Origin of the sequence: Pseudoalteromonas sp. NZS127_1 (genome assembly GCF_015864295.1) — a bacterium.
Lineage (GTDB): Bacteria > Pseudomonadota > Gammaproteobacteria > Enterobacterales > Alteromonadaceae > Pseudoalteromonas > Pseudoalteromonas arctica.
Map to the genome: position 1 here is coordinate 230,687 of NZ_JADYXO010000001.1, position 57,671 is coordinate 288,357.

The window sequence follows — 57,671 nt, forward strand, 5'->3', positions numbered from 1 at the left end:
AATAACGAGTTAAATCGTTTAATAAAAGCGTTATTTGATACAACAGAGCAAGAACTTGTATTGTATACGCCATACTTTAATTTTCCGGCACCGCTTATGCGATCACTGCGCCGATTATTAAAGCAAGGCAAGCAAGTGACTATTGTTGTAGGCGATAAAACAGCAAATGACTTTTATTTACCGCCAAGCGAGCCGTTTAGTAAAATAGGGGCATTACCTTATTTATACGAAACTATTTTGCATAAGTTTGTAAAAACACAAAAGCGCCATATCGATAACGGTAATTTAAATGTGTATCTGTGGAAAGATGAAAGCAATTCGTTTCATTTAAAAGGTATTTGTTCAGATAGAACAAAACATTTACTGAGCGGGCATAACTTAAATCCGCGTGCATGGGGTCTTGATATTGAAAACGGTATTTTAATAGAAGATCCAGAGCAAACAATTATGGATGCTATTGATAACGAAAAGCAGGAAATTTTACAACACTGCCGACGTTTAACAGGCCCAGATGATTTAGAAACGATGGATGATTACCCGCAGCCAGTTAAAAAACTACTTGGCCAAGCTAAGCGCGTAAAAGTAGATTTTATAATTAAGCGTTTTATCTAAATAAGTTTATATAAATCTGAAATTTAAATACAAAAAAAGCAGCTAATTAGCTGCTTTTTTTATGGGTTGTAGTTAGGTAGCTACATTACTTAATACCAACCTAACTACAAAACGCTAAATTATGCGTTTTCTACCGCTGTGCGTGGGTCAACATATTCCATGTTGAACGCTTCTGCTACTTCTTTGTAAGTTACTTGGCCTTTAATTACGTTTAAGCCTTTTAAGAAGTGAGCGTCATCTAGTAGCGCCTTTTTATAACCTTTGTTTGCAAGGTTAATGATGAAAGGCAATGTTGCATTGTTAAGTGCAAACGTAGATGTGCGTGGAACAGCACCTGGCATGTTAGCAACACAGTAGTGAACAACTTCATCAACGATGAAAGTAGGATCAGCATGCGTAGTTGCTTTAGAAGTAGCAATACAGCCACCTTGGTCGATTGCAACGTCAACAATTGCAGAACCAGGTTTCATTGCTTTAATGTGCTCAGCAGTTACTAGTTTAGGTGCAGCTGCACCTGGGATTAGTACGCCACCAATTACTAAATCAGCTTCTAGTACGTGTTTTTCTAGAGCATCAGCAGTTGAGTAAATAGCTTTAACTTTATTACCAAATTGCGCGTCTAGTGCACGTAATACGTCGATGTTACGGTCAAGAACGACAACTTCAGCACCAAGACCAACAGCCATTTGCGCTGCACTACGACCAACCATGCCGCCGCCAATGATAACAACTTTAGCTGCTTCAACGCCTGGTACGCCACCTAGTAGCATGCCACGACCGTGGTTAGATTTTTCTAGCGCTTGTGCACCAGCTTGAATAGACATACGACCAGCAACTTCGCTCATAGGAGCAAGAAGTGGTAAACCACCGCGAGAGTCAGTTACAGTTTCGTATGCAATACAAATAGCTTTGCTTTTTACAAGGTCTTCAGTTTGTGGAAGATCAGGTGCAAGGTGTAAGTAAGTGAAAAGAATTTGGTCTTCACGTAACATTGCACGTTCAACAGCTTGTGGCTCTTTTACTTTTACAATCATGTCAGCTTTAGCGAAAACGTCAGCAGCAGTTGCTAAAATCTCAGCACCCGCTAGCGTGTAATCTTCGTTAGTAAAACCAATACCCATGCCTGCATCAGTTTCTACAATCACTTGATGACCGTGGTTTACTAATTCACGAACACTCGCAGGAACCATACCTACACGGTATTCATGGTTTTTAATTTCTTTAGGAACACCAATAATCATATCATTTGCCTTATTAAGAACGGATTAACATTTTTCACTATTATATTCATCATAAGCCCGTGTGTCTCACCTTTTTTAAAGTCAAATCTAGTGTTATCATCTATATAACAAAAATAAACAGCACAAAAAACTAGTTGGTACTATGCATCAGTTATTAGATAGAATTGACCGTAAAATTTTAATGGAATTACAGCACGATGGACGCTTGTCAAATGTTGAACTGGCCAGACGAGTTGGCCTAAGCGCCACGCCCTGTCTGGAGCGAGTGAAAAAGCTAGAACGAGAAGGCTACATACTTGGCTATAAAGCAGTGGTCGATCCAGCTAAGCTTGGGCAAGGTTTATCGGTGTATGTAGAAGTAACAATTACTAAAACATCTCCCGACGTATTTGATGAGTTTAGTGCGGCCGTTAAAAAGCACGAAGAAATTATCGAATGTCATTTAGTATCGGGTAATTTTGATTTTTTACTTAAAACGCGCGTAAATGATATGTCAGAATACCGTGGTGTATTAGGTGACATATTATTAAAATTGCCTAACGTTAGTGAAAGCCGAACTTATGTAGTAATGGAAGAAGTAAAAGGTGAAGAAGGCGTAATTATTCGTCCTTATATTACTTAAGGTTATTTATATTAGCTGCGTCATTTGCTTATGTAAGCTCAAATTATAAAAACTTGTTCATAATCAGGCCATCAAGGTTAAGATAAAGTGCAACAAATTGCATTTCCTGCTAAGGTATTTCACTGCTAAGTAAGTGTGAATAAAAATAGAATAATAAAGAGGAATAGGGAACTATGCGCCTAAACGGTGTGCAAAGACTATTAGAAACTGGGCTGATTATCAGCACCTTTACGGCAATATTTATTTTATGTGCCTTGATCAGCTTTGATCCAGCAGATGCTGCATGGTCGCAAACTAGTTTTAGCGAAGTAAGCAATATCACAGGAGCAGCCGGTGCATGGATAGCCGACATTTTATTACTCACCTTTGGTTGGTTGGCTTACTTAGTGCCAGCGGCCATTCAGCTATTTGGCTACTTGCTATTTAAACAACCTCACCGCATTTTACAGCTTGATTACACCACCTTAGCGCTGCGTGTTATTGGTTTTGCTTTGTTTATCACCTCAGCTACCGCTATTAGTAGTATCAATTTTGACGATATTTATAACTTTTCCTCTGGTGGGGTAGTGGGCGATGTTATTGCATCAGCCATGATGCCTGCGTTTAACTTTACCGGCACCTCTATATTATTGCTGTGTTTCTTTTTTGCCGGGCTTACCTTATTAACGGGTGTATCGTGGGTTGATTTTGTAGATTACCTTGGCGATTTAATGGTTAGGTTTTATCGCTTTATAGTATCGTACGCAAAAGGTTGGATGCACCGAGAACACGCTGCGGGCAAAGCAAATAATAACGATGAAGCTGACGCTCACTTTGAAGACGATATTCATGAGCAAATAGAGCTACCTACATCAGCTAAAAAAGCAGATAAACAAAAAGCAATTAATAAACCGCAAACGCCATTTAGCGAGCCACAAATTAGTGACGACTTTATGCCGTTTGATGAGCTTGACGACATACTCGATCAAGAGATTGGCTTTAGCGCCATAGACGACGAGCCAATGGATACAGAAGCTGCATTAAATGCACTCGATCAGAGCCCCGTTATAGAGCCAGAAAAACCAGTTACAACGGTTGTATCGCCAGCTAGGCCAATGCCTAAACCAAAACCTGCGTATCAACCGCCGCCAACGGCTAAAGAAAAGTTTGAGCAATTACTCACGCAAGAGCCACCACCGGGGCCATTACCGTCGCTTGATTTACTCGACAGACCGGATAAAGCTAAAAACCCAATTTCGCAAGAAGAGCTCGATACAGTATCGCGCTTAGTAGAGACAAAACTACTCGACTTTAACGTTCAAGCTAAAGTTGTTGCTGTATACCCAGGGCCAGTTGTTACACGTTTTGAGCTAGATTTAGCACCCGGTATTAAAGTATCTAAAATTACAGGCTTAGCTAAAGATTTAGCGCGTTCGCTTTCGGCAATTAGTGTACGTGTTGTAGAAGTTATACCAGGTAAAACGTATGTAGGTATTGAGCTTCCTAACAAACACCGTGAAATAGTACGTTTGTCAGAAGTAATAAACGCCCCAAAATTTGAACAAAACCCTTCGCCACTTACTATGGTGTTAGGTAAAGACATTGCCGGTCAGCCTGTATGTGCCGACCTTGGTAAAATGCCACACTTATTAGTAGCAGGTACAACCGGTTCAGGTAAATCAGTGGGCGTTAATGTCATGATAGTAAGCTTACTGTACAAATCGGGTCCTGACGATGTACGTATGATCATGATTGACCCTAAAATGCTTGAGCTTTCAGTATACGAAGGTATTCCGCACTTGTTGTGTGAAGTAGTGACCGACATGAAAGAAGCCGCTAACGCACTGCGTTGGTGTGTAGGCGAAATGGAACGCCGTTATAAATTAATGTCAGCATTAGGTGTACGTAACTTAAAAGGTTACAACCAAAAAGTGCTTGAAGCCAAAGAAGCGGGTTACCCAATTCTTGATCCATTATTTAAAGACACAGATGGCATGAAAGAAGGCCCGGACGAACTAGGTAAATTACCAAGTATTGTTGTAGTAATTGACGAATTTGCCGACATGATGATGATTGTTGGTAAAAAAGTAGAAGAGCTGATTGCCCGCATAGCCCAAAAAGCACGTGCGGCTGGTATTCACTTAATACTGGCAACTCAGCGCCCATCGGTTGATGTAATTACAGGTTTAATTAAAGCAAATATACCAACACGTATGGCATTTCAGGTATCGAGCAAAATAGACTCACGTACCATACTTGATCAACAAGGCGCCGAAAACCTGCTGGGTATGGGTGACATGCTTTATTTACCACCAGGTACTAGCGTACCAGAGCGTGTGCATGGCGCGTTTGTAGACGACCATGAAGTACATGCCGTAGTAAACGATTGGAAAGCGCGTGCAAAACCAAATTACGTTGATGAAATACTCAATGGCGATGCAAGCGAGGATATTTTATTACCAGGTGAAGCAAGCGAAAATGCAGACGAAGAAAACGATCCATTATACGACGAAGCCGTGTCGTTTGTAATCGAAACCGGCAAAGTATCGGTGTCGTCAGTACAACGTAAACTACGTGTTGGTTATAACCGAGCAGCACGCTTAGTAGAACAAATGGAAACATCGGGTATCGTGAGTTCACCAGGTCATAACGGCGCTCGCGATGTATTAGTACCTAATGGAGCAAATTTATGAAAAAAGTTAACGCCTTATTATTAGTGTTAGGCAGCGTACTTGCCGCACCAAGCTTTGCTGACGACAGCCAAGCATTACAAGACAGACTTGCCACTTTAAAAAGCTTTAAAGCGCAATTTGCACAAAAAGTAACAGACAAAGAAGGCCAAGCAGTAATGCAAGGCGAGGGCACAATAGCGCTCCAACAGCCTATGATGATTCGCTGGCAGCAAACTAATCCAGACGATACATTATTTGTATCAAACGGTGATAAAACCTATTACTTCGACAGTTTTGCTGAGCAAGTAACGATTATGAAAACCAGCAGCCTAATTGATTCAACACCATTTGTGTTACTTACATCAAAAGACCCAGCACAATGGGAGAAATACAGCGTACTTGCAACAAATACAGGCTTTAGCGTAACACCAAATAAAGGCGTAGAAAGCCAAGTAGAACAACTTGATATAGCGTTTGCAGATAACGAACAAGGCCTTGCTAAACTAGTAGTTACTGACAACTCAGGGCAGCTATCGTCATTTACGTTCAGCGATGCCCAAGTTAATACACAGCTTGATAAGAGCACTTTTGAATTTACGCCTCCTGAAGGTGTTGAAATAGACGATCAGAGTAACGGTGAGTAATTTAGGATTTAATTTTGGGCCCGATGTACGCCCACTCGCCGCGCGTATGCGCCCTACAACGCTTGACGAGTACATTGGCCAACAGCATTTATTAAGTGCTGACAAACCACTGCATCAAGCCATTGTAGCGGGGCGCTGCCATAGTTTAATTTTGTGGGGCCCGCCGGGTGTAGGTAAAACAACACTAGCGCAAATAATTGCCAACCATGCAGATGCCTCACTTATTCAAATGTCGGCGGTAACCGCAGGCGTAAAAGATATACGTGACAGTGTAACGCAAGCGCGCGATAACTTAGAAAGCCGCGGCCAACGCACCCTTATGTTTGTTGACGAGGTACACCGATTTAATAAATCTCAGCAAGATGCGTTTTTACCGCACATAGAAGACGGCACCTTTATATTTGTAGGTGCAACCACCGAAAACCCCTCGTTTGCCCTTAACAACGCTATATTGTCGCGTGCGCGAGTGTATGTTTTAAAGTCGCTTGCCGATGCCGATTTATACACTGTAATAGAGCGCGCACTTAAACAAGACGAGCAGCTAAGCCAAAAACACATCACTATTGCCGACAACGCTAAAAAGGCACTGTGCCAAGCAAGTGGCGGCGATGCGCGTAAAGTACTTAATTTACTTGAACAAGCAGTTGATTTAACTACCGAGCAAAACGGTCAATACAACGTAGATGAGCACGTACTTAGCCAAGTGTTACCTACTCATTTAGCTAAATACGATAAAGGCGGCGATGAGTTTTACGATTTAATCTCAGCCTTTCATAAATCAGTACGTGGCAGCTCTCCTGATGGTGCATTGTATTGGTATTGTCGAATTTTAGCTGGTGGCGGTGACCCTCTATACGTAGCAAGGCGATTACTTGCTATTGCCACAGAAGACATTGGTAACGCCGATCCGCGCGCAATGGAAGTGGCGTTAAACGCATGGGATATATTTCAGCGAGTAGGCCCTGGCGAAGGTGAGCGTGCTATTGCACAAGCCACATTGTATTTAGCCAGCGCCCCCAAAAGTAATGCGGTGTATATGGCGTTTAATCAAGCCAAGCAGGATGCTCAAAACGAGCCAAGTTACCCTGTGCCAGAGCATTTACGCAATGCGCCAACCAACTTAATGAAAGACCTAGGTTACGGCGCCGAGTACCGCTATGCGCATAACGAAGAAGGCGCATTTGCCGCAGGTGAAAAGTACTTACCGCCAGAAATGGAAGGTAAAGAATATTACTTACCGAGCGATCGCGGGCTTGAGCAAAAAATTAAACAAAAACTCGACTACCTAAAAGAGCGCGATGCGCAAAGCCCACTTAAACGGTACGAAAATGATTAAACTTTACATGATGATTGCACTTGGCGGAGCCTCAGGTGCGTGTTTACGGTTTTTTATTAGCGAAAGCATGCTAAAACTCCTCGGTAGGGGATTCCCTTTTGGCACGTTGACGGTTAATATTCTGGGTTCATTGTTAATGGGCATTTTGTACGGTTTGATAGATAAAGAAATTATCACCGCTAGCCCCGCCAAAACCCTTATCGGGATTGGCTTTTTAGGTGCATTAACCACCTTTTCAACATTCTCAATGGACTCGTTGTTGTTATTACAACAAGGTCACTTTATTAAAATGGCCCTCAATATCATCTTAAACGTGATGGTGTGTATTTTTATGGCTTGGCTGGGCCTTCAGCTAGTAATGCAAAAAGGTTAAAAAACTAACATGTTAGATTCTAAATTTTTACGTCAAGACATCGAACAAACTGCAGCACGTTTAGCGGCGCGCGGTTACGAACTCGATGTAGCGACGGTAACGGCACTTGAAGAAAAACGCAAAACATTACAAGTAAAAACGCAAGAACTTCAAAGTCAACGTAATGCAAGCGCAAAAGCAATTGGTCAAGCCAAAGCTAAAGGCGAAGACGCACAGCCACTACTTGATGCAGTGGCTAACTTAGGCAGTGAGCTTGACGCCGCTAAAACTGAGCAAGATGAAGTATTAGCCGCAATTAACGACATTGCTTTAGCAATCCCAAACTTGCCAGACGAGTCGGTACCTGCGGGCAAAGACGAAGACGACAACGTTGAAATTTTAACGTGGGGCACGCCTAAAAAATTCGATTTTGAAGTTAAAGACCACGTAGATGTAGGGCAAGACCTAAACGGTTTAGACTTTGAAATGGGCGTTAAAATTAGTGGCGCACGCTTTACCGTAATGCGCGGCCAAGTTGCGCGTATGCACCGTGCACTAACGCAATTTATGCTAGATACACACGCAGACAAAAACGGCTATACAGAAATGTACGTACCGTACTTAGTAAATAGCGCAAGCCTTTATGGCACAAGCCAATTACCTAAGTTTGCGGGTGATTTGTTCCACACATTAGGCCTTGTAAACGATGATGGTGAACAACAAGCCGGCTTTAGCTTAATTCCTACTGCTGAAGTACCGCTTACAAACAGTGCACGCGACGAAATTTACGACGAAAGCGATTTACCAATTCGTTTAGTTGCCCACACTCCATGTTTTAGAAGTGAAGCAGGCAGCTATGGCCGCGATACACGTGGCTTAATTCGTCAGCATCAGTTTGATAAAGTTGAACTAGTACAACTTGTAAAACCAGAAGACTCAATGGCAACGCTTGAAGAGTTAACAGGTCACGCAGAGCAAATACTACAAGCGCTAGAGCTTCCGTACCGTAAAGTAATTTTATGTATGGGCGACATGGGCTTTGGCTCAGCTAAAACATACGATTTAGAAGTATGGTTACCTGCGCAAGACACATACCGCGAAATTTCATCATGTTCAAACATGGCTGACTTTCAGGCACGTCGTATGCAAGCACGTTTTCGCCGTGAAGGTGTTAAAAAGCCAGAGTTACTACATACACTAAATGGCTCAGGCTTAGCCGTTGGCCGTACACTAGTAGCCATACTAGAAAACTACCAACAAGCCGATGGCACAGTAGTAGTACCAGAAGTATTACGCCCGTACATGGGTGGACTTGAAGTAATTGCTAAGCAATAAAATCAAGTTTAAGTTAAGCACGCTTTAAGCTTGTAAATCTTAATACGAAAGCCGCTGTTTGTAATGAACAGCGGCTTTTTTGTTTTAGGTTAAAGGTAAAAACTCAAAGAAAAAATTCAAGTTTTCTTATTAATAATATCGCTTACACCTATTTTTATAGCTCATTACTTTTTTGTCCGATATTACTGATCTCTACCATTTTGGGTTATTTCTACATCAAGGAAACTTAAATATCGGCTAACTAGTTGTTTACAAGTCCTTATTAGCTGGTTAAATTAGAACCTTTTGTAATATTTGGACATTTGTCGGTTTATAAAGCGACAAATGTCGGATACAAAGTTGTTAACTTTACAAGGATTACCGATGCTTTATCACTACACTAGCCTAGATGGGTTACTTGGAATTGTTAATGGTAATAGTGTTTGGGCTAGTCACTGTAAATATTTGAACGATTCATTAGAATATATTCATGCACTCGAATTTCCTGTTTCATTATCAAACAATATTTATATGGATGATGATTATTTATCTCCATTCGGCTTCTCTATCCGTAAAGCTTTAGATGAAATGGTTCATAACAATGTTTATGTTTCATCTTTCAGTGAAAAACCTGACTTATTAAGTCAGTGGCGAGGATATTGTCCACCTGGACGAGGTGTTTGCATTGGTTTTAAACGCGATGTTTTAGAAAAATACTGTCATGAAAATGAATTGAATTTGTATAAATGTGTATATAGCGAAGTTGAGCAAAGGCAAAAAATGAAAAAGTTAATCGACCAATGTGAAGTCGAATTCCCAATGCCTACTGTTACTAGAGCTGAATATGATAAATTTGAAAGTAAAGATAGAGTCAATCATGAAATAGATTATCATCAATACGTTATAAAAGGTGCTGGGAAAAATCAAGCAGATAAAGCATTAAGTAATCTATGTAATTCAATAGCTAAGCTAGCACCTCTGTTTAAAGATAGTGGCTTTCATGAAGAGTCTGAGTGGCGGATTATTGCTGAAAATCCTACTTCTGATATTCAATTTAGATCAGGTATTAGCCATTTGATTCCTTATATCACTTTACCTATTTTAAGTTTCTCAAAGGATGCTATTGGAGAAGTAATTATTGGACCTAATGCAAGCTCACATAGTTGTATTAGCTCTGTTTCAATGTTGTTAGAATCTAATGGGCTTAAAGACGTAAACGTTAGGCGCTCAAAAATACCATTTAAGAGCTGGTAAAGTTAACAAGGCGTTTAAACGGAACTAAAACAGTTGGTTAGGTTTCGTTCCTCAACATTATAACCAACAATTTTAGTCCGCTTAACGCGGCGTTGTGGCTGTAGAATTACTCATTTTTAAGAAAAACAGCCTGTTTTATGGGTTCCAAATGCATTACCTAATGCTTTAAAAATGCTTAGAGTTAATTATAGGAGCTCGTTTTTTAATTGAATTTGGCTGTTGGAGTTATTCTACAGTCTCGTTACACGTTTCATCAATATTGAGGTTTGAGTGCTAGATAGAAAGACTGCTGCTGATATATACCTTGGTATTCTTGTTGAGTGGGAAAGAACTTATAAAGACTTGCCACAAATAGGTAATTTTGATATCCGGAGTAAAGAATTTTTAGCGTTTAAACGAACAAATTCTTTAGAGGTGTTATCGTACGAGAATGCAACATTATCTGATGAAGCTATATCGTCAAGAACTGAGCTTCACTCTCAACCAAAGCAAATTGTTTTGTTTCAGAAAGGTTCAAATAGTAGAGCTAGAGGTTTGTTTAAACACATAAGAAATTCGATTGCTCATAGTCATGTTGAAAGAGTGAAAATAAAGAACAAATGGTTCATTTGTTTCAGTGCGAAAAATGATAAAGGAAAGCAAGTTCTTCATGCTCAGTTAATGCAAAGCAAGTTAACTCCTTTTATTTCAGCATTAAAATCTACAGTAAAAAGCGTGTAACAAGCACATCTAATGGACGCCGCAAGCGGCGCCCCTAATGTGGGCGTTAGTGTATTTCATATGAAACTTTCGATATTTATTTTTACTATTTTAACCTTGATTGGATGTGGATGTGGATGTGGATGTGGATGTGGATGTGGAAGTGTGAAAAATCTACCTAAAGGGAATGAGGTATTGATTGCTTTGGAAGCACTCAAAGAAACACCTAAATTTAGAGAAGATTTATCCCAGTTTTATCCTGGTGCCCCGAATGAAGAAATCCGAGTTGAAGTCGAACAAATTCTAAATGCGGCACTCTCTGATTTAATGGCAATTTCTGATAAGGATACTTCCGAGAAAGAGTTCTGGGGTATTCTAGAGTCTGCGGCACGTAAGTTAGCCCTGATGGACTCAGAAGAGATGGACCGAGGACTCGCTTATATGGAAAGTATAATGGATATTTACAATATCGAGAGTTCTGAAGGAAGACTGAACCAATGGAGATATGGCTTTGATCCCCAATAGCTACACTAACAAACACCTGCATCGGACAAATTTAAGTTTTCACCTTTTGTGCAAAAATACGCACAAAAGCCGCCAACTAAAAAAATTAACAGTGACACCCAACCTAAATTTTGCACTTTTTGAAGTTAGAGGCTAGCCTTTGTTTAGTGTAAAAAGTGAGCAAAAATTAACAGTGACACCCAACCTAAATTTTGCACTTTTTGAAGTTAGAGGCTAGCCTTTGTTTAGTGTAAAAAGTGAGCAAAAATTAACAGTGACACCCAACCTAAATTTTGCACTTTTTGAAGTTAGAGGCTAGCCTTTGTTTAGTGTAAAAAGTGAGCAAAAATTAACAGTGACACCCAACCTAAATTTTGCACTTTTTGAAGTTAGAGGCTAGCCTTTGTTTAGTGTAAAAAGTGAGCTGGGTGTCTTATGGCAATCGCAAGAAAGCGTCAAGTAAGTTTGGTTGATACAAAATACTACCACTGCATATCACGATGTGTTCGGCGTGCTTTCCTGTGCGGTGAAGACCGTTTTACAGGCCAATCTTTTGAGCATCGCAGAGGTTGGGTTGAAGATAGGCTGCTTGAGTTAGCCAAGGTATTTTGTATTGATGTATGTGCTTATGCCGTAATGAGTAACCATACCCACTTAGTGTTGTACGTTGATGATAAAAAAGCGAATAGGTTAAATGATAAAGCGATTGTTATTCGTTGGCATAAACTGTGTAAAGGCACATTGCTAACGCAAAAATATGTACAAGGTGAAAAGCTAAGTAAAGTTGAACTTATCTTTTTTAATCAAACAGTAAAGGAATATCGAGAGCGCCTATCAAGTATTAGCTGGTTTATGCGGTTGTTAAATGAAAACATTGCGCGCAGAGCAAATAAAGAAGATAACTGCACTGGCCGTTTTTGGGAAGGACGATTTACGTCTCAAGCATTATTAGATGAAGCAGCCCTTGCGGCCTGTATGGCGTATGTCGATTTAAACCCCATTAGAGCTAAAATGGCTAACACCCCAGAAGAGTCAGACCATACCAGCATCAAACAGCGTTTAACGTATGCAAAGGATGGCAAGCAACCAAAACAACTACTGCGCTTTGCAGGCATGCCTCGTCAAATTATGCCAAAAGGGCTGCCGTTTGAGCTTAAATCGTACCTTGAACTTGTTGAGCTAACAGGGCGCTGTATACGAGAAGACAAACGTGGTTATATTGAAAGTACACACTTACCCTTACTCGAAAGAGTTAATATCTCCCCAGAAAACTGGTTAAAGCTCACCACACAATTTACGCGTGTATTTCATGGTGCAGTCGGCAGGCCAGCCTCACAAGAAGGTTATTGTGAAAACTTAAACCGAAAGCGGCGAGCGAATATCAGTAACTGCGAAAAGCTACTGGCATAAAACTTAAACTACTCAGTAATAAATCACAACTGCATTATGCAGTCATTTTCATGCGTGTAATTTAGGTTTAACAGTGATAATTGCTTATTAAATGTGTAACGCGCGAGTAAAGATATAAAAAGAGGTGAACTCTTAGCTCAAAAAAGTAAATTTAGTGGCGCTAGATTAGTTTACAATTGGAGTGGCTGTCTAGTTTAATGCGTGATGATTGGTTAGGCCTATTACCTACCTACGGCGCTATTATTGCCGTAGCACTTGCCATCGCTTTTTTTGTTACCGTAAAGCTTAATAAAAAGGCTCAAAAATACAGTACTCAGTTATTTGTTATTGCTGGCATTGTGGCGTTTGGTATTGTGTTAATTGCCATTGAATCAATTATGAATATTCATATTATAGCGGGCGCAAGAGGCTGGGGTTTTTATGCTCAACTGCTTGCCGGCGCGGTAGGTGGTTATGCGTTTTCACAATTAATAAAGGTAACTAACAACCAAAAAGAGTGTTAGATGCATGAATGTGAATACGGCTTATACATTATTTTGATGATTAATAAATAAAAGCCGCTGTTTATTATAAACAGCGGCTTTTAAATATGATTTTTTAGAATTTAACTAAAAATCAAACTAATTAGTTTGTAACTACTTAGCCCAAAAATTAGGATTAAAACGGGTAGAGTTACTAGGTTTAAAACCACAGAGTTTGTGTAGTTTCCCATAACGCCTTTTTGATTAACCAGCCATACAAGGTAAGTACTAACAATAGGGAGCAATAACCCGTTAGCTGCTTGCGCAAATATAATTACTGCTACAGGGTCTAAACCGAGTGAGGCAACCGCAGCACCAAACAATAAAATAACAATAGCAACGCCTTTAAAGCGTGCGTTACTCATATCGTTAGACCAGCCTAACATGCCACACACAGCATAAGCACCAGCAAGTGGCGCTGTAATCGCGCTTGTTAAACCTGCTGCAAACAAGCCAATAGCAAAAAAGTAATGAGCGGCATCACCAAGTAATGGCTCTAGCTGTACGGCCATGTTAGCAGCACTAATTTGCCCCGCATCTGTGCCATAAAATGCAACCGATGCAGTAGATAAAATAGCGAGCGTGATCACACCGCCTAAGGTGATTGATAGGCCTGTATCAACATTTGTTTGTTTGATCACTTTTTCCATATCGCTGTTACTGTCGTGTCTAGCAGCGAGCACGCCGGAGTGTAAAAATAAGTTGTACGGCACAATGGTAGTGCCAACTAAAGCGAGTATGGTTGTAATAGAACCCTCAGGCATACTAGGAATAAAACCTGAAAATACATCACTGAGCGAGGGAGCAGCCATTACAAGTGTTGAGATAAACACTAAGCTCATTAAAATAACGAGTAAAATTAGCGCGTTTTCAACCACTTTATGTTTGCCGCTATACAGTAAAGCAGCACTTAAAAAAGCAATAAGTGGTGTCCATATTTGAGAGCTAACTTGAGGGAATATTTCAATTAAGCCCATGCTAGCGCCACTTAAGTTACCCGCTTCATAAGCTGCACTGCCCACGCCAATGGCGCTAATAACTAAAAATATAGCCAAAGATTTAAATAAGGGCGTTTGAATATGTGCTCTGAGCGCTTGAGCTAAATCTTGCCCGGTAGCAACGCCAAGGCGCGCCGCCATAGATTGTAATAATATAGTGGCAATTACTGAAAACAGTAATGTCCATATAAGTGCAAAACCAAAGTTTGCACCTGCCACGCTGGCAGTAGTAATGGTCCCTGGTCCAATGAAGGCAGCGGTGACGAGAAGTCCTGGTCCTAATCGCATAATTGACCTTAATAGTGCTATTGCACGTTTTTATTTAAAGTTACATCCAACGTTTAAAACCAATATTTATACGCGATGCCTGTAGTGTTATTGCTGCCACTTAAACTAAGTGCCCTGCAGCGATTATCGCCCCTTGGCTGGTTCTTTTTTAATAAGCATATGTTATACCAATCCGCAATAATACTTAATCAATTTGAGGGATTAGATTTGACGCTAACTGCGTTAAAAATTTCTGATATAGAACAACTAAATAACGAAATTTTTGCCTGGTTATCGACACGATTTTCTCACCTCTGATAGATCACTTAATTAAGCTAATTGCTATTAAAAAAGGTCGAGTAGGATACCAATATATATATAAATTTAAAGGGGATACAGTGCGTTTGAATAAAGTTTAAGCTAAAAGTGGGTATGAGTATGTGTTACAAGCTAAGGTTCAAAGTTAAAATAACGCTTACTGCACAAACAAGCAGAGTATTAAATGCAGTAAATTTTAAACGAATATATAAGCCAATCGAGTTAAATGGGTGATGCTGATATTAATATCAGCATCAGTGTATTTACTTTATTAGCGATTTAATCACTTCTAAGCCTTTTTTTAGAGTATTGGCATCAGTAGCATAGTTAATACGAATACACTCGTGCTTGTGCGGCCAACTGTCGTCAATGCCAATAAAAAAGTTGTGCCCAGGAATTACATATACATCTTGAGCTTTAAGCTTTTGATACAACACTTCGCTGGTTATTTTTGCATCTTTAAACCACAGCCACATAAAAAAGGCACCTTCAACTTTGTGCAGGTAAACAGGCAGTTCGGCAAATACTTCATTAAACAACTCAATCGCTATGTGTGCTTTATTACGATAAAAAGGCAACACAACATTACGGCACAGTGGCAGTAGTTCGTTGTCGTTAATTAAGCGTGTCACTAAGCTTGGACCAATACTATTTGGCGATAACACCATGCTGCCATTTACGCGACCAATTGCTTTAATAATCTCATTGTTTGCAACCACAATACCGCTGCGTAAACCCGGTAGGCCCAGCTTTGAAAGTGACATACATAAAATAATATTTGAGTTCCACGTTAGGTTTGCATCGGTGTAAATACAACCTGGAAACGGATCGCCATATGCGTTATCAATAATGAGTGGAATACCATATTGCTTAGCGAGCAAATCAAGGTGTTTTACTTCATCGTCAGTAATTACATTACCTGTCGGATTGGTAGGTCGTGAGACGCACAGCGCGCTTATGCTGTTGTCGTTTGCTAGTGTTTTTTCAACTGCTTTAAAATCAATGACGTATTTAAACTGTTTTGATGTGCTGCCTGTATTTAAAATTTCGATATCAGGCTTTATGGCAACAAACATATCATCAGATAAACCTTGATCGGCATAACCTATGTACTCTGGCGCAAGGGGAAATAAAATCTTTTTATGGCTGCCATCCGGCATTTCACCTGCCAACATATTAAACAATACAAAAAAGTTAGCTTGGCTGCCATTACCAAGTGCTACGTTATCGGCGCTAATATCCCATGCGAACTCTTTACTTAGCTGGCCAGCTAATGCAGCTCTAAACTCGTCGTTACCAGTCGGGCCGTCGTAAAGGCCAAATACCTGCGATACCTTGTTACTGGCAACGAGTTTTTGTAATTCACTTAAAAAAACCTCATTTACTTGTGGTACTAATGCGGGGTTACCGCCACCGAGCATAACAATATTAGGATTGTTGCTGTTTTTAGCACCACCTAAATCTTCCATTAACTGAGTAATGCCGTTGGGTTGTGTGAATTTAGTGCCGAAGTTTGAGTAGTTCATAATGCATAGCGTTTGTTAGTAATGGGGAGGGCAGTATAGCGTAAATAAATGGCTTAAATTCGATGATGAGAATAATTCAATGCTTAGCTTTGTAGCTAGCTATGACAATGTAATTTCTATAAAACAAAGGCTAAGTTAAGATTTTTTAACGCCGTATAAAAACTCTTCGCCGCAGTCCATATACAAATCAAATTTGGTCATAACTTTGGTAAACATGGGGGCGTGTAAAAACTCGTTTAACCATGCGCGTACATGCGTGTATTCACTTTGTAAGTACCAATGTTTATCTACACGGGCAAACTGTCTAATAAATGGTAGCAGGGCATAATCGGCTAGACTTTTTTCATCGCCCATTAAGTATTTATGCGTGGTTAGTTTTTCTTCAAATTGCTTAATAAATTCTTCGCAGGCTTTTTGGTAATAAATTTGTGCCATGTCTTTTGTGCGAGCATAAAATTTGTACTTTTCGAGCACGGGCTTAAATTTCGTGTCGTTTAGCTTAATTAATTCAAGCATGCGCTCAAGTGCTAATGGGTCTTGAGTATGAAGTAAATTATGCGGATCGTTTTGCTTTAAAGCCCACAGCATAATATCTAGGCTTTCATCTATAACTTGATTATTCGGCAGTAATAAAACAGGCACCGTGCCTTTTGGCGATATTTGCAAAAGATGCGGTGGTTTGTTTTTAGTTTTAATAGCGCGTAGTAGCACGTGTTGCTCTGCCATTAAAATACCCATTCGTGCACGCATTGCGTATGGGCAGTGTTGTAATGAATATAATAATGGCAATGTCATGTTATTACTTACCTTAACTGTTTAAGCCTTCAACATATTGCTGACGTGTTTTTACTTTTACCATGTGATTTAATTGATCAGCTGCTTGTGTTTGCCCGCTAATTAAATCTTGGAAGTGGGCGAGTAACACGGCTTTATCTAGCTTTTCTTTATCGCCTGAGCCAATGTCAGTTAAATCAATCATGAACTCGTCAAACTTATCGGCGTAATCGGTCACAATATCCATATTTAAAAATTGTTCATGATTATAAATGCTCGGGTAGCCGCCTTTTTGTTTATCAATGGCAAAGCTAATGCCTTTAACATTGGTAACGGTTGTTTCCTTTTTACAGCTCAGCATACAGCTGGCATCAATACGTGGTTTTTTACAGCCAACGGTTTGCTGGAAAAAACACTGGCGGCTGGTCATCATTAGTATTGGATGATAAATGCTGTACATCATTTTAAAGTTGTTAGGGCGTTTAATACTGCGCATTTGCTGCTTGTTTATTTCGTTTGAAATAAACGCGCCTTTAGCGTTTAAATCTTCTTGTAGGGTTAGTAACGCATAAGAGTTTGTAGTGTTTAATAATGGACCGGCAATCCAGTCAAGACCCATTTGCACGGCTTTAAATGCAACGCCTGTGTTGTTACTAATAATAAGCTTAGGTTTTACAACCTCGAGTAAACGTACCGCTTCTTCAAAATCTTTACCAATTAATACCGCCGGGAACCACGGAATTAACTGCGGGTGCTCTAAAAATACGTTGATGTATTTATCGTTATCGGTTCTAAAGCTCTCAGGTAATTTAAAGTAAACATCGCCATCTGTTAAATCACATAGGTGAACGTCTTTTATGTCCGATATTAAAATAGAGAGTGTTGTTTTGTTTTTATCTGCTTTTTCGTGGCTTACTAGTTTTGGTAATTCAACAGGGGCGAGTACGTCTTTGCCTTCGTTTAATAAAAACGCGACTTGCTTTTTAATACGGGCGAGCTCTTTAAACGGAATGCTTAAGTTGTTGCCTAAGTTTGAGTAATCCATATTTTTAATTTCAAAATTGGCATTACTAAAGCTTTTAAAGCGTTTATCAATAGCAGCAATATCAACAACCGATTTATCGGCGGTTTGCATAGGCATTTGCGATTGAACTTCAAAGCGTAGAGGCTCTTTTTCGTTTTTATTCGAAAGCGTAATATCGTTTTTATCTTCAATAATTATGTTTACAGTGAATGGCTGATTTAATTGCCCTGAAAATTCTAATGTAAGCTCGCGCTTTGAAATATCTAAAAATTCAATTTTCTTTTTAACTAACGAATCAATTTCACTTTTTTGAGTAGAAAGCTCTTGCTGTGCATCGTAAATTTGCACGACCGAAATTGCGTTGTTTTTTTCATTTGCGTGATCAAAGCTATGGTCGCGCGGGTTATCGGTAAACATGTTTTTGGTCATGTCGCCGGTTAAAAACTTATTAGTAAAGTTACGGTTAAATACTTTGTATAAGCTTGAATCGTCTTCAATTAGGTTACCGGTTTGCACAAACGTGTCTATTTGTTTGCGCCAGCTATCAATAACCGTATGTACGTAGTTAGCGCCTTTAATACGACCTTCTACCTTTAACGAATCAACACCTGCGGCTACTAGCTCTGGCAGGTCGAAATAAGCTGAGTTATCTTTTAAGTTTAACGGATGCTTGTTACCCATCGCAGTTGGCTCGTATTCATCACGACACGCTTGCGAGCAGCGACCACGATTACCCGAGTTACCCACACTTACTGAGCTTGAATAACATTGCCCTGAAAACGCAATACATAATGCGCCGTGCACAAATACTTCGGTTAATACGTCGCATTTATGCGCTACGTCGGTCAGTATTTTAATTTCAGTTAAGTTAAGCTCGCGCGATAAATTTACACGTGTAGCGCCAATGCGCGCTAAAAACTCAACCTGTGATTCGTTATGCGTGGTTAACTGAGTTGATGCGTGAATATGCAACGTAGGAAAGTGCTTTTTAACTATATTGAACAACCCTAAATCTTGCACAATAATGCCATCGAGCGTGGTATTTACTAGCTGATTTAATAGCTTAAATAGCGCACCCATTTCGTGCTCTAATATAACTACATTTAGCGTTAAAAATATCTCACAGCCGTATTCATGGGCTAGGCGAAGTGCGCCGTTAAGCTCATCAAACGAAAGATTAGACGCTCGGTTACGTGCATTAAAGGTATCTAACCCACAATAAACCGCATTAGCACCGGCTACAATGGCGGCTTTTACCGCGTTTACATCACCGCCTGGGGCTAATAGTTCAATCTTTCTACTCATGACAACTTCACTTCGCTCATATTTAATTGCCGCGAATTTTATCTGGTTAAGCACGTTAATGCTATTTATTGAGGGATATAATAAAGACTAAAATAAAAGAGTGTATAAAATTACAATTAAGCTGGCTGATTTATTACGTAAACATGTAATAAAATGATAGTTTATAAGCAAGCAACATTTTCAACTTTACTTAGGCGATACCCATCAGCAATCAAGATCTTAAACAGTTAGATACAGATTTAAACCGTGAAGAGTCTGTAATTATTAACACCCAACTAAAAATAGCCACATTTAACCTGTTTAACTATCTTGAGCCGCCCAATGCATACTATGAGTTTGAGAAGATTTATACCGCGCAACAGTGGGCTAAAAAGCAGCGTTGGATTGTTGATTACTTAACAGAGCACGAGCCTGATGTGATTGGTTTTCAGGAAGTGTTTAGTATTGACTCGTTAAAAGAGCTAGTTGCTGAGCAAGGCTATAACTACTTTGCAGTGGTAGATACACCAGAAGTGATTGATGATTTTATTTATAAGCGCCCCGTGGTAGCGATTGCCTCTAAATATCCCATAGTTGAGGTAGCAGCGGTTGAACACGATAGTGAGCTTGCAAGTACGCTTGGCCTTAATAGTGAGTTTACTTTTAGTCGTAAGGTATTGAGAGCGACCGTTACTTTACCGCACATAGGCAATACTGATTGTTATGTGGTGCATTTTAAATCTAAGCGCCCAATGATTAATGTTGATGAACACAACAAAGAGCTAGCGCCCGAGCAAAACATAATTGAGATTTTAAAAGCGAATGTAGCGGGTGGTTGGGGCTCAACTATTCAGCGTGGCAGTGAAGCTACATTGCTAATGATACAAATGATTACTCGCCGCGAAGCTACGCAACAACCCATGCTATTAATGGGGGACTTTAATAATGAACTAGCGGATGGCGTATTAAGCCATTTACTGACGAGTACGCTGCGCTTTGCACCTGCGTTTGACGCTAAAACCTACCTCGCTAAATATTGTCTAAATGATTCATGGGATTTGTTTGTTAAGTCGCAGCTAAGTAATGATGAGGTTTTTAGCGATGAAGCAATAACAAACGATGTACAAAGTGATTGTGATAGCAGTAACAGCGAGATTGTTGATTCAGCGGATAAAAGCCAAGTAAAAAATATAAACATAACAAAGCCAGCACCGTTAAGGCCGCCAACACATTATTATGGCGCGAGCAGCTCAGTGCTTGATTATATTTTATTGTCGTGTGAGTTTGACGCTAGTTACGATGACAGCTTTTTTGAAGTCAGTGGTTATAACACTTACGACAGGCACTTAATAAACCCTGAGTACGAGCGTGATGATTTAACTACCGACCACGGTGTTGTATTGGTTACCCTTAAACTAAGAAGCTAGGTTTTCTCATTTAATAACTTACAGCGTACGATTAAGCTAAAAAAGAATTAAGCTGCAATATGCATAATTATGCTAAAATCATAAATTAACAATTACCCATATTGCAGCGAAACTTGACCTGCAGTCTTTATGTGTATATTTTATCGCCAGAATTTTTGCATTAAATTAATAACAAATCACTAAAATGGTAAATATGGAATTTTACACTTACTCGTATCACACGCGAAAGATGGACTTAACTTCGCAAGTACACACTTTCTTCGTAAATCGAATTTATAATTCTAAATTGTTAGTGAAAGCTTTGCTTTTTGCTTTGTTTATTAGTTTAAGTAGCGCTTATATTAGTTTAAGTAGCGCTTACGCGCAAGAAACCACCTCATACAGTTTAATCAATGAATCTAATACAGGGCTGCTAAAAAGAGCCGAATTACTTATGGATACTGACGTTATAACAAGTATCGAACTAAGTAAGGCGTTGTTGTTACAAGCGCAAAGTGCTGATGACACGTTACTCAGCGCAAAATTACATAACTTATTAGGTAAAGCGAATAAAAAAAATAACAATATTAATGAATCGCTTCATCACTTTTCACAATCCTCGGCTTATTACAGTAAATTAAATGATTCACGCAACCAAATAAAGGCGTCTATTAATTATATAAAAATATTATTAGATGAAAAACGTTATGACGAACTTGCTAACCGCATTGAAACTTTATTACCAACAACGCTTGTGTATGGCGATGAGTTTTTTATAGCACAAGTACTCCTAACAAAGGGGGATTCGTTTTATGAACAAAAAAAATACAATGACGCGATAACGCAATATTCATCTGCTTTAAAATACCTTGTAAATAAAGACGAACAAATACAAAAACAGTTAGGTGAAACGTATAAAAAATTAGCTCAGTCGTATAAGCGCCTTGAAAATAGAGAGCAAACGGCTCATTTTTATACCAAAGCTTTAGAGATATATACTAATTTAGATGATTTAAAGTTGATGGCGCGTACATTAAATACACTAGCAGAAGCGCAGCGCTATTTAGACAACTTAGTTTTAGCCCTTGATTACTCCACTCGTGCATTAGAAATACATAAAGAAATTGACGATCCTGTGGGCTTGGCTAAAGCATTATTAGGTGCTGGTATTATTTATCGACATATCAACCTTTATGAAAAATCACTTAAGCATATAAATGAGGCATATTTATATTATAAAAAAGTAAATAACGTGCTTGGGATTGCTAAAACATCCAATCAAATGGGGCTGCTATACACACGATTAAAGCAGTTTGATCAGGCCGAGATTTTCTATCAAATAACCATTGATTTACCAAAAGGTGTGGTCGAGGAAAAAACGCTCGCGTCGGCCTTAAGAGAAATGGCTGTTATTAACTATGAGTCTGGCGACTTAGAATCAGCGATGAGATTTGCTCAGAAAGCTTACGTAACTTATAAAACCAAAAATCTTACATCCTACATTTCTATAACGGCGCGTATTATTGCTAATATTTATCGTGCCCAAGGAAATAAAAACAAGGCTATAGAGTATTACAAAGAGTCGTTGTCGTTCGCCAGAAAAACGGGCAGTAAGCTTTATGAGATAAAGTCGCTAACAGCGCTTGCGGCGATTTTAATTGGTATTGATACAAATGAGGCGATTTCTTTACTAAAAAGGTCACTCGCTTTATCAACCGAAATAGATGATAAGTTACATATGCTATACGCTTATCGTGAAATTCGAATAGCAGAAAAACAGCGTGGACGAATAAATGAATCACTACGTTACGCGGAAGAAGAAATAGCCCTGACCGGAATCATTCAATACGAAAGAGACGAAAGTAAGCTTGCTCTTGAAAAAGCACATTTGCATTCTCACAAAATGGAAATAGAGCTGGAGACGTTAAGAGAAAAAGAAAAACTCCATCAACTTGAGCTTGAAAAGAAAAACAATGAAATTGAAATATCAGGCCAAGCTAGGGTTATATCAGAGCTAGAGCTTGCAAAAAACAAATACGCGAGTATTGCGCTCGCATTTTTATTAGCCGCTTGCTTAGCTATTGTTTTATTGGTTTATCGAAGCTTTATTGCCTCTAAAAAACGTAATGAAGAGTTAGACTATTTGGCCGCGAGAGACCCTTTAACCAATTGTTATAACCGCCGCATTTTATTTGAGATTATGAATCGCGACTTTTTGGATTTACCTCAGATTGAAGAATATTGTATTTTAATGGTCGATATTGACCATTTTAAAAGTGTTAACGATACTTATGGGCACAGCATTGGCGACACCGTACTTTGTGGCGTTGCCAGTCTTTTACAAGCCAATATACGCAACAGTGATAGCGTTGCCCGTTTTGGTGGCGAGGAATTTTGTATTATTTTACCCAACACGACTCAAGAGCAAGCAATACGTATTGCTGAAGCTATTCGTATTAAAGTAGAAAAAGCGATATTTGATGATATTCCTGTTACGTGTAGTTTTGGGGTTACGTCTATTAAATTTAAAGCCAGAACACCTTCTGAGTTAATTGAACAGGCCGATTTAGCACTTTATGAGGCTAAGTCTTTGGGTCGTAATCAAGTTGTGTTGTGGGATTGTGCGTTTGAAGAGTTTAAGCTTTTTAGATCGGAGTAAATCCAGCAGTATACAGCTCAGTTTTGATGTTATTTTTAAAATCATAACAAGTAAATTTTATACAACGCCGTGAGTTACTTACATATGTAATTAGGCTTATTAAATTAACCCTTTAAATATCAGTGTATTAACTTAGGCCTTAAAATTGCACTCTAAACTAAGTTAAAAAACAAAATAAAGGATTTAGTAATGACTGAAGTTGCACTTTCGGCCTATTTGGCATTTTACCTCTATTTAATTATGTTGCTTGTACAGTGGGCTGTGGCTACGTTTAGCAAAGCTAAAGAGCCAAATGCTGTACCAGGTAAAATTGACGAGGATTTATCGCACGATAGCTTTATATTTAGAGCGCATCGTACGTTTCATAATACGCTTGAAAACAGCGCATTATTTATAGGTACGGTGTTATTTGCGTTTGTAATTAATTATCAAAGCCCGATTTTTGCAATGTGTATTTGGGTGTACTTAATTGCGCGTTTAATTCACATGGCGCTGTACTACGCTATAGCAACGGAGAAAAACCCAAGTCCACGTAGTTACTTCTTTTTAATTGGTGTGCTTGCTAATGTGGTTATGCTGATAATGATAGGATTAAGACTAATCTCTTAGTTTATAAAAAAGTTATAAACTCTATTTATAACTTTAAACAAAAAAGCGAAGAGCCTTTAAGGCATCTTCGCTTTTTTGTTTAGGTAGCAGCAGAATATAAACCACGTCTACAGTAAGGTAATATTAATGGCTAATCGACGCCTATAAACCCGCCTGTTTGATGTGTCCACAGGGCTGCGTAAATCCCACCCTTAGCGATTAGTTCTTCATGAGTGCCTTGCTCAACTACGCCGCCGTCATCAAGTACAATTAATCTGTCCATTTGTGCAATGGTTGAGAGCCTATGCGCTATGGCGATTACTGTTTTGCCTGTCATTAAGTCATCAAGACTTGCCTGAATTGCCGCTTCTACTTCTGAGTCGAGTGCGCTGGTGGCTTCGTCGAGTATAAGTATGGGTGCATTTTTAAGTAGCACACGTGCAATAGCAATACGTTGGCGTTGACCGCCTGAAAGAGTAACACCGCGTTCGCCCACTTGTGCATCAAAGCCTTTGTTACCTTTGCTATCTACCAAGTCGTTTATAAACTCAAGTGCCTTAGCTTGTTTGGTCGCGTTGATCATTTCGTCTTGTGTTGCATCAGGGCGACCATACAAAATGTTGTCTTTTACTGAGCGATGAAGCAGGGAAGTGTCTTGCGTAACCATCGCTATGTAGCGGCGTAGACTTTCTTGGCTTACGTCTGTGATGTTTTGCCCATCAATTTTTATTGTTCCTGAGTCAGTATCGTAAAAACGCAGTAACAAGTTAACAAGTGTTGATTTACCTGCACCAGAGCGACCGACTAAGCCAATTTTTTCGCCAGGTTTAATGTTTAAGTTTAAACCATTCATTACTGGGCTGCGATTAGTCTCGTTTGCAGCTTTGCCGTAGTTAAAATGTACGTTGTTAAACTCAATAGCACCTTGGCTTACGTTAAGTGTATCGGCATTTGGTTTATCGGCAACTTCAATAGGGTTAGACAGTGTTTTCATACCATCGGCTACGGTGCCAATGTTTTCGAACAAGCTGCTTATTTCCCACATGATCCATTGCGCCATACCGTTTAATCTAAGCGCTAAACTAACAGCAACTGCAATGGCACCTGCGCTAATTGCACTAAGCGACCATAAATAAAGTGATACTGCGGTAACCGAAAATACTAATAAATAATTTAAGCTTTGAATAACAAAGTTTAGGCTGGTTACCAAGCGCATTTGTTTGTACACAGGCTGCAAAAATACATCCATGCTTTGTTTTGCGTATTGCTCTTCACGCTGGGTATACGAAAACAATTTAATAGTAGAAATATTTGTGTAGCTATCAACAATTCGACCGGTCATTTCTGAGCGCGCATCAGCTTGTGAGCTGGCAATTTTTTTAAGGCGAGGTACAAAATAAAGCTGTACGCAAATGTATAAAACTAACCAAACCAGTAAAGGGATCATTAAGCGCCAATCAGCTTCGGCAACTAAAAATACCATTGAGCCAAAATAAACCACTATGTACATTAATACATCGAGTAGTTTGGTCACTGTTTCGCGAACGGCTAAAGAGGTTTGTAATACTTTGGTGGCTATTCTTCCTGCAAACTCATTTTGATAAAAGCTCACACTTTGGCGCAGTAAATAACGATGCGCTAACCAGCGAATCGACATAGGGTAATTGCCCAGTAATGCTTGGTGCAAAATAGCAGAATGAAAAAATACGACTACGGGCAATACCAGTAAGAGCATGACAGCCATTTTGATAAGTTCTGATTTTTGCTCTACAAACAAGGTTTCGGGTGTGTAGGCCGTTAACCAATCAACAAGCTGCCCCATATAGCTAAATAAAGAAACCTCTAAAATAGCGAGCATGGCGGCGCTGATTGACATTAGCACCAACGACAATTCCATTCCTTTGGTGTAGTGACGACAAAAAGCAAATAAAGTCGAAGGCGGCTGAGTAGGTTGATCCTCAGGAAATGCTTTTGTCATTTTTTCAAATAATCGATACATTTTAAAAACTTAAATGGCAAATAATGGTGGCTATTATACCATTTAAGTATTTTTAAATGCAGGTTTGTAAGGTATTAATTGTGAATATGCTAGAGCGTTATTAATATAAACTTATGTATAAAAGAACACCTAAAAACACTTCACTTACTTTATAGCATTGGGTTATTTAGGTTTGTACCTTTGCTCATGTATAAATCGTCATATCTGAGACCACCATTTCCGTAAGGCTTTTTAATTGGGCCTGTATTACAGTTTGCTAAAAAATATATAAGAGGTTGTTCGCGCTTCATTCTAAATTGTGCATTTTTATACACCAGTGTTTGCTTGCTAAATTCACCACCTTTTACGTAAACAGCATATTGCTGACCTTGCTCTGAGGCTGCTGCGTTATTAACAACGTACCATACGTCGTACCAGGTATTTGTTTGCAGTGGCTTGGCCGATTGTTTGGTAGTGTAGTTTTGAATGTTGCTATACCCGCTGTCGGTTTTAACCATTAAAGCGCCATCGTTTACAAACCCGTTTGATTCTGTTTTATCGGTTACGCGAAGTGTAGGCTCAAACGCATCGTACGCATGTTTATTAATTAGCTCTGGCGTAAGGTTGCTTAATCCAAAAGCATGGTTATTAGGAAAAGTAGCTACGTTTATACGCATATAAAATGTGTAGGTTTGACCAACTTCAACCGCTTGTGGAAGTTTTGTATAAGAAAGCGCTTTACGATTTCCTACAATGCCCTCAGCTGCAGGTTTTTTTAGTAAATAATGATTTGTTGATGAGTTTGCTTGTTCTGGTTGTATAACTGTTATTTGTGGGTTTTTAACCTGTGGTTTAGTTTCATTTTGGGTATCGACACTTTGCCACTTGCTAAGTGAATTTTCAAAGTTATCAATAAGTAGCCAATCGCTCGATGTACTTTTTTGAATGGTTGAACATGCTGATAGCGTGCTAAACAAACATAGAATTAAAATGTGTTTGGAAGACATAATTGGCTCTCGTAATATTATTGATATTTGGTTAACCAATTTAAATTTTGGCTATAGTTTTTATTGAGAGTTATGTAACCAATTTAATGTTTTTATGTCAACCATTAAAGCAATAGGTAATGGCGTGGGAACTGCGAAGATACAAAAATTATTATTCCATTCAAAAAATTAACCAGTAAACTTATCCATTAAATCAACTCAGCAAATTTCAGCTGAGTTTAAAATAATTTAATAGTTAGGATGTTATATGTATACGGGTTCGTGTTTGTGCGGTGAGGTAAGGGTTGAAGTGTCGGGTAGTATAACCAGCATTATTCGTTGTCATTGTTCACTGTGCAGAAAAAACAGCGGGACTGCATTTGCAACCAATGGCTTTGTAAATACAGATGACTTCACAATAACCAAAGGAAAAGCATTACTTAGTGAATTTAGTTTTAAACCAGGGCGCACTCGTTACTTTTGTAAGTGGTGTGGCTCGCCGGTTTACAGTAGCAATAATGATGACAAAAGCAGAATACGAATTCGTTTAGGAATATTTGATAGCGATATTACTGAGCAGGTTTTATCGCATAATTTTGTTACGTCTAAAGCTAACTGGGAGAAGTTAGAAACAAGCTTACCGTGCTATGAAAAACATGAACCTGGTCGGTAACGCGTTTTATTCAATGTGGTAAATGCTGTTAATACTTTTATAAAGGTTTGGTGCAAAATTTATAAACACCGGTGAGTGTTGTATTTCATCAACGTTTATGTGCATTAATGTTTGCTGGCTTAGTATGATTACTATATTTTTGTATTCGTTAAACTCTATTATCGCTAAGCACTTAAAATGTTGCCTTAAAAGTACTAAAAGCATTTGCAGCTCTTGGCCAGTTTGTGGGTTTAAATTAATGATTACTTGCGTATTTTGCTCACTGCAGCTATTTATATTTTGCCAAAAGCTATCGCTGGTTAAAAAAGGCTGGTGATATTCACCACTAAAAATATCGATAGTGATTACGTTAAAGTGATCAGTGCATTGGGTAATATATTGCTCGGCGCATTGTAAATAGGTGCTGTGCTTAATTGGTAACTTAAAGTGCTGGGCAGCAATTAAGGCAATGCTTGGGTTTATTTCTACCGTGTTAAATGTATTGATGGTGTTTATGTAAGGCGTATTACTTTGTAAGTGATACATAATTCGCTCAAACCCTGCAGTGCCCAAGCCTAAATTTAATATATTTAGTGTATCTACCGGTTTAAGTAAAAATAACATCATACACTGGTTTACAGGTACTATTACTTGCTCAGGGTGTATAAGGTTCATAACGCCCTGAATTGTAATGTCTTCATTGGTTTTTTGTGCAAGCGTTAACCACCGGTATTCTTTATTTTGATACACGCATACGGGGCCGTATGCACTTTGCTGCGACTCAATAAGGTTACTTTTAACTGTATCTTCTTTTAGCTGACGCATAACTTAAACTATTAATATATAAACAATGACAGTGTGCCACGAAAAACATATTTTTTAATAGATTATTGTGTAACAAGGTTTGTAATTTAACCTCAAAATATAATATTGTATTAGCAATTAATTAGTTAGACGTTATTCAAGGATTGAAAATGAGAACATTTATTTGCGCTGTTCATTTTGTGTGTGCTCAGTGGATGAAAAAATTAGACTCAAGAAATAAAAATACGGCCATAAATGCTGCAGCATTGTTAGCTATGATATCTACTGTATATAGTTTTCTTTTAGCTATGACGTTTGACATTCACTACTTAGATAAAATAATCAGTACTTTTAAGCAAAACCCTTTACTTATTGGTGCTCTATTTTACGCAATCGTAATTGGAATTGTGTTTTTAATTTTGGGTGATTTTAACGGTTATAGAAGTAGAGTTAGATCTTGTATAAATAAAGGGAGCTTTAAAAAATATATTTTAGGAATAAAGCTGTGGATGTTTGGGTTAATTCCTATGACCGGTATTATGTTGATTGTACGACTCAATTAACTCTCTAAGTATTACTATAACTGCGCTTTAGCGTGCTCCTTTCTACATCTACCTCAAATGTATTGCCATAAAATCTTAGTTAAGTAATGGTTACACCATAATAATTAGGAGCTAATAGATGCTTAAAACACCTTTAAAAATCACAACAACGTTACTCAAATTTACTGCAATTGCAGGCGCTTGCTCACTTGCATTATCAGCACATGGTGAAACGCAATTACAATATACCGACCAACAAAAGTTACACGATATAGCAAGTGAAGTGTCGGCTACCCGTATCGGTAGTGACATTCAAACGCTGGTGGATTTTGGTACTCGCCATACGCTTTCAGAGACTAAATCGGATACGCGAGGTATTGGTGCGGCTAGGCGTTGGATAAAAAAAGAATTTGAAAAAATATCTGTGCAGTGTGGTGGTTGTCTGGAAATTATTGAAGTAAAGGACACTATATCGGGCGAAAAACGCATTCCTAATCCTGTTGAAGTGGTTAACATAGTGGCTATTCAACGTGGATCGAGCGAGCCGAATCGGATGGTGATGATGTCGGGTGATATAGATTCACGTGTAAGTGATGTTATGGACTTTACGAGTGATTCACCGGGTGCTAACGATAATGCATCGGGCGTGGCAGGAGTAATAGAAGCAGCTCGTGTTTTAAGTAAATACAAATTTAATGGTTCGGTAGTTTACGCGGCGCTTTCGGGCGAAGAGCAAGGTTTGTTTGGCGGTAAAATATTAACGGCTTATGCACAAAAGCATAACTGGCAAGTTCATGGCGTTTTAAACAACGATATGATTGGCAATATTACCGGTATTAATGGGGTAACTAATAACACGACTGCACGTATATTTTCAGAAGGTACCCGTGTTGTAGAAACAAAAGAGCAAGCTAATACTCGGCGCTTTACAGGTGGTGAAGTTGATTCTGCGAGTCGTAATTTAGCTCGCTACATAGATACTATTGCTGACAGATACATTCCTAATTTAGATACAATGCTTGTATATCGATTAGATAGATTTGGTCGTGGTGGGCATCATCGCCCATTTAATGATGCAGGTTTTGCAGCAGTGCGTATTATGGAAACTAACGAGCACTACGATCGTCAGCATCAAGATTTACGCACTGAAAATGGTGTTGAGTATGGTGATACCATTGAAGGTGTTGATTTTGATTATACGGCTAAGTTAACTTCACTTAATGCGGTAACGATGGCGTCTATGGCGTGGGCACCCGCACCGCCAAAAGAAGTTAAAATAAAGGGCGCTGTTACAGCTGATACGTCGTTTTCATGGCAACAAAGCAGTGATGAAAATATTGCTGGCTATAAAATTTATTGGCGTTACACGAGCGAGCCGCAATGGCAGTTTAGTAAATACGTTGGTAAGGTTTCACAGTACACACTTAAAAACGTAGTGATTGATAATTATTACTTTGGTGTAGCCTCTGTTAGTAAAGACGGTATTGAGTCTCCAGTAGTTTTTCCGGGTGATGTAGGTTCGTTTGATCACAATATAAAATAATAGTTTGGCTAAAAACACAGCAAACAGAGCGCTTTAAGGTGCAAACGACCTTTTTATACTTGCACCTTATTTACTAAGCCCTTAGAGTGTTAAAAAAGAAGTAAAAGGTTATTAAAAATGCAACAACAAGAAAAAAAGCCGTTAACAGCAAAAGAGCAAGTTATAACTGATGAGCAAAGAATGCAGTGGCAACGCGAATGTTTTCAAGCAGCGCAAAAACATTTAGCCGAAAAGGGCATTATGCCAAAATCAGTAGTTGATAAAGACAGCCGATTTTTAGCACCACTTTGTGCAATGTGGAAATTTAAAGCCCAAAACGGTAAAACATATTGGGTAGTAACAGGGCGCTTACCTACAGATCATGCTGAAGTAAGTGCAGCTACAGATGCTCGCGATGCAATGCGTTATTTTTCTTTGCAGTGGCAATTAAAAGCGGATCAAATTATGAGTACAGGCGCGCGTGATAAAACGCAGGTAGATTTTGCTAACTTACTTATAAATAGAGCACATGGCTTGTACGAAATGTATGATAATGAACCGCTGTGGGCAAATGAACCAAAGTAACTACAGTTTGGGTTAAGTAACAATGTAGAGGGTGATAGCTTATTTATAGCCCTTTTCTTTATCTAATGGACAAGTGTGAAGGGGGTTGTATTAAACGCCGAAACAGAGCATTGCATACGTTGCCTAGGAATTCCCGCCTCCATAAAAACATTTCCTTGCTGAATAAAGCCATTTCGCTTAAAACGCTCTACCTCATTTAAAATACAATTAATGCTTACTTCTTCTATACCTTGGTTGGAAGCTAATTCAACAATAAAGTTAAGAGGCGATTTATATACTTTGCGATTACGGTGCTCGGGTAATACCGCTATTCTGCCGATTAAGCCATCTGTACACAGCCGACCTGTTGCAATAGGGCAGTTTGCATCGTCTGTAACAAGTACATGTAATGCAATTTTATCTAGGCTATCAAATTCGATGTGCTTGGGGATATGTAACTCGTAAACAAAAACTCGCTCTCGAATTTTTTGTAGCATATCTTTTTTTATATCCCATTCAACCTTATCAACCAGATAGCCCATTGCAAACTCCTATTGATAGCCAATTAAAATGAGTAAGCAATCACAGCAAAATTATTTAAGCCAATATCAGGTGAAAATTAAAATTTTTAACTAACCTGTATACATAATATTTTACGCTGCAAAATGCTCACCATTATTAATAAAATTGGTATTATTACTCTTGGTCTATATTAAACCAAAGCCCCTCATTAACAAGTGTAGTAAAAGTTTGAGTAAAAACTAAACTTGGGTTTGTTAAATTTAATGCTGAACTTTCAAATTCAGTATTATCGGTAAGTAGTTTTACCGCCGCTAAGTCAGTTAATGGCATAGCGTAATTTTCACCGTTTACACTTAATAACACTTCGGTATCGAGCTGCTGATAAATAGCACGCGTGCCACCTAAACGCTCAAACACAGCTTCTTCATCACTTAAATCATCGCTTATTTGCTCAGGTGTAAATGGAGGTTCTACTGGTGCTAAATCCATTTCATGCTTGGGCTGACTAAGCGTTGAGCCTAACCATTGTTTAAATAAATCGTCATTTTCTAAAAGTGCCGCCATCAGTGTTTTAACTTTATCAACTTCAAGGTTTGTAAGTTCACCTTTTGATTTTCTTAGTGTGATGTTGTGATCGGTATAACGTTTTTGTCCGCTTTCGGTATCAATAATATGATCGGCAAAGCTCGACAATAAATCTTGTTGATTTGGCGCCCTAAAACCAACTGAATAATTTAGTGCGTTTTCTACAGCGTAACCTTCGTGAGGGCACCCTGGTGGAATATACAAAATATCGCCTGGTTCTAATATGCAATCAATTACGGCTTCAAAAGGTTCAACTTGCAGTAACTTTTTGTTTTGAGCAAACTGTTTAAGTGTTGGATCGGGCAGGCCTACACGCCAATGACGTTTACCTTCGCCTTGAATAATAAATACGTCATATTGGTCTAAATGTGGGCCAACACCACCATTAGGCGTTGAATAGCTGATCATTAAATCATCTATGCGCCAGTTTGGAATAAACCTAAATGGCTCTAGTAGTTGTGCAGCTTCGCTATGCCAGTGATCAACTGCTTGCACGAGCAATGTAGAATGATCGTCTGTTAACTGCTCAAAGTCTTCAAATGGACCTTGGTGCGTTTGCCAGTCATTTTTATGATTGGTGATAATACGTGACTCTATGCTTTCTTCCATTGCTAGGCCGGCAAGTTCATTAGCATCAAGCGGGTCTTGAAAATTAGCAAAACCCTGTTTGATTAAAAGCGGCTTTTTTTGCCAAAAATGGCTTAAAAACTCTTGCTCAGACAAATTATTTATTTTTAATTGATACATACATTATGCCTACTAGTTAGTGCAATGGGGTTAAAACAAAAAAAGCGAAAGGATGATCCTTTCGCTTTTTAAAAGAGCAATTTAGTTTTTAAACTAAATCATCAATAAACTCAACAGCACGACCAATGTAATTAGCAGGTGTTAGTTTTTTCATTTCTACTTTAGCGTGCTCTGGAAGGTCTAAACCATCGATGAAGTCAGCCATTATTTCTTTGTTTACACGTTTACCGCGTGTTAAATCTTTAAGTTTTTCGTATGGCTTTTCAATACCATATTTACGCATAACTGTTTGAATCGGCTCGGCTAGCAATTCCCAGTTTTGATCAAGCTCGTCAGCTAAACGTTGCTCGTTTACTTCAAGCTTGCTTACACCTTTAAGTGTTGATTGGTATGCAATAATTGCATAACCCATACCTACACCTAGGTTACGTAATACCGTTGAATCAGTAAGGTCACGCTGCCAGCGAGAAACGGGTAATTTTTGTGCAAGATGAGCAAAAATAGCATTTGCTAAGCCTAAGTTGCCTTCTGAGTTTTCAAAATCAATTGGGTTAACTTTATGTGGCATTGTTGATGAGCCAATTTCGCCAGCAATTGTTTTTTGCTTAAAGTGATTAAGGGCAATGTAACCCCACATGTCACGGTCGAAATCTAACAATATAGTGTTAAAACGTGCAATTGCGTCAAATAATTCTGCAATATAGTCATGCGGTTCAATTTGTGTAGTAAATGGGTTTAGTGTTAAGCCTAAACTTGATACAAATTTATCTGCATGTGTATGCCAGTCGTAATCTGGGTATGCGCTAAGGTGAGCGTTGTAGTTACCAACAGCACCATTAACTTTACCTAGCATCTCTACTTGTGCAATTTGCCCGCGTTGACGCTTTAAGCGCATATATACGTTAGCAAACTCTTTACCCATAGTTGATGGTGTAGCAGGTTGTCCGTGCGTACGAGTCATCATTGGGATTGTTTTGTATTCAATTGCTTTAGCTTTAATTGCGCTTAAAAGTTCATCGCAATAAGGAAGTAAAACATTTTTACGCGCTTCGCTTAGCATTAAACCATGAGATAGATTGTTAATATCTTCTGAAGTACAAGCAAAGTGAATAAATTCGTTTATTGCATGAAGCTCACTGTTATCGGCGACTTTTTCTTTTAGTAGGTATTCAACCGCTTTAACATCGTGATTTGTAGTGCGTTCTATATCTTTAACGCGTTGTGCATCAGCTTCACTGAAGTTATCTACAATGGCGTTTAGAAGTGCATTAGCTTCTTCGCTAAATGCAGGTACTTCTTTAATATCGCTTGCTGCAGCTAACGCTTGCAACCAACGCACTTCAACAATTACGCGGTATTTGATTAAGCCAAATTCGCTGAAAATACTGCGTAGTTCAGTGGTTTTGCTGCCGTAGCGACCATCCACTGGAGAGATAGCCGTTAACGCTGAAAGCTCCATAATAACTCCTAAATTTTAGTTTGAACGATAGTTAAATTTTTGTTTTAGCAATGGCGAGTATTTTTCTTTTTGCAAAGAAAAAGTGACGGCGTTTGCCGCCCATTTGACGCCATAACACTGCACTTCTAATGCCGGCTAATAATAATGCACGGATTTTATTTTGAGTGAGCTGCTGTTTTAGTAACTCGGGTTTACCATAAACCTGTATTCGGTGCCCAAGGGGGCTCAGCACCGACGAGTATATATCTGCTAAACCGGCGACAACGCTCTCGTCGGTAATAGCAAAATGATCTAAACGACGATGAATATCATCTATTCGTTTACCTAATTCGTTTAAGCTTTTGTCGTTTGCGCTCAGTGCGCGCTCAAGTTGCATTAAACCACCTACGTATTTAACTATTTCAACATCTTTTTGAGCGCCAGCAGTAAGCTGTGCCATTAATGTTTTATAGCCATCACGTAAGTTGTCAGTGCCTTGATAAACATCTTCTGGCGATGCCGGAGATGTTTGGATAATACTCGAAAGTAAGATTTCTAAATCATGTTCGTTATTGTTACCGTATTGGGCAATTTTTTGAACTTGTTTAGCAGCTTGGCACATGGCGGCAAGCGCCATGACTTGGTGTTCATTCATTACTTAATCACCGAATCGATAATACCGCCACCTAAACAGATATCTTCTGCGTAAAATACGGCAGATTGACCAGGCGTCACTGCTTTTTGTGGCTCGTCGAACAATACGCGGGCCATGCCGTCTTCACCTACAAGTAAAGTACAGCTTAAGTCTTCTTGGCGGTAACGTGTTTTTACTGTGCAGCGAGTTGTGCCTTTAGGACCAATTCGGTCTACCCAATGCAGTTGATTAGCGTTAAGACCGTTGCTGTATAGACGAGGGTGATCTTTACCTTGGCCTACAATAAGTACGTTACGTTCTAAGTCTTTATCAACAACATACCATGGCTCACCAGAGCCTTCTTTCATACCGCCAATTAACAAGCCTTTGCGTTGTCCAAGCGTATGGTACATTAAGCCTTCGTGCTCACCTACGTTGTTACCGTCAGTGTCTTCGATAACACCTAGCTGTGCTGGTAAGAACTTTTGTAAAAAGTCTTTAAATTTACGCTCACCGATAAAGCAAATGCCAGTGCTATCTTTTTTATCGTGAGTGATTAGGTCTTGCTCTTCTGCTATGCGGCGTACTTCAGGTTTTTCGATATCACCTACAGGGAATAAAGTTTGGCTGAGGTGCTCGTGGCTTAGCGTATATAAAAAGTAGCTTTGGTCTTTATTGTTATCAAGCCCGCGACACATTACGTATTTGTCATCGCGAAGCTCACGGCGAACATAGTGGCCCGTTGCAATAAAGTCTGCGCCTAGCGCTTGAGCTGCAAATTCTAAAAAAGCTTTAAATTTAATTTCTTTGTTACACATTATATCTGGGTTAGGTGTACGGCCTGCTTTGTACTCTGCTAAAAAGTACTCAAATACGTTGTCCCAGTATTCTGCTGCAAAGTTAACAGTGTGAAGCTCAATGCCTAATTTGTCGCACACTGCTTGCGCATCTTTTAAGTCATCAGCTGCAGCACAGTATTCATCATTGTCATCTTCTTCCCAGTTCTTCATAAACAGGCCTTCTACTTGGTAGCCCTGTTGTTGTAATAAATACGCAGATACAGAAGAATCAACACCGCCGGACATGCCAACAATGACTTTAATGTGACTATTTTCGCTCATGAATAATTTCGCTTATACAGATTGCTGTTAACTTGGAAAGGCCGCGATTATAGCATGTATTTTGTTTGTGCTTAAAGAGACTAAGGGCGCAAAGAGGGGAATTAGTCAGTATTTTATTTATATAACAAATAGCAAACTAGACTTAAGCGCGTTATCAGGCTGTAACTTTAGTAATATTAAAGTGATCTTTACTAATAAATTAAAACTGTAGAATAATTCATGTAGTTATTGAGTTTTATTAATAGTATTTTCTTTTAAAACTACTAGAGTAAATATACACTTAATAAAATAAAAATAGTGGTGAGTATATGAATGTAAACCACTTTAAGTCGCTTGATATATAGTCAATGGAATGAATATATGAATTACGTCTATCAAATAAATAAGATAAATTCTTTAGTTGAACACTACACAAACGAATCTGATTTTGTGGATAGTGAATTACTCTCCAGTAAAACGACAGAGTTTAAAAAGTCAGCCTATCACCTTTTTTATGAGTTAATAAAACTCAAAAACCCTCACATTTTCCAAGAACCAAATCATGTACATGAGTTATTTAGCTTAATTAAGGGCTCAACCGCTAAAAAGAACATTGAGCTAAAGGTGCTTGAGCACGTAGAACACTGGTGGCTTGAATGGTATTTTGCTTTAGAAATGGACGAAAAGCTTAGTATTGAAAAAAGTGATATGCCAATGAGTTACTTACCTCAAAGTACACTCAACCCTATGCGCAAACATGAGATAAGTCATTACGCTAGGTTATTTACCGTTTTGCCAATGCCGGTATGTAATGTGTGTGCCAAAACGGGCGATATTTTAAAAGTTAATCAACGCTTTGTAGATGTTTTTGGTTATACAGTAGAGGATGTACCTAATCTTAAATCGTGGTGGGAAAAAGCGTATCCAGATCCGCAGTACAGAGCACTTGTAAAAGATCTGTGGCAAGACTCGCTTGAAAAGGCGCTGAATAATAATAATGATATACCCGCAAATAACTATCGAGTGTCTTGTCGTGATGGCACACAAGTGATGATGGAAATTTCAGGGATTGATATAGGTGAAGAGTTTTTAGCTGTTTTTAATGATGCTACAGAGCGTTTAGAAGCAGAGGATATACTTAGGGATATGGCCTTTTTGGATGCATTAACCAAAATTGCAAATAGGCGTCGGTTTGATGAAAAACTAACGCATGAGTACGAACGAGCAAAAGAATGCAAAGGCATGCTATCGATGATTATTATCGATATTGACCATTTTAAACAATTTAATGACCGGTATGGGCATGTAGCGGGCGATAGGTGCTTATATGATGTGGCCCAAACAATTGCTTCAACGGTTAGTCGCCCAGAAGATTTTGTTGCTCGCTATGGGGGAGAGGAATTTGTTGTTTTATTACCTCAAACCGATAGGCAAGGGGCATTGTTTATAGCTGAGCAAATACAAAAATCTGTAGAGAACTTAGCTATTGCACACCAGGATAGCTTTACAGGGTTTTTATCTATAAGTATGGGTATTAATACAATAAACGACTATACAACGGACGATAAAGTCAGCTTTGTGAAAGCAGCCGACAGTGCCCTGTATTATGCTAAAAAACAAGGGCGGAATTGCATAGCGTTAAGTTCGGTTTAATTATTTACAGTTATGTTTATCGCATAAATTAAAACAAGCTTTGATAGCGACTAGTTGTAAATAGTTTCAAGGCTCAACATTGGGCGCATTAGACTGTCGTTAATGCATTTTATTACCAGGGGACTTCTAAGCGGTAATGACTTGATTTGCTCAAACGTATACCAATTGGCGCTGATTATATCGGTATCTATTGGCACTGGAGTTTGTATGTTATCGAGCGCTTCAAATAAAAAGCAGAACCGTAAATAGTGTACTCCATTTTCGGCATGCAAATTATACACACCTAAAAAGCCGACTGGCTCAAGCGCTAAGCCTGTTTCTTCAAGTAATTCTCTGCTTGCGGCTTGTGCAAGAGTTTCGTTTTGTTCTAAATGACCAGCAGGTTGATTGTAGCAAACCTGCTGTGTAAATTTATCGCGCTCTTTGACGAGCAAAAACTCATTTTGCTTTTTTACTATTGCCGCAACTGTTACATGCGGTTTATGCATCAACTACGCCCTTAATTACTTTGTATTCACCACAATTAATATCATCCAACGTATAGTTGCCAATGCTATAGCGAATAAGGCGAAGTGTAGGGTGGCCAATATGTGCGGTCATTCGACGAACTTGTCTATTTTTACCTTCGTTAATGGTGATACTTAGCCACGTAGTTGGGATTGCTTTTCGCTCGCGTACAGGGGGATTACGCGCCCAAATTGTAGGCTCATCTATTATTTTAACGTTAGCAGGGAGTGTTAGCCCGTCTTTAAGTTTTACGCCATTGCATAAATCGTTAATTGATTCACTTGTTGGTTCACCTTCAACTTGTGCCCAGTAGGTTTTATTGGTTTTTTTATCAGGTGCAGTTAAGGTGTTTTGTAATTTACCGCAGTTTGTTAAAAGCAATAAACCTTCACTGTCTCTGTCTAATCTTCCTGCTGCGTAAACTTCTTTAATAGGGATAAACTCCGCAAGCGTTTGTCTGTCGGCGTCATCTGTAAATTGGCATAGCACATCAAATGGTTTGTTGAATAATACAATTTTTCTGTCTTTAGATGCTATTTGTGGCTTTATTTCTCTTTTACCAGAAGGTGTTTTGTTAAGTGCACTGCGTGAATAAGTGCGCCCTGTACTTCTTTTTGGCTTGGATTCAGTTACTTGATTATTGCCTGATTTAGATCTCATTATATGCACCTAGCTGGTTTTGGTAATCCGGCGATTTTTGTTGCTTGCTTAGCAGGGCCTTTAGGAAATAATTTATACAAATAAAGGCTGTTTCCTTTGTCTTCACCGAGTGCTTTAGCCATTGCTTTTACAAGCATTCTAATGGCTGGGCTGGTGTTATACTCAATGTAAAAATCACGAACAAAGTTAATGACTTCCCAGTGTTGTTCACTAAGTGTAATGTTTTCTTGGATAGCAATTACAGGTGCAAGCTCCTTTGACCACAAAGTATGATCAAGCAAGTAGCCTTGTTTGTCGGTTTCAATCTGTTGGTTGTTAAATTCAAGCATGAGTTACCACGTAATTGATTGATTAGTTGATAAAGTGAGTGCTACAAAGTCTTCATAGCTAATGGCTTTATCGTTATCTGTTAATTTTATTGCACGTACTTGCGCGTCTTGTTCAAGTATTAACAGTGTATCTGCAAATTGCCTAAATTGTTTTTTTGCAAAGCAGGCATCACCAACAAGTAGCACGTTATCGTCTGATAAAATTAAGTTCTCTAGCTGATTTGCCGAATAATAGTTAAGCGGCTTAGAAAAAATATGTAATGTACTCATAAATTCACCACATGTTGCTGCGCTTTAATTAATGTTTGTTGTTGGCTAAAGTTGAGTGCTTTTGCCTCTATGAGCAAATCATGTTTATTTAAACCATAATCAAGCAATGACTTTTCACACACGTAGATGTTTTCAACATCATAAATTTCGAGTGTTTTAATGTTTTTAAAAAAATCTTTTAATCCAATATTGTTTGGTTGTTGATGCTTTTTTAAAGCCAAAACGGCGGGGCCGCTAAACAACCAACTCACATTTTGGTCAACGGCAGCAAATATCAATGTCATATCAAGTGCATCACGAATATTTAAATCGTCAAATGGACTGCACTGACTCATTACTAATACGTTTATCATTTAAATTGCACCCATTTATCAGCGTCGCTTGCAAGCATTGCAAATTCAGCTAGCCCTGCGACTGCAAATACACCTGTGTTTTTAATATCTAACCCGCGTTTTTCAGCGGCGGTAACACACAGCATTAAATTTAGTTTTTGATCAGCGAGTTGCTGCCAAAGTGCTGAAATTTGTAGTTCGTCTGAGGATAAATCAAAGTGGGTAGATGCATGATAAATACCTTGCTGGTATAAAAAAATAGCATCAATGGTGTGCCCTTGGGCTAAACATGCATTCGCAAACTTAACTAATCTTTGCGTGGTATCGTGATCGGATGGTGGTGTATGTAATGAAAGAACAAAACGTGACAAAACAATTCCAATAAAAAAGCCCCAATTAAGGGGCTATTTTAACAGAACTATTTAATTAGTCATCACTTGCGCCAAGTAGAGCAAGTAAAGACGTAAATAAGTTATATACGCTTAGGTATAAAGACACTGTTGCGCGAATGTAGTTGGTTTCGCCGCCATTAATGATTCGGCTTGTATCGAATAAAATCAAACCAGACATGATCAATACAACTGCCGCATTAAGCACCATAAACATCAGCGAACTGCCAACAAAAATATTAACAATACTAGCTACAATCACAACTATTAAGCCAACCGTTAAAAAGCCACCCATGAATGAGAAGTCTTTTTTAGTGTTCAGTGCATAAGCAGATAAACCAAAAAAGATAAGCGCCGTAGAACCTAACGCTTGCATAATAAGCATTGGGCCATTAGGCATTGCAGCATAATGGTTAAGCAATGGACCTAAGCCTGCCCCCATTAAACCTGTGAAAGCAAACACCCAAAATACACCAGATGCTGTATCTGCTTTTTTATTTACAACAAATAATAAACCGAACGAAACAAGTGTAAATACAATTCCCATAAAGTAAGGCAATTGTAGTGCCATTGAAATACCGGCTGTCACTGCACTGAATGCAAGTGTCATAGCTAGTAAAAAGTAGGTGTTTTTAAGTACCTTGTTTGTTTCAATGGTAGACATTACCGGTTTCGCGGTATTGTACGATTGATTAAACGCCATTGTAGAGCTCCTTTAAGTGAAACGTGTGTGTTTCGATAATTTAACTAAAATTAGATTACCAACTCTTATATGTTTGGGCAAACCTTTGTAGATCAATAGAGTTAAATATTTAAATAAAAGAGTATTGACGGCTAAATTAAAAACACTTTGTTCTAACTTTAGACAAATTAATTGTTTTTTAAGCACTTAAACAATTAATTAAAAAAAAAGCTTCACAAAAGGGATGGGTTTCCCTATTATGCAGGCCGTGCGGAGAGATGGCAGAGTGGTCGAATGCACCGGTCTTGAAAACCGGCATGGGTTTATAGCCCATCTAGGGTTCAAATCCCTATCTCTCCACCACTTATTTAATAAGTGTGTGGTAATTAAAGTATCATTCATTTAAATAGTTAATTAGTACACTCTTACTTTTAACTTAGCAGTATCGGAGAGATGGCAGAGTGGTCGAATGCACCGGTCTTGAAAACCGGCATGGGTTTATAGCCCATCTAGGGTTCAAATCCCTATCTCTCCACCATATAACAAAATAGCCCGCTAATTTAGCGGGCTTTTTTGTGTTTGGAACAAAATCAGTGCACTTATACCAATCCGCAATAATACTTAATCATTTTGCGGGGCTAAACGTGTCGCTCCCTGCGTTAAAAAACTCTCATTTAGAACAACTAAATAGCGAATTTTTTGCCTAGCTATCAACACGTTTTTCCGCCCTCAAAATAGACCACCTAATTAAGCGAATTGGTATTACATGTTTTATCTCTCATTAGTAAAATCTTAAAAGCAGATAGAATTGCTCACACACCACCTTCTGCTGTTAAATAACGTTGATGTTCTCTTCCTTTTTTTGTTTTTAATAAAAATACCATCACAAAAAATTTTAAATGAGTTGGAATGCACATATTAATGTGTGCTATTTTTAAATATTGGTGGATTAAAGGTATGCAAAGTAGGATGTTGTGGCTCAAAGATGATCTAGATTCGAGAAAGTTAGTTGTATATCGTGCCGTCATGTTTTCGTTTATAGCGCTTTTTGTACTTTTTGTATTTCAACCTTTTGGCACTTCAAGCGATACCGAGTCTTACAAGTTTCTGCGGCTTTTTGGCTATGGGTTAGTAACCTTTTGTGCTTTGCTATTGTCAGGTTTCATAGAAATAGTGTTACTTAAGTTTAAGCTAAGTAAATTAAGCCGTTTAATTATTATTCCTATCACATATATTTTAATTACTGCGTTATTCAATCATGGGTATTTTGTGGTTGCTGTACTTGGGTCTTGGCATTGGCAGAATCAATTACTTTTTGTAGGGTATATTTTTTGTATTGGTGTATTTCCTCTTATTTTTTTACTCGTGGTAAATAGGCATGTAATAGATTTAACTAAGCCAAGTACAGTTAGCGTCGATCAAGAGCAGTTGAGAGAAGTTGAATTAAAGACAATTACTCTTAAAGGCGATAATAAAAACGACGAAATTAGCACGGCTCATCACCATATTTTATTTATTAAATCTTCAGACAACTATTGTGAAATAACAATACAGGAAGGAGCTTCAACTTCACGTAAACTATTACGTGTATCTCTTAGCGGTTTATTAAAGCAGCTTCCAGAAAATACAATTATATTACGATGCCACCGTTCTTATGCGGTCAACCTGCAAAACATTCAGCACTACAGTGGTAATGCTGGAGGGTTGCAATTATCGCTGCATACAATTGATATTAAAATACCGGTGTCTCGTTCTTATGTAAAAGTAATAAAAGATGCTTTGTCATTAATCCCAAAAACATGTTAATCCCCCCTAAAACATGGGCTTTATACCTCGTCTTGTAATTGAGACCTAATAAGTCGCTTTGTATTTTTACTATTGCCAAGATTAAGTTGAAATTTACAACTTAACGAGGAAAGTAGATATGAAACACGCTATCAAGGCACTTGTAATAATTTCTATATTTGTATTTTGCCACTATGTAATGAGGCAGTTTTGGGGAGAAGGTTGGTCTAGCTGGTTGTCTGAACTTGATAATCTAACTGGCATTTTATTTACCCCCGCTAAATATACTTTTTTATATGGACCGTTAGTTATTGCGGCTATTATTTTGTTTAAACAAAGTGAGCCTTTTGAATCTATAGGGCTTAATTCTTCTGGTTTTATTAACTATGCACTCGCAGCAATTATTTGTTGTGCTCCTATGGCAATAGGTTATGGATTTTTGAGTGATGAACTTAACCTATCAATACCAGCAATAATCACCGGCTCAGTTTATGCGGGTTTTTTTGAAGAGCTAATTTTTAGGGCTGCATTGTTTGGTGTTTTATTTAAATATTGTAGATGGGGCTTTGTGCCTGCGGCATTAATTAGTTCAGTAATATTTGGCCTGGGTCATATTTATCAAGGTAATGATGCGATTTCTGCATTGATGGCGGTTGCGATCACTACTGTAGCAGGTACATGGTTTGCGTGGCTATATTGTGAATGTGGTTATCGTATTTGGTTTCCTATGTGGATGCATATTTTTATGAATGCAGCTTACGGAATATTTGGTATGTCGGGTGGCGCAGTAGGTGATCTACAAGGTAACTTGTTTAAAGCAACAGCCATTGTGTTAAGTATTGTGTATGTTGAGATGCTAATTCGACGAGGAAAGCAGCGCGAAGTTACATTATCAAAATTATTTCAATGCACTAAAAGTGGCCTTTATACGCAACAAGCTAACTTAAATTGATTGGGAAACGACCATGCTAGAACTATTTATTGTAATAACTATATTTAGCTCACCCTTTGTGATTCTTACTATTACTAAACGTTATTTCACCTATAAAACTACAATAATGGCAGCGCAAGCAAAATTTAAAGGACTGAGTAATAATAAGATAACAAAATTAGAGGAACAAACAGCGATGTTGAACAAAAGATTGGCAGTGCTAGAGGAAATAGTAACATCTCGCCACTTTGAGTTATCAAATAAAATAGCTCAGTTATAAGCACTTTGATAAGTATGAGCCTATTAATTTATTAATAGGCTCATACTGCAATAAGGTTTATTTTTAATCATAAATTACGACCATAGTCTCTATTTCTAAGCTTTAGATCTTGGTGCATGCTTAATACATTAAAATTTATACTCTGTATTAAGGATTATTAGATGAAACATCAACTCGCAAAAAGTGTCGCGCTTTCATTATTGTCCCCGGTAATTATTGGTAGCTTGTTAGGATTGTATTATGCACTAACGCTACAGGGTGATTTCTTATCCGTATTTTTTCAACTATTGATGACTGCTATCTCAAATGCACATATTGTAGGCTTAACGATGGCGGCCTTTGTTGTGCCAGGGTATTTACTAATGTTTAAGTATTCTAAAGTTAATTATTCAGGTGTATTAACGCTTGGTTTGTTAGGTGGCGCTATATTTAGTTACTTATTAAGTGCCTCAACTGGCGAGATATTTTTGATTAATAGTGTTATGTCAGCATTTGCAGCCGGACTGTTTTTATTTGGTCTTCGCAAATCGGTAAAAAAATAATCGTAGCATTATTAACCAAGCACGCTGATAAACGGTGTGATTTCCTTTTTTTTACCTCCAAAAGGTTCCAATTTTTCACGACAAAGAGTACCTTTAGCTACTGTATGTTTAATAAGAAGTAGTTTGGTATGCAAAAGCACGATTTTTACCAGTCATTAGTTAAGCAAACTGAATCGCTGATAGCTGGTGAATCTAATGTAATTGCCAATTTGGCAAACATAAGCGCGCTGTTATTTACCTCTTTAGAAGATGTAAATTGGGCGGGCTTTTACTTTATGGATTCTCCTACTGAATTAGTACTTGGTCCGTTTCAAGGTAATCCTGCATGCATCCGTATTCCCGTTGGGAAAGGGGTATGTGGAACAGCTGCGGCAACCGCTGAAACACAATTAATTGAAGATGTTCACGCTTTTGACGGGCATATAGCCTGCGATGCAGCGTCTAACTCTGAAGTGGTTGTACCTATCATGAAACATGGTAAAGTATTCGCAGTACTAGACATTGATAGTCCAAGTATTGGCCGATTTGATGCTGATGATAAAGCTGGCCTTGAAGCATTAGTGAAATGCTTAGAGGCGAGCCTGTAATGAAAGATTTGCTAAATGTTCAAGACTACCTATTTGCTGTGCAAGATGTTGGCGACTGGGAAGGCGAAGAAGAGCATGTAGCGGAAACGCTCAATGATTTAATTCATATTGCATGGGATCGTCTTCCAGATGATTCAGAATGTGAATTTATTGATGAAACAATTAATGGTATTTGGGAACACCTTCGGGGTGATATGGCTGTAATAGAAGCCGATTTCGAAGAGTTGGTCGACTGGGTAACACACTACGTCGATTCGTCCCTTGATGAAAAGATGTGAAAAATAGGTTCTAAAATGGAAACCACAAACAAGCTAAAAGATATTAATGAAGTGTTGGAATTTTTATATCAAGAATTCCCACAATGTTTTAAACAAAAAGATGGCATCAAGCCGCTTAAAGTAGGTATTTTTAAAGATATTGCTGAGCGTATTGAAGGGTCTGAAAAAGTAAGTAAGACTCAAGTTCGTCAAGCGCTTAGAAAATACACGTCTAATTGGCGTTATTTAGAAGCTGTGACAAAGTCAGAGTTTCGTATTGATCTTGATGGTAATCAAGGTGAAAAAGTTGAGCAAGAGCATATCGACCATGCACAAAAAGCATTGGAAGAAAGCCGTGCTAAAATGGCAAAACGCAAAAAACAACAGCGTCCTCGCCAAGATTCTGATTCTAAATCTTTCAAGAAAAAACCAGCTCATGCTAGCAAAGCAGGCGATAAAAACGCACCTGCAGCTAACAAACCTGCTAAAGCAGCGCCAGTTAAACGTTCAGGAAAAATTGAACCTTTACCAGCAACTGAGGTCAAGGTTAATAATAAGGTTAAGGTTAAACTTGGCCAAGCACTTGTAAATGCAGTAATCACTGAAGTGAACAAAGATGACGTTCATGTTGAATTAGTGACTGGTATGCAAGTTAAAACCAAAGCTGACAGCTTATACATCGTTTAAGTTGTAAATAAATTAAGGAGTTGTGTATGAGTAAAAAGTTTACGCTCATTCCGTTAGTTGCTGCCCTGTTTTCAGGTTCATTATTTGCTGCTGTAGAAGCCGTTACAATTGACGATTTACCCCAGCTTAAGCAAGAGAGTCAACATGGTACTGCTAGCAAACGAGTGGCTAGCTTATTTGCTCGTTCACACTATACACCGGTTCGATTTAACGATGAGCTTTCTAGTAAAGTGTACGATCGTTATATCGAATCCCTTGATTTTAATAAAAGCGTTTTCTTAGCCAGCGATATTGCTTCTTTTGAGCAATATCGTGATGACTTTGATAACGCTATTACTACCGGTAAATTAGACTTTACGTTTGATATTTTTAACTTAAGTCTTAAACGCCGTTTTGAACGTTACGAGTATTCACTTACTTTACTTGAAAAAGAAATGACGTTTGATAAAGAAGATGAATACTTTTTTGATCGTGAAGATTCAGCATGGCCTTTGTCACAAGCTGAGCTTGATGAAATTTGGCGTGAGCGTGTAAAGTACGACGCACTGCGTTTAAAAATGACGGGTAAAGATTGGGAAGGCATTAAAGAAGTGCTGACCAAACGCTATAAAAATGCAGAAAAACGTTTAGTACAATCTAATTCAGAAGATGCTTTTCAAATTGTTATGAATTCGCTAGCACGTAGTATTGAGGCGCATACGTCTTATTTATCGCCACGTCGTGCAGAGCAATTCAAAATGGATATGGACTTAGAGCTTGAGGGCATTGGTGCCGTACTAAGCCCAGATGAAGACTACACTGTTATTCGCAGCTTAGTGCCGGGAGGCCCTGCAGATAAAACAGATCAAATTAAAGCTGATGACCGCATTATTGGTGTTGCCCAAGATGGCGAAGAATTTGTAGACGTAATTGGCTGGCGTTTAGATGACGTAGTTGATTTAATTAAAGGTCCTAAAGGGACTAAAGTACGTCTACAGTATTTAAAAGGTGTTGACGCTCACGGCGCACCTAAAGTTGTTGAAATCACGCGTGATAAAATTCGACTTGAAGATAGAGCGGCTAAATCAGAAGTATTTGAAGCAAAATACTCTGATTTAACAAGTAAAGTTGGCGTGATTGAAATTCCAGGCTTTTACAATAATCTTTCGAAAGATGTAAAAGTTGAGCTGGCTAAGCTTAAAGAAGAAAAAGTTGATGGTATTATTATCGACTTACGCCAAAATGGTGGTGGTTCTTTATATGAAGCAACACAACTGTCTGGTTTGTTTTTTGACCAAGGTCCAGTTGTTCAAATTCATACCTTAAATAACCGTATTGAAGAGCAAAAAGATCGCGATGGTATAACTTATTACGATGGTCCTTTAACTGTTTTAGTTGACCGTTACAGTGCCTCTGCTTCTGAAATATTTGCAGCAGCTATGCAAGATTACGGCCGTGCGGTTATTATTGGCGAGCAGACTTTTGGTAAAGGTACTGTACAGCAGCACAAAGGCTTAGGCCGCGCTTACGATTTATACGATAATGCGCTGGGTAGCGTACAGTATACGATTGCTAAGTTTTATCGTATTAACGGTGGTAGTACGCAACATAAAGGTGTGATCCCTGATATTTCGTTTCCATCAGCAATTGATCCTGCAGAGTGGGGCGAAAGTAAGCAAGATAATGCACTTCCTTGGGACAGCATTGTTAAAGCGAAATACAAAAAATTAGGTAATTTAACACCTATTATTACGTATCTTGAGAAACAACACGAAGTACGAATTAAATCAGAACCAGAATTTGGTTATGTATTTAATGACATTACCTTATACAACGAAGAGAAAGACCGTAAAACTATCTCTTTAGTTGAAGCAGACCGTATTAAAGAAAAAGATGAAGGTGAAGCACGTGCACTTGTACGTACTAACGAGCGTCTTAAGCGTTTAGGTAAAGATCCGGTAGAAAACTTAGACGATTTACCTGAAGTAATTGAAGAGCTTGACCCATTTTTGGAAGAAGCTGCATTAATTACTCAAGATTATATTAATTATGGTCGTATAGCTAAGAAGTAACAACTGGTTTTACCTCTATAAAAAAGGCGCATTAGCGCCTTTTTTACTACCTAAAATTTACTAAATTGTTATAATATTTGATTACATAAAGTTGAGCTAGAACAATCATGCTCAATTAATGCGCTTTACGTGCTAAAAATAATAATTAAACACACAGTAAGTGTGTCTAGGAGTCTCTACTTTGAAGCTATTGGATGACAAACCAATCAAGCCCGCCTCGTTTTTTGATGCATTAATTCCTATCTCTGTATTAATTTGTTTACTTGGTGCTGCCGTTTACTTATTTGGTGATAACTCTTCATCAGGCCCTAACCAAATTGCACTTTTATTTGCTACTTTTGCAGCGGCTTTAATTGGGCTTAAAAACGGTTATACATGGAAAAAATTAGAACAAGCTATGATCGAAGGTATAACGCTTTCACTTGGCGCTATCCTAATTTTACTTATGGTAGGTGCGTTAATTGGCACTTGGCTACTTTCTGGAACTGTACCAACTTTAATTTATTATGGCTTGCAAGTTATAAACCCAAGTTGGTTTTATGCAGCGAGTTGTTTAATTTGTGGCATTGTAGCTATGAGTATAGGTAGTTCTTGGACTACTGCCGCTACGATAGGTGTTGCTTTATTAGGCGTTGCAACGGGTCTTGGACTTGAACAAACAGTTACAGCAGGCGCTGTTATATCTGGCGCGTACTTTGGTGATAAGTTAAGCCCGCTGTCTGAAACAACCAATTTAGCGCCAGCAGTTGTAGGCGCTGATTTATTTGAGCATATTCAACATATGCTGTGGACGACAGTACCAAGTTTTGTAATTGCGCTGATTATATTTATATTCATGGGCTTTAACGCAACTGCTTCAAGCGAAGCGGGGCGCATTGATGAAATAACGGCTATTTTACAGCAAAACTTTAATATTGGTTTTGAAATGCTAATCCCGCTAATTGTACTTTTAGTTTTAGCGATTAAAAAAATGCCAGCCTTTCCTGCTATCTCTATCGGTGCTGTTGTGGGCGCTGTTTGGGCCATGTTGTTTCAATCTGATTTAATTGCTAGTCAAATTGATGTTTCTCAAGGGCAGTTAGTTGGCTATTTTAAGCTTGTTTGGACGACGTTTTTTGATGGTTTTAGCATAAGTACAGGCGATGACAAAATGGACTCCCTACTCAGTGGTGGCGGTATGTCTGGAATGCTTACAACCACATGGCTTATTATGACTGCACTGATGTTTGGTGCCATTATGGAAAAAACAGGCCTTTTGGATATTTTTGTTAAAAGCATACTTAAAATAGCTAAAAGTACGGGATCGTTAATTGCGGCAACAATAGCAACGTGTATTGGTACTAACGTGATAGCGGCCGATCAATATATTGCAATTGTTGTACCTGGTCGTATGTTTAAAGATGAATATGAAAAACGTGGTTTGAAGCCTGTTAACTTATCTCGTACATTGGAAGATGGCGGTACAATTACCAGCCCACTAATTCCATGGAACACGTGTGGCGCATATATGCAAAGCGTTTTACTAATAAATCCTTTTGATTATGCACTCTACGCTTTCTTTAACTTAATTAACCCTGTTTTAGCGGTGGTTTATGCCTACTTGGGCATTAAAATTTTACGTATTAAGCCAAAACAATCCGCCTAATTTTAAACAGCTCCTTTTAACTTAAAAGGAGCTGTTTTGGAGTATCTATGACTGAATCAAGTAAACCTCAAGCACAATATCTTAAAGACTATAAAGCTCCTGATTTTTTAATTGACCACACAGAGCTAACCTTTGACTTACAGCCATTATCAACCAAAGTAAGCTCTTTGCTAACGCTTACGCGTGTTGGTGATAAAAAAGCACCTTTAGTGCTTGATGGTATTGATTTACGCTTACTGTCTTTATCTATTGATACGGTTGATATAACTGATTATGAAATTATTGGCGAGCAGCTAATAATTAATAACCTACCGGATAGTTGTCAATTAAGTATTGTGACCGAGATATCGCCTGAGACGAATACTTCTTTAGAGGGTTTGTATTTATCTGGCGGTGCGTATTGTACACAGTGTGAAGCGCAGGGTTTTAGAAAGATCACCTATTACATGGATCGCCCTGATGTACTTGCCACGTTTGATGTAACTATTATTGCCGATAAAAAGTATCTACAACTTCTTTCTAATGGTAATCAAGTAGACAGTGGTGAAACACAAGATGGTCGTCATTTTGTTAAATGGCAAGACCCATTTAAAAAGCCGAGCTATTTATTTGCACTTGTAGCTGGCGATTTTGATGTTTTAAAAGATACGTACACGACTAAAAGCGGCAAAGATGTAGAATTAGCATTGTTTGTTGATAAAGGTAATTTATCTAAAACACCCCATGCTATTGCCTCACTCAAAAAGGCAATGCAGTGGGATGAAGAACGCTTTAATTTAGAGTATGACCTTGATATTTATATGATTGTAGCCGTCGATTTTTTCAACATGGGCGCGATGGAAAATAAAGGGCTAAACGTTTTTAACAGTAAATGCGTATTAGCTAATCAAGAAACAGCCACAGATAAAGACTACCATACGATTGAATCCATTGTAGGGCATGAGTACTTTCATAACTGGACAGGTAACCGAGTTACTTGTAGAGATTGGTTTCAGTTATCGCTAAAAGAAGGGTTAACTGTATTTAGAGACCAAGAGTTCAGTAGTGATTTAGGCTCTCGTGCACTTAACCGAATTGATGCGGTCAAAGTTATGCGTACGCATCAGTTTAGCGAAGATGCAGGCCCTATGGCTCACCCAATTCGCCCTGAGAAAGTTATTGAAATGAATAACTTTTATACAGTAACTGTATACGATAAAGGTGCTGAAGTTATCCGTATGATGCACACATTACTGGGTGAAACTAATTTTCAAAAAGGGATGACGCTTTACTTTGAGCGCCACGATGGGCAAGCAGTTACATGTGATGACTTTGTAAGTGCGATGAGCGATGCATCAGGTGTTGATTTAGAGCAATTTAAACAATGGTACAGCCAATCAGGTACACCGCGTTTAAATGCAATTCAAGAATTTGATAGCAGCTCAAATACATACACTTTGACAATCGAGCAAACAGCGCCAGCTAATCAGCCAGAGAATAAAAAGCTTCATATACCTTTTGCTATTGAACTACTTGATGCCAATGGACAAAGTATTGCTCTGCAATATAAAGGTAAAAAGCTAGATCATGTACTCGATGTAACTAATGCGACTCAAATATTTAGCTTTGATAATATTTTAGAAAAGCCTGTTGCGGTTTTGCTAGAAGACTTTTCTGCACCTTGTATTTTAAACCAGCAAACAACAGAGCCCGAACTATTGCATATTATGCGTTTTGCGCGCAGTGATTTTTCACGTTGGGATGCACAACAGCGGCTATTCATTAAGGCGATTAAATCTCAAATCACCGATGCAACGAATAGCGTATTAAGCAGCGAAATTATAAATGCGCTACGTGTACTTATAAACACCAAAGAGGGCGATTTAGCTTTAATTGCAGAGCTGTTTAAATTGCCGAGTTTTGACACGTTAGCTGCTGAATTTGATGTAATACCTGTAGATGACATTATTGAAATAACAGAAAAGTTTGAGCAACAAATTGCTGATGAACTTGCTGATGAGCTTCTTAGTTGTTACGAATCTCTTGAAGATGATGGCAGTATAAGTGCAAGCGCTGTTGCGAATCGTGCTTTAAAGCAAATATGTCTGCACTACCTTGCTAAAACACAAAGTCCAGAAGCTGTAACCTTTATTAAAGAAGCTGCAAGCTCGACTAATATGACTAATGTACTTGGTGCCCTTAGCGCTGTGGTAAAAGCTTCACACCCTGTTAGAGATGAGCTTTTGAGTCATTTTGATAGTCAGTGGCGTCATGATGTTTTAGTCATGGATAAGTGGTTTGCACTGCAAGCTATGCAATCAGGCAGTACTGCTATAGATGATATTAAGGCACTTTACGAACACCCGTGTTTTGATTTTTCAAATCCTAACCGTGTACGTGCACTTGTAGGAAGTTTTAGCCACTTTAATACAGCACAATTTCATCGAGCAGATGCTCAAGGCTATGCGTTATTAGGTGATTTATTAATAAAACTTAATGCAATTAATCCACAAAATGCATCGCGTATGCTAACACCGTTTATGTCGTGGAAGCGTTACGATGATGTACGCTCACAAGCAATGAAACTGCAATTACAGCGCTTAGCCAATTTAGATGGCCTAAGTGCTGACTTGTATGAAAAGGTTGAAAAAGCGCTCGCATAAATGATTGAGTATTATTTTACCTTAAGATTGAGCTATAACGAGTGCATGGATTACTACCATGGCCGTTTTAGCTCTTTACAAGTTGTAGAGGATGGCGGTAAAACAATTCGTTTTGCTGCTACGCATTTGAGGCCCTTCATTTCGAGCTTGGGTGTACGTGGCCGTTTTAGACTCTTATTAACCCCCGAAAACAAGTTCATCCGCCTAGAGCGAGTGGCCTGACACTCGGTTTTTATGTTATATATACATAAAAATATTGTATTTTTGTTAATTTCAATTTGTCCTATTGTTAAATTACGTGTATAAATTATCTGGTACGACGTCTTACCAATACGTAAGCGTTAACCAGAATAAGAAGTATATGACAGATTAGAGCGAGTATTTGTAATTTTACTGATTCGCTTCTATCGTTATGATTACACTAAAAACAATAACTTGATCACACAAAATGACCCGCGACAGGGGGGAACCAAAATGATAAGAAGATCGCTTTTTGTTAAAAATAGAATCGCTATAGGTTTAGCAGCCGCTAGTTTAGGTTTATCTGCAGCAAGTACTCAAGCTGTAACATTTGAAGCTGGAGGTTTTGATATTACCTTCGATTCAACCTTTTCATATGGGCAAAGTGTTCGTGCAGAAGACAGAGACTTTAACCTAATTGGCAAAAGTAATAACCCAGCATTTGATTGGACAGGATACAACCCAGCGCTAAGTAATACTATTTACTCATCACAAGATGTATGGGCACAACCGGGCTCTTACTCAAACAATGGTGATGCGGGTAATTTAAATTTTGATAGTGGTGACTCCTTCTCAAAACTATTGAAGGGCACACACGACCTTTCAATAAATAAAGATAACTACGGTTTGTTCACTCGCTTCATGTATTTTTATGACTTTGCGTTGATGGATGGCAATCATGCATATTCAAATCCTACATCAGGGCAGGGTGTTGATCCATGTGACGATAAAGACACCAAAGCACAAAGTTGTGCCGACATACGTTTATTAGACGCGTTTGTATGGGCCGATTTTGATTTAAATGATGGTAATAACCCTTTATCTGTCCGTTTAGGCCAGCAAGTAGTTAACTGGGGTGAAAGTACGCTTATATCTCATGGTATTAACGTAAACCCAGTTGATATAGATCGATTAAAAGCACCTGGCGCTGAGCTAAAAGAAGCATTTATACCAATCGGTATGCTTTGGGCATCGCTCGGAATTACTGAGAATATTACGCTTGAAGGTTTCTACCAATATCAATGGCAAGAAACACGTTTACCAGCAGCAGGTACATACTTTTCTACTAATGACTTTGCAGCAGAAAATGGTTATCAGCAGAATGTTCAATTAGGCTTTACGTCTAATCCTGATATTGATGTTGCTTTTTTAACGGATAGTTTAAATAACCTAACATCTGATTTTGCATTAGCAGCAGCTGCTCAAGGTATTGATCCTTCAAGTGCTGAAGGAAGCGCTTTATTAGCCCAAATGTATCTTGCTTACCCAACTAAGGTTGCTTTAAAAGGCAAAGGGGATAATGGTAAAACAGAACCTGAAGATGGCGGCCAGTACGGTTTACGTTTAGGTATATTTTTACCTGAATTTAATGATACTGAAATTGCGTTATACCACGTGAACTACCACAGTCGTCGTCCGCTTATATCTGGTCGTGTATCAAACTTTTCGCAGGCAGCAATTGCTCAAGATTTAGCGATGATCATGACAACAGAAATTACGTCAGATAATGTTGCTGATTTAACCGCTTTTTCTAAAGCTGAAAACGACTACCCAGAAGATATTAAACTATATGGTTTAAGTTTTAACACAACTATTGGTGAAACAGCCTTTGCGGGTGAGTTTGCGTTTCGTCAAGATGAACCACTGCAAATTGATGACGTAGAGTTACTTTATACAGCTATGCCTGAGCAGTTAGCTCTTGCAGGTCTTCGTCCTGATTTTGCAGGTATTTCGCAAATGAGTTTTGGCGATGATATTAGTTCTGTTGGTGCGGGTGAAGTTGCTCAAGGCTATATTGAACGTGATACATCACAAATTCAATTCACGGCTACTCACTTATTTGGACCTTCATTAGGTGCTGATAGTTGGGCTGTAGTTGGTGAAGTGGGTGCAGTAAAAATTCATAACATGCCAGAATATGACGAAATGCGTTTAAATGTATCCGGTACTGGCCGTAGTGGCACAATTACAGGCCCAGGTACTACTGATTATTCAACATTGCAACTTGGTTTATCAAATGGCGCTGAAGAAAAATCATTCGCCACAGCATCTTCTTGGGGTTACCGCTTAATTGCTAAAGGTGATTATTTTAACCTTTACAAAGGTATTAACTTCTCTCCACGTTTTGTATTTTCTCATGACGTAAATGGTAATACACCAGACCCTATGTTCTTATTTATCGAAGACCGTAAATCTTTGGGTGCAACCATGAACTTTAACTACCAAAATGCGTGGTCACTTGATGTGAGCTATAACTCGTTTTGGGGCGGCGGCGATATTAATACTTTCTCAGATCGCGATTACGTTTCTTTTAACTTAAAATATTCTATTTAGGGGTAACATTATTATGATTAAAAAACCTACCCTCATCGCTACAGCTTTTTGTAGCTTGTTTGCAAGCAGCGCAGCTTTAGCTAAATTAAACGCTGATGAAGTTGCTCAATTAGGTCAAAACTTAACGCCAATGGGCGCAGAAAAAGCAGCTAATGCTGATGGCTCTATTCCAGCATGGAATAATGGCATTACTTCTGCACCAGCAGGTTATGAAGCTGGTATGCATCACCTTGACCCATTTACAGCTGATAAAGTGCTTTTCACTATTGATAAAAGTAATATTGAAAAGTACAAAGCCAATTTAAGTCCGGGTCAAATTGCTTTATTTGAAGCATACCCAGACACATTTAAAATGCCTGTGTATGAAACTCACCGTTCTGCGTCTTACCCTCAGTTTGTGTATGATGCGACTAAAAAGTTTGCACCGACTGCTGAATTAATTGAAGGCGGTAACGGTATTAAAAATACGGCGATTGGTATTCCTTTCCCTATTCCTAAAACGGGTTTAGAGGCAATTTGGAATCATTTATTACGTTACCGTGGCCAGTCTATTGAGCGTTTTGGTGGTCAAGCTGCACCAACTGCATCTGGTTCTTATAACTATGTTGGCTTTGATGAGCAGTTATTAGTTAAGTACTCAGACCCTAGTGCAACACCAGCAGAGCTACAAGACTCAAATATTTTGTTTAAGTTTAAACAAAGCGTTACAGAACCAGCTCGTTTAGCGGGTACTGCATTATTAGTTCATGAAACAATGGATCAAATATTAACGCCGCGCCAAGCATGGACTTATAACTCGGGGCAACGTCGTGTTCGTCGTGCACCTAATGTTGCATATGATGCACCAGGCACAGCTGCAGATAGCCTGCGTACTACCGATGATTTTGATATGTTTAATGGCTCGCCAAATCGTTACAACTGGACACTAAAAGGCAAGCAAGAGTTATATATACCTTACAACAGCTATAAACTTCATAGTGATAAGCTAGAGTACGATGATATTTTAATGCCTGGCCATATTAACCCAGAACATACACGTTACGAAAAACACCGTGTTTGGGTTGTTGAAGCTAACTTAAAAGATGATACACGTCATATCTATAAAAAACGTGTGTTTTACATCGATGAAGATAGCTGGCAAGTACAGGTTACTGATATTTATGATAACCGCGACCAACTTTATCGTGTAGCAATGGCTTATGGCCTTAACTACTACGAAGTACCTACACAGTGGAGTACGCTTGAGGTTTATCATGATTTGAATTCTCGTCGTTATTTAGCAATTGGTTTAGATAACCAAGAAAAAATGTACGATTTTTCACAGTCATTTAACGATAACGAATTTACTTCAAGCGCTTTACGTCGCGCAGGTAGATAGTATTAAACTAGGCATTTAACAATTTGTTAAGTGCCTTTTCCTTTCTCATCGCGTTTGTCTTACAGCGCGCAACGCTTTCCCCAGTAAAAAGACAAACAACTCTCTCGTACAAGGCGATTAAAATTTATGAAGTATTTGGTATATGCCAGCCTGATAATAAGCGGTGCGAGTGTTGCACAAGAAGCCCCTAGCAATGCAATCAGTGCAACAAATGCAGCTAAAACCTTACTCACCGACATAACCAACACAGGCAATGGTCTAATTGCAGTAGGTAAACACGGTACTGTTATTAAAAGTATCTCGGGTGATAAATGGCAACAAGCTGAGCTAGTCCCAACTCAAGTGCTATTAACTGCCGTTGATTTTAGTAATGAAAATAATGGATGGGCGTGTGGCCACGATGCAACAATAATAAATACTACTGACGGTGGTGTTAATTGGCAACTACAACAAGTACAACCAAAATTAGACAAACCATGTTTAGATATTCTATTTGAAGATGATTTAAAAGGTTTTGCAGTGGGCGCATATGGCATGTTTTATCAAACCACCGATGGTGGTAAACATTGGCAAAAACGCTTTTTAGATTCGCTATTATTTAGTGATGATCGTGATTACTTGAACGATTTAAAAGAAAATGACCCCGAAGGATACGAAGCCGAAACTGCTTCAATTTTACCGCACTTTAATCGAATCGAAAAAACAGATAATGGTTTAATGCTGGTTGGTGAGATGGGCTTGATGGCCAGAAGCATTGATGATGGTCAAACTTGGCAAAGGATAGAAGAAATTTATCCTGGTTCATTCTTTGCAGTTGCATCAGATAGCACACAAGAAATTGTGGCAGGGCTTCGAGGTAATGTTTTTGCAAAGCAAAATGGTGAACAGCAGTGGCAGCATTTCGAAAATGTTAAAACAGCGACGATCAACAACATCATTAATTATAATAACAAACAATGGCTTATGCTTGCCAACAGTGGCGTTATTTTTCATCTTCAAGATGGGTTACTCACCCATGAGCAGCTTGCTGACGGTAAAGCGATTCTTGATGGTGTAATATTAGATAACAGGCTGATTATGGCTACAGAAGATGGCATTAAAGTGAAGGAGTTAACCCCTTAATGCATAAACTACTCGATTTTATTGAAAAGGCGATTTTTAGACATCGCTTAATTATGCTTATAAGTTTTGCACTTATAAGCTGTTTACTTGTATTCAAAGCGACTCAAATTCAATTAGATGCATCGTTTAATAAAAATATTCCGTTAAACCACGATTATATGAAAGTGTATACCAAGCATGAAAAGCAGTTTGGTGGTGCAAACAGTATTTTGATTTCAGTGTGTGATGACAGTGGTGATATATTTAATCCAGAGTTCTTTACTCAATTAAAAGCGGTTCACGATCAGCTT

54 protein-coding genes, 2 tRNA genes and 1 pseudogene (2 of these 57 running past the window's edge) are annotated in these 57,671 nt (G+C 38.5%); 37 read left to right on the top strand and 20 right to left on the bottom strand.

The genetic code is table 11. From position 1 onward, the window contains the following. Positions 1–612, top strand: the 3' portion of a protein-coding gene (pssA, locus tag I6F50_RS00895) for a CDP-diacylglycerol--serine O-phosphatidyltransferase (RefSeq protein WP_024590327.1). It extends 714 nt beyond the left edge of the window; the window shows 612 of its 1,326 coding nt (coding positions 715–1,326); the start codon falls outside the window, past its left edge; its stop codon occupies positions 610–612. A gap of 119 nt (positions 613–731) precedes the next feature. Here the strand turns inward: pssA and ald are convergent, their stop codons facing one another. Beyond that, the gene (ald, locus tag I6F50_RS00900) at positions 732–1,853 is read right to left on the bottom strand and encodes an alanine dehydrogenase (RefSeq protein WP_010552621.1); all 1,122 of its coding nucleotides are present in this window, start codon (positions 1,851–1,853) and stop codon (positions 732–734) included. A gap of 142 nt (positions 1,854–1,995) precedes the next feature. On the opposite strand from ald, the gene lrp reads away from it, so the two are divergent. The 11 genes and pseudogenes from lrp to I6F50_RS00955 all read left to right on the top strand — a co-directional run. Further along, a complete protein-coding gene (gene lrp, locus I6F50_RS00905) occupies positions 1,996–2,475 on the top strand; it encodes a leucine-responsive transcriptional regulator Lrp (RefSeq protein ID WP_007582985.1) in 480 nt (159 codons plus the stop codon). Positions 2,476–2,648: 173 nt separating this feature from the next. After that, positions 2,649–5,147, top strand: a complete 2,499-nt coding sequence (locus I6F50_RS00910) for a DNA translocase FtsK (RefSeq protein ID WP_197175099.1) — start codon at positions 2,649–2,651, stop codon at positions 5,145–5,147. Next, positions 5,144–5,770, top strand: coding sequence for an outer membrane lipoprotein chaperone LolA (gene lolA / locus I6F50_RS00915; RefSeq protein WP_197175101.1), 627 nt, complete (start codon positions 5,144–5,146; stop codon positions 5,768–5,770). The genes I6F50_RS00910 and lolA overlap by 4 nt, the downstream gene beginning before the upstream one ends. Next, positions 5,763–7,106 (top strand): replication-associated recombination protein A, encoded by a 1,344-nt coding sequence (locus I6F50_RS00920; RefSeq protein WP_197175103.1) that lies wholly within the window; start codon positions 5,763–5,765, stop codon positions 7,104–7,106. Before lolA ends, I6F50_RS00920 begins: the two co-directional genes overlap by 8 nt. Further along, complete coding sequence (gene crcB, locus I6F50_RS00925; protein WP_021032117.1) at positions 7,099–7,479, top strand: fluoride efflux transporter CrcB; 381 nt, start codon at positions 7,099–7,101, stop codon at positions 7,477–7,479. The genes I6F50_RS00920 and crcB overlap by 8 nt, the downstream gene beginning before the upstream one ends. Positions 7,480–7,488: 9 nt before the next feature. Beyond that, entirely contained in the window at positions 7,489–8,793 is a 1,305-nt protein-coding gene (serS, locus tag I6F50_RS00930; RefSeq protein ID WP_197175105.1) for a serine--tRNA ligase, read from the top strand. A 324-nt stretch (positions 8,794–9,117) separates the two neighbouring features. After that, the gene (locus tag I6F50_RS00935) at positions 9,118–10,026 is read left to right on the top strand and encodes a DUF2971 domain-containing protein (protein ID WP_197175107.1); all 909 of its coding nucleotides are present in this window, start codon (positions 9,118–9,120) and stop codon (positions 10,024–10,026) included. A gap of 270 nt (positions 10,027–10,296) precedes the next feature. Further along, positions 10,297–10,746 carry a HEPN family nuclease gene (locus I6F50_RS20465; RefSeq protein WP_197175110.1) on the top strand — a complete coding sequence of 150 codons (450 nt, stop codon included), beginning with the start codon at positions 10,297–10,299 and terminating at the stop codon, positions 10,744–10,746. Positions 10,747–10,758: 12 nt separating this feature from the next. Next, positions 10,759–11,250 carry a DUF4844 domain-containing protein gene (locus I6F50_RS00945; protein ID WP_231612955.1) on the top strand — a complete coding sequence of 164 codons (492 nt, stop codon included), beginning with the start codon at positions 10,759–10,761 and terminating at the stop codon, positions 11,248–11,250. A 414-nt stretch (positions 11,251–11,664) separates the two neighbouring features. Then, a complete protein-coding gene (locus I6F50_RS00950; protein WP_166376820.1) occupies positions 11,665–12,639 on the top strand; it encodes a transposase in 975 nt (324 codons plus the stop codon). Positions 12,640–12,830: 191 nt separating this feature from the next. Beyond that, positions 12,831–13,142 (top strand): annotated as a pseudogene (locus I6F50_RS00955) (hypothetical protein); the annotation flags it as partial. Positions 13,143–13,243: 101 nt separating this feature from the next. Here I6F50_RS00955 and I6F50_RS00960 read toward each other — a convergent pair. From I6F50_RS00960 to I6F50_RS00975, 4 genes are all read right to left on the bottom strand, one after another. After that, entirely contained in the window at positions 13,244–14,446 is a 1,203-nt protein-coding gene (locus tag I6F50_RS00960; RefSeq protein ID WP_197175111.1) for an Nramp family divalent metal transporter, read from the bottom strand. Positions 14,447–15,006: 560 nt separating this feature from the next. Continuing rightward, positions 15,007–16,269: a valine--pyruvate transaminase gene (locus I6F50_RS00965; RefSeq protein WP_197175113.1), complete on the bottom strand. Its 1,263-nt coding sequence runs from the start codon at positions 16,267–16,269 to the stop codon at positions 15,007–15,009. A 135-nt stretch (positions 16,270–16,404) separates the two neighbouring features. Then, complete coding sequence (locus I6F50_RS00970) at positions 16,405–17,064, bottom strand: glutathione S-transferase (protein ID WP_165741189.1); 660 nt, start codon at positions 17,062–17,064, stop codon at positions 16,405–16,407. Positions 17,065–17,077: 13 nt separating this feature from the next. Then, the gene (locus tag I6F50_RS00975; RefSeq protein WP_166376821.1) at positions 17,078–19,372 is read right to left on the bottom strand and encodes a peptidase U32 family protein; all 2,295 of its coding nucleotides are present in this window, start codon (positions 19,370–19,372) and stop codon (positions 17,078–17,080) included. A gap of 296 nt (positions 19,373–19,668) precedes the next feature. Between I6F50_RS00975 and I6F50_RS00980 the strand changes: the two genes are divergently transcribed. The 3 genes from I6F50_RS00980 to I6F50_RS00990 all read left to right on the top strand — a co-directional run bounded on the left by I6F50_RS00980 (position 19,669) and on the right by I6F50_RS00990 (position 24,025). Then, on the top strand, positions 19,669–20,778 hold the full coding sequence (locus tag I6F50_RS00980) for an endonuclease/exonuclease/phosphatase family protein (RefSeq protein ID WP_197175291.1): 1,110 nt from the start codon (positions 19,669–19,671) through the stop codon (positions 20,776–20,778). Between the two features lie 433 nt (positions 20,779–21,211). Continuing rightward, positions 21,212–23,416 carry a GGDEF domain-containing protein gene (locus tag I6F50_RS00985; protein ID WP_231612956.1) on the top strand — a complete coding sequence of 735 codons (2,205 nt, stop codon included), beginning with the start codon at positions 21,212–21,214 and terminating at the stop codon, positions 23,414–23,416. Positions 23,417–23,605: 189 nt separating this feature from the next. Next, entirely contained in the window at positions 23,606–24,025 is a 420-nt protein-coding gene (locus I6F50_RS00990) for an MAPEG family protein (protein WP_002963227.1), read from the top strand. Positions 24,026–24,155: 130 nt separating this feature from the next. Here I6F50_RS00990 and I6F50_RS00995 read toward each other — a convergent pair whose 3' ends face one another. Together I6F50_RS00995 and I6F50_RS01000 are read right to left on the bottom strand one after the other, a co-directional pair. After that, positions 24,156–26,003 (bottom strand): ABC transporter ATP-binding protein, encoded by a 1,848-nt coding sequence (locus tag I6F50_RS00995; RefSeq protein WP_165727854.1) that lies wholly within the window; start codon positions 26,001–26,003, stop codon positions 24,156–24,158. Positions 26,004–26,152: 149 nt separating this feature from the next. Further along, on the bottom strand, positions 26,153–26,989 hold the full coding sequence (locus I6F50_RS01000; RefSeq protein ID WP_197175118.1) for a hypothetical protein: 837 nt from the start codon (positions 26,987–26,989) through the stop codon (positions 26,153–26,155). A gap of 247 nt (positions 26,990–27,236) precedes the next feature. Here I6F50_RS01000 and I6F50_RS01005 point away from each other — a divergent pair, with 247 nt between their 5' ends. Next, positions 27,237–27,641 carry a GFA family protein gene (locus I6F50_RS01005; RefSeq protein ID WP_197175120.1) on the top strand — a complete coding sequence of 135 codons (405 nt, stop codon included), beginning with the start codon at positions 27,237–27,239 and terminating at the stop codon, positions 27,639–27,641. 6 nt (positions 27,642–27,647) lie between these two features. Here I6F50_RS01005 and I6F50_RS01010 read toward each other — a convergent pair whose 3' ends face one another. Further along, positions 27,648–28,445: a hypothetical protein gene (locus tag I6F50_RS01010; protein ID WP_197175122.1), complete on the bottom strand. Its 798-nt coding sequence runs from the start codon at positions 28,443–28,445 to the stop codon at positions 27,648–27,650. A gap of 149 nt (positions 28,446–28,594) precedes the next feature. On the opposite strand from I6F50_RS01010, the gene I6F50_RS01015 reads away from it, so the two are divergent. From I6F50_RS01015 to I6F50_RS01025, 3 genes are all read left to right on the top strand, one after another. Beyond that, positions 28,595–28,987: a hypothetical protein gene (locus I6F50_RS01015; protein ID WP_024589167.1), complete on the top strand. Its 393-nt coding sequence runs from the start codon at positions 28,595–28,597 to the stop codon at positions 28,985–28,987. Positions 28,988–29,105: 118 nt separating this feature from the next. After that, positions 29,106–30,509: a M28 family peptidase gene (locus I6F50_RS01020; RefSeq protein WP_197119325.1), complete on the top strand. Its 1,404-nt coding sequence runs from the start codon at positions 29,106–29,108 to the stop codon at positions 30,507–30,509. Between the two features lie 117 nt (positions 30,510–30,626). Then, positions 30,627–31,073 carry a DUF4826 family protein gene (locus I6F50_RS01025; RefSeq protein ID WP_007580192.1) on the top strand — a complete coding sequence of 149 codons (447 nt, stop codon included), beginning with the start codon at positions 30,627–30,629 and terminating at the stop codon, positions 31,071–31,073. A gap of 62 nt (positions 31,074–31,135) precedes the next feature. Here the strand turns inward: I6F50_RS01025 and I6F50_RS01030 are convergent, their stop codons facing one another. The 5 genes from I6F50_RS01030 to mnmA all read right to left on the bottom strand — a co-directional run bounded on the left by I6F50_RS01030 (position 31,136) and on the right by mnmA (position 36,099). After that, positions 31,136–31,594: a GNAT family N-acetyltransferase gene (locus I6F50_RS01030; protein ID WP_197175124.1), complete on the bottom strand. Its 459-nt coding sequence runs from the start codon at positions 31,592–31,594 to the stop codon at positions 31,136–31,138. A 154-nt stretch (positions 31,595–31,748) separates the two neighbouring features. After that, the gene (locus tag I6F50_RS01035; protein WP_166376827.1) at positions 31,749–32,906 is read right to left on the bottom strand and encodes a cupin domain-containing protein; all 1,158 of its coding nucleotides are present in this window, start codon (positions 32,904–32,906) and stop codon (positions 31,749–31,751) included. Positions 32,907–32,994: 88 nt separating this feature from the next. Further along, complete coding sequence (gene purB / locus I6F50_RS01040; RefSeq protein ID WP_024589170.1) at positions 32,995–34,365, bottom strand: adenylosuccinate lyase; 1,371 nt, start codon at positions 34,363–34,365, stop codon at positions 32,995–32,997. A 31-nt stretch (positions 34,366–34,396) separates the two neighbouring features. Next, on the bottom strand, positions 34,397–34,999 hold the full coding sequence (gene hflD, locus I6F50_RS01045; protein WP_024589171.1) for a high frequency lysogenization protein HflD: 603 nt from the start codon (positions 34,997–34,999) through the stop codon (positions 34,397–34,399). Then, positions 34,999–36,099 (bottom strand): tRNA 2-thiouridine(34) synthase MnmA, encoded by a 1,101-nt coding sequence (gene mnmA, locus I6F50_RS01050; RefSeq protein WP_197159445.1) that lies wholly within the window; start codon positions 36,097–36,099, stop codon positions 34,999–35,001. Before mnmA ends, hflD begins: the two co-directional genes overlap by 1 nt. A 360-nt stretch (positions 36,100–36,459) precedes the next feature. Between mnmA and I6F50_RS01055 the strand changes: the two genes are divergently transcribed. Then, the gene (locus I6F50_RS01055) at positions 36,460–37,731 is read left to right on the top strand and encodes a diguanylate cyclase (RefSeq protein ID WP_197159444.1); all 1,272 of its coding nucleotides are present in this window, start codon (positions 36,460–36,462) and stop codon (positions 37,729–37,731) included. A gap of 50 nt (positions 37,732–37,781) precedes the next feature. Here I6F50_RS01055 and I6F50_RS01060 read toward each other — a convergent pair whose 3' ends face one another. The 7 genes from I6F50_RS01060 to I6F50_RS01090 are packed head-to-tail and all read right to left on the bottom strand — an operon-like array spanning position 37,782 to position 40,921. After that, positions 37,782–38,219, bottom strand: coding sequence for an NUDIX domain-containing protein (locus tag I6F50_RS01060; RefSeq protein WP_165727862.1), 438 nt, complete (start codon positions 38,217–38,219; stop codon positions 37,782–37,784). Beyond that, positions 38,212–38,898 (bottom strand): pseudouridine synthase, encoded by a 687-nt coding sequence (locus I6F50_RS01065; RefSeq protein WP_165727863.1) that lies wholly within the window; start codon positions 38,896–38,898, stop codon positions 38,212–38,214. The genes I6F50_RS01060 and I6F50_RS01065 overlap by 8 nt, the downstream gene beginning before the upstream one ends. Continuing rightward, positions 38,898–39,227, bottom strand: coding sequence for a TusE/DsrC/DsvC family sulfur relay protein (locus tag I6F50_RS01070; protein WP_165727864.1), 330 nt, complete (start codon positions 39,225–39,227; stop codon positions 38,898–38,900). Before I6F50_RS01070 ends, I6F50_RS01065 begins: the two co-directional genes overlap by 1 nt. Positions 39,228–39,230: 3 nt before the next feature. Then, positions 39,231–39,497: a DsrH/TusB family sulfur metabolism protein gene (locus tag I6F50_RS01075; protein WP_007580209.1), complete on the bottom strand. Its 267-nt coding sequence runs from the start codon at positions 39,495–39,497 to the stop codon at positions 39,231–39,233. Next, positions 39,494–39,850, bottom strand: coding sequence for a sulfurtransferase complex subunit TusC (gene tusC / locus I6F50_RS01080; RefSeq protein ID WP_007580210.1), 357 nt, complete (start codon positions 39,848–39,850; stop codon positions 39,494–39,496). Before tusC ends, I6F50_RS01075 begins: the two co-directional genes overlap by 4 nt. Next, positions 39,847–40,200, bottom strand: a complete 354-nt coding sequence (gene tusD, locus I6F50_RS01085; protein WP_165727865.1) for a sulfurtransferase complex subunit TusD — start codon at positions 40,198–40,200, stop codon at positions 39,847–39,849. The genes tusC and tusD overlap by 4 nt, the downstream gene beginning before the upstream one ends. Before the next feature lie 55 nt (positions 40,201–40,255). Beyond that, a complete protein-coding gene (locus I6F50_RS01090; protein WP_007580214.1) occupies positions 40,256–40,921 on the bottom strand; it encodes a Bax inhibitor-1/YccA family protein in 666 nt (221 codons plus the stop codon). Positions 40,922–41,172: 251 nt separating this feature from the next. Between I6F50_RS01090 and I6F50_RS01095 the strand changes: the two genes are divergently transcribed. From I6F50_RS01095 to I6F50_RS01175, 17 genes are all read left to right on the top strand, one after another. Further along, positions 41,173–41,263, top strand: a tRNA-Ser gene (locus I6F50_RS01095). A gap of 84 nt (positions 41,264–41,347) precedes the next feature. Continuing rightward, positions 41,348–41,438 (top strand) — tRNA-Ser (locus I6F50_RS01100). A 371-nt stretch (positions 41,439–41,809) separates the two neighbouring features. Next, positions 41,810–42,706, top strand: coding sequence for a LytTR family DNA-binding domain-containing protein (locus I6F50_RS01105; RefSeq protein ID WP_231609581.1), 897 nt, complete (start codon positions 41,810–41,812; stop codon positions 42,704–42,706). 118 nt (positions 42,707–42,824) lie between these two features. Further along, the gene (locus I6F50_RS01110) at positions 42,825–43,637 is read left to right on the top strand and encodes a CPBP family intramembrane glutamic endopeptidase (RefSeq protein WP_197159443.1); all 813 of its coding nucleotides are present in this window, start codon (positions 42,825–42,827) and stop codon (positions 43,635–43,637) included. Positions 43,638–43,650: 13 nt separating this feature from the next. Beyond that, on the top strand, positions 43,651–43,896 hold the full coding sequence (locus tag I6F50_RS01115) for a hypothetical protein (protein WP_165727867.1): 246 nt from the start codon (positions 43,651–43,653) through the stop codon (positions 43,894–43,896). Between the two features lie 161 nt (positions 43,897–44,057). Next, complete coding sequence (locus I6F50_RS01120; protein WP_007586920.1) at positions 44,058–44,438, top strand: hypothetical protein; 381 nt, start codon at positions 44,058–44,060, stop codon at positions 44,436–44,438. A gap of 128 nt (positions 44,439–44,566) precedes the next feature. Next, a complete protein-coding gene (locus I6F50_RS01125; RefSeq protein ID WP_007586917.1) occupies positions 44,567–45,025 on the top strand; it encodes a GAF domain-containing protein in 459 nt (152 codons plus the stop codon). Beyond that, entirely contained in the window at positions 45,025–45,303 is a 279-nt protein-coding gene (locus I6F50_RS01130; protein ID WP_002961910.1) for a hypothetical protein, read from the top strand. Before I6F50_RS01125 ends, I6F50_RS01130 begins: the two co-directional genes overlap by 1 nt. Before the next feature lie 15 nt (positions 45,304–45,318). Then, on the top strand, positions 45,319–45,969 hold the full coding sequence (gene proQ / locus I6F50_RS01135) for an RNA chaperone ProQ (protein ID WP_007586916.1): 651 nt from the start codon (positions 45,319–45,321) through the stop codon (positions 45,967–45,969). A 26-nt stretch (positions 45,970–45,995) separates the two neighbouring features. Further along, a complete protein-coding gene (gene prc / locus I6F50_RS01140) occupies positions 45,996–48,020 on the top strand; it encodes a carboxy terminal-processing peptidase (RefSeq protein ID WP_197140571.1) in 2,025 nt (674 codons plus the stop codon). Positions 48,021–48,201: 181 nt separating this feature from the next. Then, entirely contained in the window at positions 48,202–49,665 is a 1,464-nt protein-coding gene (gene nhaC / locus I6F50_RS01145) for a Na+/H+ antiporter NhaC (protein WP_007586912.1), read from the top strand. Between the two features lie 47 nt (positions 49,666–49,712). Further along, complete coding sequence (gene pepN / locus I6F50_RS01150) at positions 49,713–52,307, top strand: aminopeptidase N (protein ID WP_197175127.1); 2,595 nt, start codon at positions 49,713–49,715, stop codon at positions 52,305–52,307. Next, positions 52,308–52,529, top strand: coding sequence for a DUF2835 family protein (locus tag I6F50_RS01155; protein ID WP_010552655.1), 222 nt, complete (start codon positions 52,308–52,310; stop codon positions 52,527–52,529). 252 nt (positions 52,530–52,781) lie between these two features. Beyond that, positions 52,782–54,881, top strand: coding sequence for a DUF1302 domain-containing protein (locus tag I6F50_RS01160; RefSeq protein WP_197159441.1), 2,100 nt, complete (start codon positions 52,782–52,784; stop codon positions 54,879–54,881). Between the two features lie 13 nt (positions 54,882–54,894). Continuing rightward, positions 54,895–56,259 (top strand): DUF1329 domain-containing protein, encoded by a 1,365-nt coding sequence (locus I6F50_RS01165; RefSeq protein ID WP_165727871.1) that lies wholly within the window; start codon positions 54,895–54,897, stop codon positions 56,257–56,259. Positions 56,260–56,385: 126 nt separating this feature from the next. Then, positions 56,386–57,381: a YCF48-related protein gene (locus I6F50_RS01170; RefSeq protein ID WP_197140575.1), complete on the top strand. Its 996-nt coding sequence runs from the start codon at positions 56,386–56,388 to the stop codon at positions 57,379–57,381. After that, positions 57,381–57,671, top strand: the beginning of a protein-coding gene (locus I6F50_RS01175) for an RND family transporter (RefSeq protein WP_197140577.1). 2,031 nt of this gene lie beyond the right edge of the window; only the first 291 of its 2,322 coding nucleotides appear in the window; its start codon is at positions 57,381–57,383; its stop codon lies off the right edge, out of view. Before I6F50_RS01170 ends, I6F50_RS01175 begins: the two co-directional genes overlap by 1 nt.

Bases quoted from the DNA above. Each gene is read 5' to 3' on its own strand.
- ald (WP_010552621.1), bottom strand. From the start codon at position 1,853: ATGATTATTGGTGTTCCTAAAGAAATTAAAAACCATGAATACCGTGTA.
- lrp (WP_007582985.1), top strand. From the start codon at position 1,996: ATGCATCAGTTATTAGATAGAATTGACCGTAAAATTTTAATGGAATTA.
- I6F50_RS00910 (WP_197175099.1), top strand. From the start codon at position 2,649: ATGCGCCTAAACGGTGTGCAAAGACTATTAGAAACTGGGCTGATTATC.
- lolA (WP_197175101.1), top strand. From the start codon at position 5,144: ATGAAAAAAGTTAACGCCTTATTATTAGTGTTAGGCAGCGTACTTGCC.
- crcB (WP_021032117.1), top strand. From the start codon at position 7,099: ATGATTAAACTTTACATGATGATTGCACTTGGCGGAGCCTCAGGTGCG.
- serS (WP_197175105.1), top strand. From the start codon at position 7,489: ATGTTAGATTCTAAATTTTTACGTCAAGACATCGAACAAACTGCAGCA.
- I6F50_RS00935 (WP_197175107.1), top strand. From the start codon at position 9,118: ATGTCGGATACAAAGTTGTTAACTTTACAAGGATTACCGATGCTTTAT.
- I6F50_RS00945 (WP_231612955.1), top strand. From the start codon at position 10,759: ATGGACGCCGCAAGCGGCGCCCCTAATGTGGGCGTTAGTGTATTTCAT.
- I6F50_RS00950 (WP_166376820.1), top strand. From the start codon at position 11,665: ATGGCAATCGCAAGAAAGCGTCAAGTAAGTTTGGTTGATACAAAATAC.
- I6F50_RS00960 (WP_197175111.1), bottom strand. From the start codon at position 14,446: ATGCGATTAGGACCAGGACTTCTCGTCACCGCTGCCTTCATTGGACCA.
- I6F50_RS00965 (WP_197175113.1), bottom strand. From the start codon at position 16,269: ATGAACTACTCAAACTTCGGCACTAAATTCACACAACCCAACGGCATT.
- I6F50_RS00970 (WP_165741189.1), bottom strand. From the start codon at position 17,064: ATGACATTGCCATTATTATATTCATTACAACACTGCCCATACGCAATG.
- I6F50_RS00975 (WP_166376821.1), bottom strand. From the start codon at position 19,372: ATGAGTAGAAAGATTGAACTATTAGCCCCAGGCGGTGATGTAAACGCG.
- I6F50_RS00985 (WP_231612956.1), top strand. From the start codon at position 21,212: ATGGATACTGACGTTATAACAAGTATCGAACTAAGTAAGGCGTTGTTG.
- I6F50_RS00990 (WP_002963227.1), top strand. From the start codon at position 23,606: ATGACTGAAGTTGCACTTTCGGCCTATTTGGCATTTTACCTCTATTTA.
- I6F50_RS00995 (WP_165727854.1), bottom strand. From the start codon at position 26,003: ATGTATCGATTATTTGAAAAAATGACAAAAGCATTTCCTGAGGATCAA.
- I6F50_RS01000 (WP_197175118.1), bottom strand. From the start codon at position 26,989: ATGTCTTCCAAACACATTTTAATTCTATGTTTGTTTAGCACGCTATCA.
- I6F50_RS01005 (WP_197175120.1), top strand. From the start codon at position 27,237: ATGTATACGGGTTCGTGTTTGTGCGGTGAGGTAAGGGTTGAAGTGTCG.
- I6F50_RS01010 (WP_197175122.1), bottom strand. From the start codon at position 28,445: ATGCGTCAGCTAAAAGAAGATACAGTTAAAAGTAACCTTATTGAGTCG.
- I6F50_RS01015 (WP_024589167.1), top strand. From the start codon at position 28,595: ATGAGAACATTTATTTGCGCTGTTCATTTTGTGTGTGCTCAGTGGATG.
- I6F50_RS01020 (WP_197119325.1), top strand. From the start codon at position 29,106: ATGCTTAAAACACCTTTAAAAATCACAACAACGTTACTCAAATTTACT.
- I6F50_RS01025 (WP_007580192.1), top strand. From the start codon at position 30,627: ATGCAACAACAAGAAAAAAAGCCGTTAACAGCAAAAGAGCAAGTTATA.
- I6F50_RS01030 (WP_197175124.1), bottom strand. From the start codon at position 31,594: ATGGGCTATCTGGTTGATAAGGTTGAATGGGATATAAAAAAAGATATG.
- I6F50_RS01035 (WP_166376827.1), bottom strand. From the start codon at position 32,906: ATGTATCAATTAAAAATAAATAATTTGTCTGAGCAAGAGTTTTTAAGC.
- purB (WP_024589170.1), bottom strand. From the start codon at position 34,365: ATGGAGCTTTCAGCGTTAACGGCTATCTCTCCAGTGGATGGTCGCTAC.
- hflD (WP_024589171.1), bottom strand. From the start codon at position 34,999: ATGAATGAACACCAAGTCATGGCGCTTGCCGCCATGTGCCAAGCTGCT.
- mnmA (WP_197159445.1), bottom strand. From the start codon at position 36,099: ATGAGCGAAAATAGTCACATTAAAGTCATTGTTGGCATGTCCGGCGGT.
- I6F50_RS01055 (WP_197159444.1), top strand. From the start codon at position 36,460: ATGAATTACGTCTATCAAATAAATAAGATAAATTCTTTAGTTGAACAC.
- I6F50_RS01060 (WP_165727862.1), bottom strand. From the start codon at position 38,219: ATGCATAAACCGCATGTAACAGTTGCGGCAATAGTAAAAAAGCAAAAT.
- I6F50_RS01065 (WP_165727863.1), bottom strand. From the start codon at position 38,898: ATGAGATCTAAATCAGGCAATAATCAAGTAACTGAATCCAAGCCAAAA.
- I6F50_RS01070 (WP_165727864.1), bottom strand. From the start codon at position 39,227: ATGCTTGAATTTAACAACCAACAGATTGAAACCGACAAACAAGGCTAC.
- I6F50_RS01075 (WP_007580209.1), bottom strand. From the start codon at position 39,497: ATGAGTACATTACATATTTTTTCTAAGCCGCTTAACTATTATTCGGCA.
- tusC (WP_007580210.1), bottom strand. From the start codon at position 39,850: ATGATAAACGTATTAGTAATGAGTCAGTGCAGTCCATTTGACGATTTA.
- I6F50_RS01090 (WP_007580214.1), bottom strand. From the start codon at position 40,921: ATGGCGTTTAATCAATCGTACAATACCGCGAAACCGGTAATGTCTACC.
- I6F50_RS01105 (WP_231609581.1), top strand. From the start codon at position 41,810: ATGCACATATTAATGTGTGCTATTTTTAAATATTGGTGGATTAAAGGT.
- I6F50_RS01110 (WP_197159443.1), top strand. From the start codon at position 42,825: ATGAAACACGCTATCAAGGCACTTGTAATAATTTCTATATTTGTATTT.
- I6F50_RS01115 (WP_165727867.1), top strand. From the start codon at position 43,651: ATGCTAGAACTATTTATTGTAATAACTATATTTAGCTCACCCTTTGTG.
- I6F50_RS01120 (WP_007586920.1), top strand. From the start codon at position 44,058: ATGAAACATCAACTCGCAAAAAGTGTCGCGCTTTCATTATTGTCCCCG.
- I6F50_RS01125 (WP_007586917.1), top strand. From the start codon at position 44,567: ATGCAAAAGCACGATTTTTACCAGTCATTAGTTAAGCAAACTGAATCG.
- I6F50_RS01130 (WP_002961910.1), top strand. From the start codon at position 45,025: ATGAAAGATTTGCTAAATGTTCAAGACTACCTATTTGCTGTGCAAGAT.
- proQ (WP_007586916.1), top strand. From the start codon at position 45,319: ATGGAAACCACAAACAAGCTAAAAGATATTAATGAAGTGTTGGAATTT.
- prc (WP_197140571.1), top strand. From the start codon at position 45,996: ATGAGTAAAAAGTTTACGCTCATTCCGTTAGTTGCTGCCCTGTTTTCA.
- pepN (WP_197175127.1), top strand. From the start codon at position 49,713: ATGACTGAATCAAGTAAACCTCAAGCACAATATCTTAAAGACTATAAA.
- I6F50_RS01155 (WP_010552655.1), top strand. From the start codon at position 52,308: ATGATTGAGTATTATTTTACCTTAAGATTGAGCTATAACGAGTGCATG.
- I6F50_RS01160 (WP_197159441.1), top strand. From the start codon at position 52,782: ATGATAAGAAGATCGCTTTTTGTTAAAAATAGAATCGCTATAGGTTTA.
- I6F50_RS01165 (WP_165727871.1), top strand. From the start codon at position 54,895: ATGATTAAAAAACCTACCCTCATCGCTACAGCTTTTTGTAGCTTGTTT.
- I6F50_RS01170 (WP_197140575.1), top strand. From the start codon at position 56,386: ATGAAGTATTTGGTATATGCCAGCCTGATAATAAGCGGTGCGAGTGTT.